The 47,820-nt window shown below is 71.0% G+C and carries 52 protein-coding genes, 1 pseudogene and 1 riboswitch (1 of these 54 cut by a window edge); of the genes and pseudogenes, 27 read left to right on the forward strand and 26 right to left on the reverse strand.

Annotation, left to right across the window (positions count from 1 at the left end):
• The 4 genes from ACH4YL_RS31560 to ACH4YL_RS31575 form a co-directional block, all read right to left on the reverse strand.
• Positions 1–348 carry the 5' end (the start) of a copper homeostasis protein CutC gene (locus tag ACH4YL_RS31560; protein ID WP_398510895.1) on the reverse strand. It extends 351 nt beyond the left edge of the window, so the window shows 348 of its 699 coding nt (coding positions 1–348); the start codon lies at positions 346–348; its stop codon lies beyond the left edge, outside the window.
• A 168-nt stretch (positions 349–516) separates the two neighbouring features.
• Positions 517–834: a DUF6479 family protein gene (locus ACH4YL_RS31565; protein ID WP_398510896.1), complete on the reverse strand. Its 318-nt coding sequence runs from the start codon at positions 832–834 to the stop codon at positions 517–519.
• Positions 835–913: 79 nt separating this feature from the next.
• Positions 914–1,567: a maleylpyruvate isomerase family mycothiol-dependent enzyme gene (locus ACH4YL_RS31570; RefSeq protein ID WP_398510897.1), complete on the reverse strand. Its 654-nt coding sequence runs from the start codon at positions 1,565–1,567 to the stop codon at positions 914–916.
• Between the two features lie 77 nt (positions 1,568–1,644).
• On the reverse strand, positions 1,645–2,931 hold the full coding sequence (locus tag ACH4YL_RS31575; RefSeq protein WP_398510898.1) for a hypothetical protein: 1,287 nt from the start codon (positions 2,929–2,931) through the stop codon (positions 1,645–1,647).
• 128 nt (positions 2,932–3,059) lie between these two features.
• On the opposite strand from ACH4YL_RS31575, the gene ACH4YL_RS31580 reads away from it, so the two are divergent.
• Entirely contained in the window at positions 3,060–3,713 is a 654-nt protein-coding gene (locus ACH4YL_RS31580; RefSeq protein ID WP_398510899.1) for a hypothetical protein, read from the forward strand.
• A gap of 83 nt (positions 3,714–3,796) precedes the next feature.
• Positions 3,797–4,990, forward strand: coding sequence for a Cmx/CmrA family chloramphenicol efflux MFS transporter (locus ACH4YL_RS31585; RefSeq protein ID WP_398510900.1), 1,194 nt, complete (start codon positions 3,797–3,799; stop codon positions 4,988–4,990).
• 1 nt (position 4,991) lies between these two features.
• Here ACH4YL_RS31585 and ACH4YL_RS31590 read toward each other — a convergent pair whose 3' ends face one another.
• The gene (locus tag ACH4YL_RS31590; RefSeq protein ID WP_398510901.1) at positions 4,992–5,258 is read right to left on the reverse strand and encodes a DUF4031 domain-containing protein; all 267 of its coding nucleotides are present in this window, start codon (positions 5,256–5,258) and stop codon (positions 4,992–4,994) included.
• Positions 5,255–5,611 carry a hypothetical protein gene (locus tag ACH4YL_RS31595; protein WP_398510902.1) on the reverse strand — a complete coding sequence of 119 codons (357 nt, stop codon included), beginning with the start codon at positions 5,609–5,611 and terminating at the stop codon, positions 5,255–5,257. The genes ACH4YL_RS31590 and ACH4YL_RS31595 overlap by 4 nt, the downstream gene beginning before the upstream one ends.
• Before the next feature lie 83 nt (positions 5,612–5,694).
• On the opposite strand from ACH4YL_RS31595, the gene ACH4YL_RS31600 reads away from it, so the two are divergent.
• Both ACH4YL_RS31600 and murQ read left to right on the forward strand, forming a co-directional pair.
• Entirely contained in the window at positions 5,695–6,612 is a 918-nt protein-coding gene (locus ACH4YL_RS31600) for a MurR/RpiR family transcriptional regulator (protein WP_398510903.1), read from the forward strand.
• Between the two features lie 46 nt (positions 6,613–6,658).
• A complete protein-coding gene (gene murQ, locus ACH4YL_RS31605) occupies positions 6,659–7,642 on the forward strand; it encodes an N-acetylmuramic acid 6-phosphate etherase (RefSeq protein ID WP_398510904.1) in 984 nt (327 codons plus the stop codon).
• A 92-nt stretch (positions 7,643–7,734) separates the two neighbouring features.
• On the opposite strand, the gene ACH4YL_RS31610 is transcribed toward murQ, so the two are convergent.
• From ACH4YL_RS31610 to ACH4YL_RS31620, 3 genes are all read right to left on the reverse strand, one after another.
• Complete coding sequence (locus ACH4YL_RS31610) at positions 7,735–8,424, reverse strand: ABC transporter ATP-binding protein (RefSeq protein WP_398510905.1); 690 nt, start codon at positions 8,422–8,424, stop codon at positions 7,735–7,737.
• A 34-nt stretch (positions 8,425–8,458) separates the two neighbouring features.
• Positions 8,459–9,928: an ABC transporter permease gene (locus ACH4YL_RS31615; RefSeq protein WP_398510906.1), complete on the reverse strand. Its 1,470-nt coding sequence runs from the start codon at positions 9,926–9,928 to the stop codon at positions 8,459–8,461.
• Between the two features lie 178 nt (positions 9,929–10,106).
• Complete coding sequence (locus ACH4YL_RS31620; RefSeq protein ID WP_398510907.1) at positions 10,107–10,667, reverse strand: TetR/AcrR family transcriptional regulator; 561 nt, start codon at positions 10,665–10,667, stop codon at positions 10,107–10,109.
• A gap of 95 nt (positions 10,668–10,762) precedes the next feature.
• On the opposite strand from ACH4YL_RS31620, the gene ACH4YL_RS31625 reads away from it, so the two are divergent.
• Positions 10,763–11,365 carry a DUF2867 domain-containing protein gene (locus tag ACH4YL_RS31625; protein ID WP_398510908.1) on the forward strand — a complete coding sequence of 201 codons (603 nt, stop codon included), beginning with the start codon at positions 10,763–10,765 and terminating at the stop codon, positions 11,363–11,365.
• A 208-nt stretch (positions 11,366–11,573) separates the two neighbouring features.
• Here ACH4YL_RS31625 and ACH4YL_RS31630 read toward each other — a convergent pair whose 3' ends face one another.
• Positions 11,574–11,981 (reverse strand): RidA family protein, encoded by a 408-nt coding sequence (locus ACH4YL_RS31630; protein ID WP_398510909.1) that lies wholly within the window; start codon positions 11,979–11,981, stop codon positions 11,574–11,576.
• Positions 11,982–12,124: 143 nt separating this feature from the next.
• Between ACH4YL_RS31630 and ACH4YL_RS31635 the strand changes: the two genes are divergently transcribed.
• Together ACH4YL_RS31635 and ACH4YL_RS31640 are read left to right on the forward strand one after the other, a co-directional pair.
• Positions 12,125–12,508, forward strand: a complete 384-nt coding sequence (locus ACH4YL_RS31635; protein WP_398510910.1) for a winged helix-turn-helix transcriptional regulator — start codon at positions 12,125–12,127, stop codon at positions 12,506–12,508.
• A 235-nt stretch (positions 12,509–12,743) separates the two neighbouring features.
• Complete coding sequence (locus tag ACH4YL_RS31640; protein WP_398510911.1) at positions 12,744–13,241, forward strand: peptidylprolyl isomerase; 498 nt, start codon at positions 12,744–12,746, stop codon at positions 13,239–13,241.
• A gap of 79 nt (positions 13,242–13,320) precedes the next feature.
• Here the strand turns inward: ACH4YL_RS31640 and ACH4YL_RS31645 are convergent, their stop codons facing one another.
• Positions 13,321–13,527 carry a hypothetical protein gene (locus ACH4YL_RS31645; protein WP_398510949.1) on the reverse strand — a complete coding sequence of 69 codons (207 nt, stop codon included), beginning with the start codon at positions 13,525–13,527 and terminating at the stop codon, positions 13,321–13,323.
• Positions 13,524–13,742 carry a hypothetical protein gene (locus ACH4YL_RS31650; RefSeq protein WP_398510912.1) on the reverse strand — a complete coding sequence of 73 codons (219 nt, stop codon included), beginning with the start codon at positions 13,740–13,742 and terminating at the stop codon, positions 13,524–13,526. The genes ACH4YL_RS31645 and ACH4YL_RS31650 overlap by 4 nt, the downstream gene beginning before the upstream one ends.
• 113 nt (positions 13,743–13,855) lie before the next feature.
• Here ACH4YL_RS31650 and ACH4YL_RS31655 point away from each other — a divergent pair.
• From ACH4YL_RS31655 to ACH4YL_RS31670, 4 genes and pseudogenes are all read left to right on the forward strand, one after another.
• A pseudogene (locus ACH4YL_RS31655) lies at positions 13,856–14,688 on the forward strand (Scr1 family TA system antitoxin-like transcriptional regulator).
• Complete coding sequence (locus tag ACH4YL_RS31660; protein ID WP_398510913.1) at positions 14,669–14,935, forward strand: DUF397 domain-containing protein; 267 nt, start codon at positions 14,669–14,671, stop codon at positions 14,933–14,935. The pseudogene ACH4YL_RS31655 and the gene ACH4YL_RS31660 overlap by 20 nt, the downstream one beginning before the upstream one ends.
• 220 nt (positions 14,936–15,155) lie before the next feature.
• Positions 15,156–15,992 (forward strand): hypothetical protein, encoded by an 837-nt coding sequence (locus ACH4YL_RS31665; RefSeq protein WP_398510914.1) that lies wholly within the window; start codon positions 15,156–15,158, stop codon positions 15,990–15,992.
• A gap of 163 nt (positions 15,993–16,155) precedes the next feature.
• Positions 16,156–17,361 carry an MFS transporter gene (locus tag ACH4YL_RS31670; protein ID WP_398510915.1) on the forward strand — a complete coding sequence of 402 codons (1,206 nt, stop codon included), beginning with the start codon at positions 16,156–16,158 and terminating at the stop codon, positions 17,359–17,361.
• 76 nt (positions 17,362–17,437) lie between these two features.
• On the opposite strand, the gene groL is transcribed toward ACH4YL_RS31670, so the two are convergent.
• From groL to thrC, 4 genes are all read right to left on the reverse strand, one after another.
• Entirely contained in the window at positions 17,438–19,060 is a 1,623-nt protein-coding gene (groL, locus tag ACH4YL_RS31675; RefSeq protein WP_398510916.1) for a chaperonin GroEL, read from the reverse strand.
• Positions 19,061–19,372: 312 nt separating this feature from the next.
• Positions 19,373–19,576: a cold-shock protein gene (locus tag ACH4YL_RS31680; RefSeq protein ID WP_005315736.1), complete on the reverse strand. Its 204-nt coding sequence runs from the start codon at positions 19,574–19,576 to the stop codon at positions 19,373–19,375.
• Between the two features lie 420 nt (positions 19,577–19,996).
• Positions 19,997–20,272, reverse strand: a complete 276-nt coding sequence (locus tag ACH4YL_RS31685; protein WP_398510917.1) for a MoaD/ThiS family protein — start codon at positions 20,270–20,272, stop codon at positions 19,997–19,999.
• A gap of 32 nt (positions 20,273–20,304) precedes the next feature.
• The gene (gene thrC / locus ACH4YL_RS31690) at positions 20,305–21,588 is read right to left on the reverse strand and encodes a threonine synthase (RefSeq protein ID WP_398510918.1); all 1,284 of its coding nucleotides are present in this window, start codon (positions 21,586–21,588) and stop codon (positions 20,305–20,307) included.
• Positions 21,589–21,605: 17 nt separating this feature from the next.
• Positions 21,606–21,753: riboswitch (SAM riboswitch) on the reverse strand.
• Positions 21,754–21,896: 143 nt separating this feature from the next.
• On the opposite strand from thrC, the gene ACH4YL_RS31695 reads away from it, so the two are divergent.
• From ACH4YL_RS31695 to ACH4YL_RS31705, 3 genes are all read left to right on the forward strand, one after another.
• Entirely contained in the window at positions 21,897–22,862 is a 966-nt protein-coding gene (locus ACH4YL_RS31695) for a glucosyl-3-phosphoglycerate synthase (RefSeq protein ID WP_398510919.1), read from the forward strand.
• Positions 22,863–22,900: 38 nt separating this feature from the next.
• Positions 22,901–23,161 (forward strand): hypothetical protein, encoded by a 261-nt coding sequence (locus tag ACH4YL_RS31700; protein WP_398510920.1) that lies wholly within the window; start codon positions 22,901–22,903, stop codon positions 23,159–23,161.
• A gap of 68 nt (positions 23,162–23,229) precedes the next feature.
• Entirely contained in the window at positions 23,230–24,729 is a 1,500-nt protein-coding gene (locus tag ACH4YL_RS31705) for a trehalose-6-phosphate synthase (protein ID WP_398510921.1), read from the forward strand.
• On the opposite strand, the gene otsB is transcribed toward ACH4YL_RS31705, so the two are convergent.
• From otsB to ACH4YL_RS31720, 3 genes are read right to left on the reverse strand one after another with little or no spacing between them, the layout of a single operon-like run.
• Positions 24,685–25,533 carry a trehalose-phosphatase gene (gene otsB, locus ACH4YL_RS31710; protein ID WP_398510922.1) on the reverse strand — a complete coding sequence of 283 codons (849 nt, stop codon included), beginning with the start codon at positions 25,531–25,533 and terminating at the stop codon, positions 24,685–24,687. The genes ACH4YL_RS31705 and otsB overlap by 45 nt on opposite strands.
• A gap of 9 nt (positions 25,534–25,542) precedes the next feature.
• Positions 25,543–25,791 (reverse strand): DUF3263 domain-containing protein, encoded by a 249-nt coding sequence (locus tag ACH4YL_RS31715; protein WP_398510923.1) that lies wholly within the window; start codon positions 25,789–25,791, stop codon positions 25,543–25,545.
• Between the two features lie 40 nt (positions 25,792–25,831).
• Positions 25,832–27,055: an ABC transporter substrate-binding protein gene (locus ACH4YL_RS31720; RefSeq protein ID WP_398510946.1), complete on the reverse strand. Its 1,224-nt coding sequence runs from the start codon at positions 27,053–27,055 to the stop codon at positions 25,832–25,834.
• Positions 27,056–27,367: 312 nt separating this feature from the next.
• Between ACH4YL_RS31720 and ACH4YL_RS31725 the strand changes: the two genes are divergently transcribed.
• The 5 genes from ACH4YL_RS31725 (at position 27,368) to ACH4YL_RS31745 (ending at position 32,433) form a co-directional block, all read left to right on the forward strand.
• The gene (locus ACH4YL_RS31725) at positions 27,368–28,261 is read left to right on the forward strand and encodes an SIS domain-containing protein (protein ID WP_398510924.1); all 894 of its coding nucleotides are present in this window, start codon (positions 27,368–27,370) and stop codon (positions 28,259–28,261) included.
• A gap of 99 nt (positions 28,262–28,360) precedes the next feature.
• On the forward strand, positions 28,361–29,299 hold the full coding sequence (locus ACH4YL_RS31730) for an ROK family protein (protein ID WP_398510925.1): 939 nt from the start codon (positions 28,361–28,363) through the stop codon (positions 29,297–29,299).
• Positions 29,299–30,483 (forward strand): N-acetylglucosamine-6-phosphate deacetylase, encoded by a 1,185-nt coding sequence (nagA, locus tag ACH4YL_RS31735; protein ID WP_398510926.1) that lies wholly within the window; start codon positions 29,299–29,301, stop codon positions 30,481–30,483. The genes ACH4YL_RS31730 and nagA overlap by 1 nt, the downstream gene beginning before the upstream one ends.
• 104 nt (positions 30,484–30,587) lie before the next feature.
• The gene (locus tag ACH4YL_RS31740; RefSeq protein WP_398510927.1) at positions 30,588–31,514 is read left to right on the forward strand and encodes a 1-phosphofructokinase family hexose kinase; all 927 of its coding nucleotides are present in this window, start codon (positions 30,588–30,590) and stop codon (positions 31,512–31,514) included.
• A 61-nt stretch (positions 31,515–31,575) separates the two neighbouring features.
• On the forward strand, positions 31,576–32,433 hold the full coding sequence (locus tag ACH4YL_RS31745) for a ketose-bisphosphate aldolase (RefSeq protein ID WP_398510928.1): 858 nt from the start codon (positions 31,576–31,578) through the stop codon (positions 32,431–32,433).
• Between the two features lie 82 nt (positions 32,434–32,515).
• Here ACH4YL_RS31745 and ACH4YL_RS31750 read toward each other — a convergent pair whose 3' ends face one another.
• Together ACH4YL_RS31750 and cdgB are read right to left on the reverse strand one after the other, a co-directional pair.
• A complete protein-coding gene (locus tag ACH4YL_RS31750) occupies positions 32,516–33,490 on the reverse strand; it encodes a CBM35 domain-containing protein (RefSeq protein WP_398510929.1) in 975 nt (324 codons plus the stop codon).
• Between the two features lie 88 nt (positions 33,491–33,578).
• Complete coding sequence (gene cdgB, locus ACH4YL_RS31755; RefSeq protein WP_398510930.1) at positions 33,579–35,216, reverse strand: diguanylate cyclase CdgB; 1,638 nt, start codon at positions 35,214–35,216, stop codon at positions 33,579–33,581.
• Between the two features lie 306 nt (positions 35,217–35,522).
• Between cdgB and ACH4YL_RS31760 the strand changes: the two genes are divergently transcribed.
• Positions 35,523–36,077: a flavin reductase family protein gene (locus ACH4YL_RS31760; RefSeq protein WP_398510931.1), complete on the forward strand. Its 555-nt coding sequence runs from the start codon at positions 35,523–35,525 to the stop codon at positions 36,075–36,077.
• 376 nt (positions 36,078–36,453) lie between these two features.
• Here ACH4YL_RS31760 and arfB read toward each other — a convergent pair whose 3' ends face one another.
• Positions 36,454–36,879, reverse strand: a complete 426-nt coding sequence (gene arfB, locus ACH4YL_RS31765; RefSeq protein ID WP_398510932.1) for an alternative ribosome rescue aminoacyl-tRNA hydrolase ArfB — start codon at positions 36,877–36,879, stop codon at positions 36,454–36,456.
• A 157-nt stretch (positions 36,880–37,036) separates the two neighbouring features.
• Between arfB and ACH4YL_RS31770 the strand changes: the two genes are divergently transcribed.
• Positions 37,037–37,612 (forward strand): TerD family protein, encoded by a 576-nt coding sequence (locus ACH4YL_RS31770; RefSeq protein ID WP_266547139.1) that lies wholly within the window; start codon positions 37,037–37,039, stop codon positions 37,610–37,612.
• A 42-nt stretch (positions 37,613–37,654) separates the two neighbouring features.
• Here ACH4YL_RS31770 and ACH4YL_RS31775 read toward each other — a convergent pair whose 3' ends face one another.
• Entirely contained in the window at positions 37,655–39,046 is a 1,392-nt protein-coding gene (locus ACH4YL_RS31775) for a M1 family metallopeptidase (RefSeq protein WP_398510933.1), read from the reverse strand.
• Between the two features lie 53 nt (positions 39,047–39,099).
• Positions 39,100–39,669 (reverse strand): heme-binding protein, encoded by a 570-nt coding sequence (locus tag ACH4YL_RS31780; protein ID WP_398510934.1) that lies wholly within the window; start codon positions 39,667–39,669, stop codon positions 39,100–39,102.
• Between the two features lie 213 nt (positions 39,670–39,882).
• Here ACH4YL_RS31780 and ACH4YL_RS31785 point away from each other — a divergent pair, with 213 nt between their 5' ends.
• From ACH4YL_RS31785 to ACH4YL_RS31805, 5 genes are all read left to right on the forward strand, one after another.
• A complete protein-coding gene (locus tag ACH4YL_RS31785) occupies positions 39,883–41,124 on the forward strand; it encodes a sensor histidine kinase (protein WP_398510947.1) in 1,242 nt (413 codons plus the stop codon).
• Positions 41,121–41,771 carry a response regulator gene (locus ACH4YL_RS31790; RefSeq protein ID WP_398510935.1) on the forward strand — a complete coding sequence of 217 codons (651 nt, stop codon included), beginning with the start codon at positions 41,121–41,123 and terminating at the stop codon, positions 41,769–41,771. Before ACH4YL_RS31785 ends, ACH4YL_RS31790 begins: the two co-directional genes overlap by 4 nt.
• 138 nt (positions 41,772–41,909) lie before the next feature.
• A complete protein-coding gene (locus ACH4YL_RS31795; protein WP_398510936.1) occupies positions 41,910–42,404 on the forward strand; it encodes a hypothetical protein in 495 nt (164 codons plus the stop codon).
• Positions 42,405–42,525: 121 nt separating this feature from the next.
• Positions 42,526–43,716 (forward strand): FAD-dependent oxidoreductase, encoded by a 1,191-nt coding sequence (locus ACH4YL_RS31800; protein WP_398510937.1) that lies wholly within the window; start codon positions 42,526–42,528, stop codon positions 43,714–43,716.
• 66 nt (positions 43,717–43,782) lie between these two features.
• On the forward strand, positions 43,783–44,781 hold the full coding sequence (locus tag ACH4YL_RS31805) for a zinc-binding dehydrogenase (RefSeq protein ID WP_398510938.1): 999 nt from the start codon (positions 43,783–43,785) through the stop codon (positions 44,779–44,781).
• Between the two features lie 11 nt (positions 44,782–44,792).
• Here ACH4YL_RS31805 and ACH4YL_RS31810 read toward each other — a convergent pair whose 3' ends face one another.
• Positions 44,793–45,278: a GNAT family N-acetyltransferase gene (locus tag ACH4YL_RS31810; RefSeq protein WP_398510939.1), complete on the reverse strand. Its 486-nt coding sequence runs from the start codon at positions 45,276–45,278 to the stop codon at positions 44,793–44,795.
• A 25-nt stretch (positions 45,279–45,303) separates the two neighbouring features.
• The gene (locus tag ACH4YL_RS31815; RefSeq protein WP_398510940.1) at positions 45,304–46,200 is read right to left on the reverse strand and encodes an aminoglycoside phosphotransferase family protein; all 897 of its coding nucleotides are present in this window, start codon (positions 46,198–46,200) and stop codon (positions 45,304–45,306) included.
• 100 nt (positions 46,201–46,300) lie between these two features.
• Here ACH4YL_RS31815 and ACH4YL_RS31820 point away from each other — a divergent pair, with 100 nt between their 5' ends.
• Complete coding sequence (locus ACH4YL_RS31820) at positions 46,301–47,701, forward strand: NAD(P)/FAD-dependent oxidoreductase (protein ID WP_398510948.1); 1,401 nt, start codon at positions 46,301–46,303, stop codon at positions 47,699–47,701.
• Positions 47,702–47,820 lie beyond the last annotated feature (119 nt).

The following is a 47,820-nucleotide window of genomic DNA, read 5'->3' on the forward strand; positions in this document are numbered from 1 at the left end:
GAGCTCCGCCACCAGCCGTTCGACCGTGACCAGGTCCGGATTGCCCGCCTCGTCGAGGAAACCGAGGACGAATTCCGAGGCTCCCTCGGCCCGCAGGTCCACCGCCGCCCGCACCAGCGCGTCCACATCCGCAGGCGACCCGGCCTCGAATCCGTCGGCCAGCCGCAGCATCACGCGCAGCGGGATGTCCACGGCCGCGCGGATCCGGCCGAAGGTCTTCCGGGACGGAGTCAGCCCGTCCGCCGCCATGTCGGTGACCAGTTCCAGCCGGTCCGCCCCTCCGGACTGCGCCGCGACCGCGTCCTCCGCGTCCAGAGCGATCACCTCCAGGACTGCACGGTTGCTCATGTGACCCCATTCCTCCGGTACAGGTCCAGTACAGGTCTAGTCCAATGCCAGGGTAATGCGGATGTACCACGAAAGCAGCCGGATACCCGGGGGATACGCGGGCATGACCGTGACCGGCCGGAGCCGTAACGCCACCTAGCCGTACAGAAGGGACCTCAGCCGGGGACCTCAGCCGCCGAGCCGGCCGCTCCCGAACCCGCCGCCGCTGTTCTCACCGTGCTGCGCCCGGGCCTCGCGGCCCTTGCCGGTGCTGTGCGTGGAGTGGGTCTTGAGGTTGTAGGGAAGAAGCCGCTCACCGTCGTGCGGGAAGTCGTCGTCGTCCGACGCCCGGACCTCCTCGATGTGCTCGTGAGGGTGGTCGGGCGGGGTCGGCTGCTCCTCGGGCTTCGGCGGGATCTCCTGCTCGCGTCGCTGGTTGTCCCACCACATGGCCCCGGCCAGCAGGACTATGAGGATGAATCCCAGGCCGATCATGAATCCGATCATGGTGTCTGCCTCCGCACGCCGGGATGGCACGCATGCTCTTGACGCCATTATCGCCCGGTTATCGCCCGGTATCGCCACTTCAGTCGAAGAACGTGAGCTCGTTCTCCCACGCCCCGGTGAGCTCGTACCGCGTCCCGGTCAGCGGCCGGGCCGCGATCAGCCTGATCAGCGTGGCGGCGGGCCCCGCGTAGACAGCGTGGTCGGGGCTGTCCGCGCCGAGCACGAGGGGTTCGTCCCGGTCGTCGAGCAGGGCCCGCAGCGGCACGGTCCTACGGGCCCGGGTGAGGTGAGCCAGCAGTTCGAGCGCGAGCGGCAGCCCCTCGCCCGCATACGCCCCCGGCTCCCCGAAGGCGTCCAGTACGTCGCCGCCATGCACCCACTCCCCGAGCGCGATGCCGTCGAGCATCCCGTGCTCGGCGGCCGCGATGACCGGGCCGGCCTCGGTCATCCCGCGCTCCAGCTCGTCGACGACGCGCGCGTTGGACCAGCCGGTGCGCTCGGCGATGTCCCGGTCGTTCGACTCGGGGCTGAACACTCCGACCTCGAACCGCGACTCCACCACCCGCATCAGCGCCGAGCCGCAGTGCGCGAGCACATGGCGCACGGTCCAGCCGGGGCAGCACGTGCGGATGGCGAAGTCCGCTTCGGGACGAGCACGCAGCAGCGGGATCAGCGCATCCCGCTCGACGCGCAGCAGACGGCCGGGGAGCTCCGGATCGCGTTCGATGTCCATGCCGGACAGCCAACCGCACCGTGCGGCAACGCGACACCCGCACGGCCGGCCAGCCGCGATGCCGCACGGCAGGCGGACTACATCCAGGCCGTGTACGGGTACGTGTCCGCGGCGAACGAACGCGGTGCCAGCGGGCTCGACGCGACGCCGGTGCCCCGGAACCACCACAGCGCGCCGGCCTTGTCGCGCACCAGCAGCGCGCCCTTGCCGATGTCCGAGCCGTCGCCCGGCGCGATGATCGCGGTGTACGCGTTCCAGCCGGTGGCCACCTTGATGCGGGCGGCGTACGGCGCGGCCGCGTTGCCGGTGCCCTTGTAGAGCCAGAGCACGCCGGACGTGTCACGGGCGTACAGGTCCGCGATGCCGTCCCTGGTGACGTCGACGCCGCCGGTCATCGCGTTGTAGACGTTCCAGCCCGAGCCGACCTTGGTGCGCGCCGCGAACGGCCTCGACTCGACGCCCGTGCCCTTGTAGAGCCACAGCACGCCGGCCTTGTCACGGGCGATGAGGTCCGCGTGAGTGTCGCGGGTGACGTCGCCGGTGCCGCGCACCGAGTTGTAGATGCTCCAGCCGGTGCCCACCCGCACGCGCGGCTTCAACGTGGGTGAGTACTTCAGGCCGGAGACCGGGTAGTACCACAGGAGGCCCGAAGGCTCCCGGGCGACGATGCCACCGCCCCGGTTGACGATGCTGATCGGGGACAGCTTGGTCAGCGCGTCAAAGGCGTTCCAGCCCGAGCCGTGGTCCCGGCGCCAGCCTTTCTGCAGCCCCGGAACCTCCACCGGGTAGGTCTCGTGCGACCAGAGCCGGGCGGCCGTGTCCCGGCCGAAGACGCGGTACGACATCTCCACCGGGTCGTCGCTGAGCACCGAGAACTCGCTCAGCTCCTTGTACTTCACAGGGTCGCCCGGTGCCTGGAACGAGGCGCGCGCCGCGATCGTCCACGCCTCCATGTCCGCGGTGGCGGCCACGGTGTACGTGAGGGTGGTCTCGCCCGGGACGACGTCGCAGACCGCCAGGAGTTCCCCGTTCGGCCACGGTTCCTCGCGGCATGTGGCGTTCGGGCCGGTGACCGGGCCTCTGTGCAGGTCGACGGCCTCCGACTGGAGGTGCCACCAGCGGAAGCCCTCGGCCGGCTCCATGTGCAGCTCGACCCGGCCCTTCTCGGACACGCTCACCTTGATGGTGTGGGTGACCGAGCCTCCGGCGGCGACGTCCGGCGTCTCGAGCGTGATCTCGGGCAGGTGCGGTTCCGCCGTCGGCGCGCCGTGCGCGAGTCCGCCGCTCGCTGCAAGCGCCGTCGCCACGGCCGCCACGACGGCGAACCGCCGCCGGAAGCGCCCGGAGTGTCGCTGCGTTCGCATGGGTCTCCTCTGCTCAACCCCCCGGCCCGGCGGCGGACCGCCCGGCCCTGACACAGAGAAGACCCACCGGTTGATCACATGGTTGTACGGCCCAAGGGCACGCCGGCCGCGAGCACTAAGGTCGCACCATGACCGCCGAATCCGCGGATCTCCGCACCCGCTGGACGCACACCCTGCTCGCCGCCCGTGCGGGCGCACCGGACCCGGACCCGCTGCCGTACGCCGAGAACCTCCTCGCCCGCTGGGCCGAACCGCAGCGCCGGTACCACACCACCGCCCACCTGACCGCGGTCCTCGACCACATCGATACCCTCGCCGCCCACGCCGCCGACCCGGACCTCGTCCGCCTCGCGGCCTGGTTCCACGACGCGGTCTACCACCCGGACCGCTCGGAGAACGAGGACCGCTCGGCCCGCCTCGCCGAACGGGCACTGCCCGAAGCGGGCCTCACCACCGCGTCCACGGCCGAGGTCGCCCGCCTGGTCCGCCTGACGACCACCCACGATCCGGCGGCCTCCGACACGAACGGCGCGGTCCTGTGCGACGCGGACCTGGCCATCCTGGCCTCGTCCCCGGGTCGGTACGCGGCCTACACGGCGGCGGTCCGCGAGGAGTACGCCTTCGTCCCGGACGCCGCGTTCCGCGAGGGCCGCGCGGCGATCCTGCGCCAACTGCTCGACCTGCCACGGCTGTTCCACACGCCGCACGGAGAGCGGGAATGGGAGCCGGCGGCCCGGCACAACCTCACCGGGGAACTGCGGCGGCTGACGTCCTCGGACTGAACGGCCGGCCGGGTCCGGGAATGTAACCAGCAAACCGGATCGTTACGCATGTCATGCCTGAATCCGCCGAGCGACGTTCCCGCATGCCACTCGCCGTGTACATTCTCGGTCTCTCGGTCTTCGCGCTCGGCACCAGCGAATTCATGCTCTCCGGCCTCCTGCCGCCCATCGCCGACGACATGGGCGTGTCCATCCCCCGCGCCGGGCTGCTCATCTCCGCCTTCGCCATCGGCATGGTCGTCGGCGCCCCGCTCCTCGCCGTCGCCACGCTCCGGCTGCCCCGCAAGACCACCCTCGTCGCGCTGATCTCGCTCTTCGGGCTCGGACAGGTCGCGGGCGCGCTGGCGCCCACGTACGAGATTCTCTTCGCCTCCCGTGTTGTCAGTGCTCTCGCCTGCGCCGGGTTCTGGGCCGTGGGGGCCGCCGTCGCCATCGCCATGGTGCCGTTCGGTGCGCGGGCCCGGGCCATGGCCGTGATGATCGGCGGGCTGTCGATCGCCAATGTCCTCGGCGTGCCCGCGGGCGCGTTCCTGGGAGAGCACCTCGGGTGGCGGTCAGCGTTCTGGGCCGTCGGGATCGCGTCGGCGATCGCGCTGGTCGGCGTGGTGACCAGAATTCCGCACATCCCGGTGCCCACCGAGAAACCGCAGCTCAGGCGCGAGCTGGCGATCTACCGCGACCGGCAGGTCTGGCTCTCCGTCGCCGTCACCGCGCTCGCGGCCGGCGGGATCTTCTGTGCGTTCTCGTATCTGGCGCCGCTGCTCACCGATGTGGCCGGGCTCGACGACGGCTGGGTGCCGAGTGTGCTCGGGCTCTTCGGGCTCGGGGCGCTGGCCGGTACGGCGGTGGGCGGACGGGTCGCCGACGCGCATCTCTTCGGAGTGCTGCTCAGCGGCATCAGCGCCTCCACCGTCCTGCTGGCCGCGCTCGCGATATTCGCCGACGGGGCCGCCGTCACCATCGCGCTGACCTTCCTGCTCGGCTTCTCGGCGTTCTACACCGCGCCGGCCCTCAACGCCCGGATGTTCAATGTCGCCGGCGTCGCGCCGACCCTGGCCGGCGCGACCACGACCGCCGCGTTCAACATCGGCAACACCGGCGGGCCCTGGCTCGGCGGCACGGTCATCGACGCGGACTTCGGTTTCGCGTCGACGGCCTGGGCCGGTGCGGCGATGTCGGTTCTCGCGCTGGGGCTGGTCGCGGTCTCCCTGCGGCTGCACGGGAGGTCGCGGGTGGTGACCGGATCGGAATCCGCCGCGCTGGAGGCCAGGGTCTGAACTACAGCGCGCGACCCTTCGGCCTCCGGAGCCCCGCCCCGGTCAGCAGCCTGACCACCTCCCGGCTCGACACCTCCACCGCCCCCGCCGCCACCGCGTCCCGGTAGCGCGCCGCGGGGACGTCGTAGTGGTCCCGTTCGAAGGCCCGCGCCGGGCAGCCGATCGACGCCGCGAACGCGTGGAGTTCCTCGTACGACACATCGCTGATCAGGTGCGACCACATCCGGCCGTGGCCCGGCCACGTCGGCGGGTCGATGTACACCGTCATGCGAGGCCGCCGACCCTCGCCACCACCACGCCGGCCTTGCCGCAGACCCAGTGCGGGTCCGGGCCGAGCTCCGGTTCGACGTCCAGGGCGTGCGGGTCTCCCGCGTCGCAGACCGGGCAGAGCGGCCAGCGGCCGTAGCGCTCCAGCAGGGCGTCCTGTACGTCCTGGGCGACCAGGCCGGCGACGTACTCGGTGCCCTCCGGCCACTGCTCCACCCACCAGCGGCGGTGCGTCACGGCCGCCTCGACCAGCGACACCACGTCGGCGTCGGCCACATCGCGGGCGGCGAGGTCGGCGATGACCAGGGCGCGCGCCGTGTGCAGTGCCTGCTCGATGGGGTTGGCGTGGTCCATGAAGCCATTGTCCCCTCCGGGGAACGGACGGAAGGGGCCGGAGGGGGGTTGACGGTCCCAATTGTCGAAAATATCTTTCAGGAGTGACCAATCCAGTGAAGGAAATTTTCAGCGGCGCCGCTCCGCCCGCCCCGGCCGCCCTCGCGGCCAAGGTGCGCACGCTCACGCCGTCCATGACCCGCTCCATGCAGCGAGTCGCCGAAGCCGTCGCCGAGGACCCGGCCGGCTGTGCGGCCCTCACGGTCACCGGCCTCGCCGAGCTCACCGGCACCAGCGAGGCCACCGTGGTCCGTACCGCCCGGCTGCTCGGCTATCCCGGCTACCGCGACCTGCGTCTCGCGCTCGCGGGCCTCGCCGCCCATCAGCAGTCCGGCCGCGCGCCCAGCGTCACCGCGGACATCGCCGTCGACGACCCGATCGCCGATGTCGTCACCAAGCTCGCGTACGACGAGCAGCAGACGCTCGCCGACACGGCCGCGGGACTCGACACCGTGCAGCTGGGCGCGGCCGTGGCCGCCGCCGCGACCGCCCGCCGTATCGACATCTACGGCGTCGGCGCGTCCTCGCTCGTCGGCATGGACCTCGCGCAGAAGCTGCTGCGCATCGGCCTGATCGCGCATGCGCACAGCGACCCGCATCTCGCCGTCACCAACGCCGTGCAGCTGCGATCCGGCGACGTCGCCATCGCGATCACGCACTCCGGATCCACGGGCGACGTGATCGAGCCGCTGCGGGTCGCGTTCGACCGCGGTGCGACGACGGTGGCGATCACGGGCCGGCCGGACGGGCCGGTGTCGCAGTACGCGGACCATGTGCTGACCACATCGACGGCGCGGGAGAGCGAGCTGCGCCCGGCCGCGATGTCCTCCCGCACGAGCCAGCTCCTCGTCGTCGACTGCCTGTTCATAGGAGTCGCGCAGCGTACGTACGAGACGGCCGCCCCTGCCCTGGCCGCTTCGTACGAGGCATTGGCGCACCGGCACAGCCCGCGCAGCCGATAACCGCCCCAACAACCCCCCACGGACCGAGAAAGCAGAGCCGCTCTCCATGACCTCCACGTCGTCCGCGTCGTCCGCGTCCGCGTCGTCCGCGTCCTCGCCTTCCGCCACATACGGTGAGCTCCGCGCTCAGCTTGACGTCCTCACCACCGAGGCCTTCCGGCCGGAACTCGCCGACATCGACCAGCAGTCCACCCTCGAGATCGCCCGCATCATGAACGCCGAGGACCAGAGCGTCCCCGGCGCCGTCGCCGCGCAACTGCCCGCCATCGCCGCCGCCATCGACGCCGCCGCCGAGCGGATGTCCCGCGGCGGCCGGCTGATCTACGCGGGTGCGGGCACGGCCGGCCGGCTCGGCGTGCTGGACGCCAGCGAGTGCCCGCCGACCTTCAACACCGACCCGTCCGAGGTCGTGGGCCTGATCGCGGGCGGCCCGACCGCCATGGTCAAGGCGGTCGAAGGCGCGGAGGACAGCAAGGAACTGGCCGCCGCCGACCTCGACGCGCTGAAGCTGACCGAGGACGACACGGTGGTGGGCATCTCGGCGTCGGGCCGTACGCCGTACGCCATCGGCGCGGTGGAGCACGCCCGCTCGTTCGGCGCGCTCACCGTCGGGCTGTCGAACAACGCGGACAGTGCGCTCGCCGCGGCGGCGGACCACGGCATCGAGGTCGTCGTCGGGCCCGAACTGCTCACCGGGTCAACGCGGTTGAAGGCCGGTACGGCACAGAAGCTCGTCCTCAACATGATCTCGACGATCACGATGATCCGGCTCGGCAAGACGTACGGGAATCTGATGGTGGACGTGCGCGCGTCCAACGAGAAGCTGCGGGCGCGCTCGCGGAGGATCGTCGCGCTGGCGACGGGCGCGACGGACGGCGAGATCGAGGCGGCGCTCGCGGCCACCGACGGCGAGGTGAAGAACGCGATCCTGACGATCCTCGGCGGGGTGGACGGCCCGACAGCGGCGCGGCTGCTGCAGGAGAGCGGGGGCCATCTGCGCGCGGCGCTCCAGTCAGCTCCCGCGAACTGAGCCGGCCACCGAGCCAAGCCCCCCACGCCCGGGGCGCAGGGGGCCCGTCCGGCACCCGAGGCGCGGGGTCCGGGGCGAAGCCCCGGCAACGGCTAAGCCGCTCCCGCCGTCTGTTCCTTCACCGTCACCCGGCCCTTCTTGATGACCGCCAGCCTCGGCGCCCGCCGCGCGATCGCCGAGTCGTGCGTGACCATCACAAACGTCAGCGAGTGCTCCTCCCACAGCCCCTCCAGCAGCTCCATGATCTCGTCGCGCATCGACTCGTCGAGATTGCCGGTGGGTTCGTCGGCCAGCAGCACCGCCGGGCGCTTGACCAGCGCCCGCGCGATGGCCACCCGCTGCTGCTGACCGCCCGACAGCTCCCCGGGCACATGTCCGCGCCGCTCCCAGAGATCCACCGACGCCAGCGCCTCCCCGGCCCGCTCGCGCCGTTCGGCCGCCCTCAGGCCGAGCGGTACGAGCGCGGTCTCGACGTTCTCCTGCGCCGTGAGCGTCGGGATGAGGTTGAAGCTCTGGAACACGAAGCCGATCTTCTCCGCGCGTACCCGCGTGAGCCGCGCCTCCGGCAGCGTCGCGAGATCGACACCGTCCAGTACGACGCTGCCTTCCGTGGGCCGGTCCAGGCCGCCGAGCATCTGCAGCAGGGTGGACTTGCCGCCGCCCGTCGGCCCCTGGATGACCAGCCGCCCGCCGTCCTCGATGGTCAGATCCACGCCGTCCAGGGCCTGGACGGTGTCCTTGCCGCGCCGATAGCGCTTGGTGACGCCGCTGAGTTCGTACATCGCTCAACTCCTTTTCTGTGTAAGAGGGTTCGGGCTACTCGACACGGCGCAGCGCATCGGCCGGCCGCAGCCGCGAGGCGCGCCAGCCGCCGAAACCGCCCGCGACGAGCCCGCCCGCCACCGCGAGCGCCACGGCCAGGCCGATGGTCGCGAGCGAGACCGGTGCGGTGAGCGCGATGTCCAGGGCCTTGGACGCGCTCTGCCGTACGGGCCCGCCCTGGCCGCCGGCGATCATCCGCGGACCGCCGCCGCCTCCCGTTCCGCCGCCCAGCTGAGCGGTGAGCGTCGGGCTGAACGCGGTGATGATCCACGCGCCTGCCAGCCCGATCCCGATCCCGAGCGCCCCGCCGACAAGCCCGTTGACCAGCGCCTCACCGGCGACCTGCCGGGTGACCCGGCCACTGCGCCACCCGAGCGCCTTGAGCGTGCCGAACTCCCGCACGCGCCGGCTGACCGCGGCCGACGTGAGCAGCCCGGCGACCAGGAAGGCCGCCGCGAGCACGACGTACGAGAGCCACTTGCCGACGCCCTTGGCGAGGTCGGACGCGGTGGACAGCGACCCGGAGACCGTGTCCGCGAGATCGGCCGAAGTGGTCACCGTCGTACCGGAGATGTTCTTCTGGATCGCCGCCTTCACCGCGTCGATCCGCTGCGAGTCGGCCGCCTGGACATAGACCGTCGTCACCTTGTCCTTCGCGTCGGCGAGGGTCTGCGCCTGGCCGAGCGGCAGATAGACATTGGCGGCGGCGTCCCCGCTGTCGGCCGTCGCGATGCCGACGATCTCGAAGGCGGTCCCGGAGACGGTGAGCTTCTTGCCGACGGCAAGGCTCTGCTCCTTGGCGTACGCGCTGTCGACGACGGCGACCTTGGCGGCGGTCTCGGTCGCCTTGAAGGTCCGACCGGAGGTGATCTTCGAGGAGGTCAGCGGGCCAAGTCCCTGATGGGCGACGTCCGTTCCGTACACGGTGTAGGAGTCGACGTCGAAGGCGGCCCCGCCACCGCGGACCGTATCGCCACCGCCGCTGCCTCCGCCGTTCCCGGAACCGGGTCCGCTCTGCTCGGGCTGCTGCCCGGGCTCGATCTCGCCGCGCTTGAACTCCCCGTTGACCTTCATCACGCGCACACTCAGCCCGCCGACCGCGTCCGCGACGCCGTCCTGCTTGCCGACCTGCGCGACGGTCGTCGAGGCCAGCGTCTCGAACCCCTCGACCATGACGATGTCCTGGCTCTGCTCGGAGTCGTCGTCGCTGTCCTGGGCGTCGAACTCGAAGCGGGGCCGCCGCGTGGTGTCGCCCTCGCCGGGCGGCGCGGCGGCCTTGGTGACGGTCATGTCGGTGCCGAGGCCGTAGAGCGACTCAAGGACCTTGTCCTGAGCGCGGTTCATCCCGGAGGACACCGAACTGACCACGATGACCAGCGCAATCCCGAGGGCGAGCCCCGAGGCGACGACGAGCGCCGCTTTTCTGCGGCGGCGCAGCTCGCGCCGGAGGTAGGTGAAGAACATGGCGCGAAAGCTAGGTACGTGGCGTGAAGGCGGGTTAAGCCCGGGATGAGAGCCGCATGAGTGTTGCCGTGGCGGGCGCCCGCTCCGCCCACCGCACCGCCGGACCCATCGCGCACGAAGCGAGGACGAACAGCCCGCCGAGGACCAACCACCCCGGCACGCCCCAGGTCACGGGCGGCTACTCCAGCAGCCGCTGCCTGATCAGGTCCATCACTTCCGCGCGGCTGCGCTTGCCGTTGTCGGCGGCGTTGAAGTGGTTGCCGATGCGCACCGAGACGGTGAGCAGGCAGCGGACCTCGACCTCGTCCTCGTCGGGGCAGAAGGAGGAGAACAGGGAACGCAGGTAGTCCATACGGCGGTTGTCGACGCGGCGCAGGCGCTCGGCGACGGCCGCGTCGCGGCGGGCCCAGTCGCGGATCGCTATATCCGCGGTGGTGCCCCGCACCGGCCCGTCGGTGGCGGCGGCGACGACGGCGAACAGCCGCTCCAGTCTGGCCCTGGCGTCTCCCCCGCCGCTCTCAACCTGCTCGATCACGCTCTCGGCAACCTCGTACTCCCAGGTGTCGAGCATTTCGGTGAGCAGCGCGCCCCGGTTGCGGAAGTACCCGTAGAAGCCACCCTTGCTGACGCCGAGTGCCTGCGCCAGTGCCTCGATCCGGACGGCTTCGGGACCGCCTGCGACCAGTGCCCGCAAGCCTTCCTCGATCCACTTGCCGCGTGGCGTGCGGGTCGCGCCCATGCTGTGTGCCTCCTCACCTGCCTGCCGAGTATACGGGGGCGTATAGATGAGTCTACGCTCGACGTATACGCCACCGTATAGATAGGGGCCTGCTCATGCGACTTCCCCGAACCGCCCACACCGACCGCCCCTGGCGGATCCACGAGATCGCCGACGACTTCACGGTCGAGGACGTGTGGGCACTGCCCACCCCCGGCGGACCCGACGACCTTGTGTGGCTGGTGCGCCAGTTCGCCGACGGTCTCAGGAGCGGGGTGAACGGAGAAGGTCCCGTCTCCCGCGTGCTCTTCGCCGTCCGCTGGAAGCTCGGAGCACTGCTCGGCTGGGACAAGTCCGATACCGGCATCAGTACCCGGCTGCCTTCCCTGCGCGACCGGTTGCCGACGGACCTTCGCGAGGGCCCCCAGGGTCCCGACCTCGGCTCGTCCCCGTTCACCTCCGTCTATCAGAGGGACGACGAGTGGGCCGCCGAGATGGGCAACAAGACTGTGCACGCGGTGATGCACATCGGCTGGGTCCCGGACGGGTCCGGCGGCTACCGCGGCCAGATGGCCGTCCTGGTGAAGCCGAACGGGCTGTTCGGCACCCTCTACATGGCCGCCATCAAGCCCTTCCGGTACACCGGGGTGTACCCGGCGCTGATACGCTCCATCGGCCGCGAATGGCAGGCGAACGCCGCCGGGCGGAGCGTGCGCTGACCGGCTCCGTCCTCAGCCAACGCGCCGCGCATCTCCGGCAGGTGGTTCACGAACGCAGCCGGAGCCGCATTGCTGCGGTGCTGCCGGCGCACCTTTTCCCGGCACTCGCGGTGGCTTCTTGCGTGACGGCGGAATTCGTCAGATCTCCCGCCCCACGGCGAACCCAACGCCCGGACCCGGGACTGTCACATGATCCACCGGACAGACCCTAGTCGAGGACGGCGGTGGCTTCGATCTCGACCAGGTGCTCGGGTACGTCCAGTGCCGCAACGCCGAGCAGCGAGGCGGGGGGCGTGGTGGTGACCCCCAGCTTCGCGGCCGCCCGGCCGAGCCCCTCCATGAGTTGGGGCATCTTGTCGGGGGTCCAGTCGACGACGTAGAGGGTCATCTTCGCCACGTCGTCGAAGGAGGCACCGGCCCCGGCCAGGGCGAGGCCGATGTTCTCGTAGCACCGTTCGACCTGAGCGGCGAGGTCGCCTTCACCGATCGTGACACCGTCGGCGCCCCAGGAGACCTGCCCGGCGATGAAGACCAGCTTCGACCCGGTCGCGATCGACACCTGCCGGTAGGCGTCGATTTCCGGCAGTCCGGCGGGGTTTACCAGGGTGATGGCCATGATGTTTGCCTCCACTACTCAAGAGCCCGTGGGCTCGCTTCCACCAGTCCAAGAACGCGTGCGCTCTCTTGCGGTTACTTGGGAACCGTAGGAGAGTGAACGCTGACATGGAAGAACGCACTTTTCGGTGACTGGGGAACCTGATGGTGACCAAGCAGCTCAAGGGCTCACTCAAGGACGAAGCAGACGTGACGCGCGCGGACTCCCTGGCGCGGGAGATCTTCTCGGAGGTCGCCAACAAGTGGGCGCTTCTGATCATCGAGTCTCTGGGTGAACGCACGCTGCGCTTCGGCGAGCTGCGGAATGCGATCGAGGGCATCAGCCACAAGATGCTCACCCAGAACCTGCGCATGCTGGAGCGCAACGGCCTGGTCGAGCGGACGGTGCACCCCGTCGTGCCGCCGCGGGTCGAGTACACGCTCACGGAGCCGGGCCAGGCCCTGAGGGTGACGATCGACGGACTGTGCGACTGGACCCACCTGTACCTCGGCCACATCGAGGCCTCCCGCGACCGCTTCGACGGCTGACGGGCCGGAGCGGGCCCACCGCCCGCGGGTCCACGACTCCACGGCGCCAGGCCGTACGGGACACCAACCCGACCCGGTAGGCGAGAACGACCGCCTGGATCCCGTCCTACCGCGCGGCCCGCGCCGAGCCGGACGGGCCCCCGACCCCGACCCGGGCCCCCGGTCCGGACGTTCAGGCCGATGTCCGCCGTGCCCCGCCGTGCCTCCCGCTGCCGGGGATGCCACGATGGTCCTTATGACGACCAAGATCTACTTCGACATCACCATCGACGACGCCCCCGCCGGGCGGATCAACTTCAACCTGTACGACGACGTCGTGCCCAAGACCACGGAGAACTTCCGCGCCCTCGCCACCGGCGAGAAGGGCTTCGGCTACGAGGGTTCCTCCTTCCACCGGGTCATCCCCGACTTCATGCTGCAGGGCGGCGACTTCACCCGCGGTGACGGCACGGGCGGCAAGAGCATCTACGGCGAGAAGTTCGCCGACGAGAACTTCAAGCTCAAGCACAGCAAGCCGGGCCTGCTCTCGATGGCCAACGCCGGCCCGAACAGCAACGGCTCCCAGTTCTTCATCACCACCGTGCTGACGCCGTGGCTGGACGGCAAGCACGTCGTGTTCGGCGAGGTCGCCGACGAGGACAGCATGGCGCTGGTCAAGAAGATCGAGAGCCTCGGCTCGCAGAGCGGCCGGACCAAGGCCAAGATCACCATCTCCGGCTCCGGAGTCGTCTGAGCCCTGGGCCGCACGGCCTGACCGACGAACGCCCGAGGGCGGCACCACCCTGCGAGCGGGGGTGCCGCCCTCAGTCGCCTCACGGCAGCCGGCCCTCGCGATTGCGCTCGCGTACTCGTGCCCGCAGCACGTCCCCCGGCGGGGCAGGACGCAGGGCCTCCGGCGGGCAGTCCCATTCCCGGCCACCGCCCGGCGGCCGTAGCTGTACGTAGCCGCCGACGCGCCCCATGATCTGTCCGACCCGCCCGTCCCGGACATCGACGGCGTACGTCCCGGGGCGGCTCACTCGGTGTCCAGCCCATGGAGTACGGCGGCAAGCCGCAGCGCCGTGTCCAGGTTGCAGCGGCCCAGGTCCACCAGCGGATACGGCGCATCACTCGCCAGCGACACCACGTCGACCCGCAACGACGGCAACGTCACGGCCACCACGCCGAGCCCGTCCCGCAGTTGGGCCACCACCTCTTCGGCCGCCCGCAGACGCTCCGCCGATCGCACCGCCATGACCTGGCACCTCCACACTGAGTGTTCGCTTTCCTCACCCAGCGTGTCCGGCGCGGGCTAGCCTGAACAGTCACGGCGGCCCAACAACCCCACCTGTACGACAGGGAGTTGCCATGCCAGGACCGAAGGACCTCGACCCGTCCTCCTCACCACGGGCGCTGCTGGGCGCGGAGCTGCGCCACGCGCGGGAGAAGGCGGGGCTCACCCAGGAGGAGCTGGGAGCGCCGCTGTTCGTGAGCGGTTCGTTCATCGGCCAGCTGGAGGCGGGTACGCGTCGGATGCAGCCGGAGTACGCGCGCCAGATAGACGACATCCTCGGCACGAACGGCTTCTTCGCACGTAATTGCAGGGCGTCGACGAAGTCGAAGTACCCGGATCACTTCGCCGAGGCGGCGGAGGCAGAAGCAATCGCGACGACGATCAAGGAGTACGCACCGCTGCTGATTCCGGGCCTGTTGCAGACGGAGGCGTACGCGAGGGCCGTCTTCCGCGCGTATCAGCCGACGGCGACGGAGGCGGTGATCGACGGACTTGTGGAGGCGCGGCTCGACCGAGCGCGCCTGCTGGACGACCCAACACTGCCGTTGTTGTGGACGAGGCGGTGTTACGCCGGAGGGTCGGTGGGCCGGGAGTGATGGCGGAGGCGCTCGGGCATGTGGCGGCGCTGGCGCGGCGGCACCGGATCATCGCGCAGGTGCTGCCGTTCGAAGCGGGCGGCCACGCGGCCCTGAACGGCTCCCTCAAGCTGATGGCCTTCGAGGACGCGCCCCCGCTCGCCTACCTGCAGGGCTTGGGAACAGGACAGTTGCTTGACGATGCCGCCACGGTCGCCCGCCACGAACTGACCTACGATTTGGTCGGGGCCAGCGCACTGTCACCACAAGAATCCCTGGCCCTGATCGAATCAGTGGCGGAGGATTACGCGCATGAAGATCAGCGGCCCTGAGTACGACCTGAGCGCGGCCACCTGGCGCAAGTCCAGCTACAGCGGCGGCAGCGGCGGCGACTGCCTCGAAGTCGCTACGTGGCGCAAGTCCAGCTACAGCGGCGGCGACGGCGGCGACTGCCTCGAAGTCGCCGACCACCACCCCGACATCGTCCCCGTCCGCGACTCCAAGAACCCCGACGGCCCGGCGCTCGTGTTCCGGAGCGCCGCATGGTCCGCCTTCGTCGCGGACCTCAAGCGCGGCTAGCCACCGGGCGGCCCGGGGCTCAAGCCTCGGGCCCCGAGCGCTCTTTTCAAGGAATGGGCGGTGGGTCTCAACCCGCCCACCCTCCCCGGCAGTTGACGCCACGCGTTCGACTTGCCACGCACAGTCATCACGCTCTAGCGTGTCCGGAAAACGAACAGCCCCCGCCAGGTGCGCCAAACACCTGCGGGGGCTTGACCAACGAGATCGAACGGACCGATCCATGGCTGAGAGCCAGCTTAGTGCTGTCCCGCACCCCCTCGCCAACCCCGGTTACGGCAAACGGTCGGCCCCCGGCCAACGCCCCCGCACCGCCGACGACTTCGCGCACCTCCCGGCCCGCGAGGCCGCCATCGCCGCCTACATCGACCGGCTCCCGGACGGCTCGGACATCTCCGTCAAGATGCTGGCCAAGACGCTCCCGTACGGCCAGTGCGCCCTCCGTACCGCCCTCAACAACCTCAAGAACGCAGGCCACTTGCGGCGCGGCAGCGAACACCTCGTCGGCTCGGGCAGCGCCCGCTGGGTAACCCGTACGTGGTTCTCCCGTACGGCACGTGACGACAAGTGGTGGGCGGCCTTCCAGCGGGGCGACGTACCGGAGGACAGCCCGCGCCCGACTCGCTCCCGCGCCTTCATCCTGCTGGCGGCGCTCGGCCGCACCGCCCCGGTCATGTCGCTGTCCGCCGCGGACTGCGACGCGCTCGCGCCGCTGGCTGCCGAGTGGTTCGCACGCGGTGCCACCGAGCAGGACTTACGCCACGCCCTCACCGCGGGCCTCCCGGCCACGGTCCACCACCCGGCTGCCCTCGCCCGTACCCGCATGACCGCCAAGCTCCCGCCTCAGAGGCCGCCGCGTCCGCCTCTGAGGGTGCTGGAGTGCGCCAAGTGCGGTGCGCCGGGCCGCCCGGAGGCGCTGTCCGGCGGTGAGTGCGGCCCCTGCCGCGGCGAGCCGGGCCCGGCACGGCGTACGAACCTCGCCCCCGCCCAGGTCCGCGCGCACGCGGCAGAGGCCCGCGCGGCAGCGACAACCCGCCCGCGCGAGAGGAATCACGCATGACCGTTCAGCTCATCCGCAAAGGACTACGCCCAGGCGTAAACTCGGCCGCATGAGCCGACGACGACATTGATCCACCGCAGCAGGTCCAGGAACGGGCTGTCGCGGGCCGCCGCGCGGGTGAGCACCCGGCGTCCCCCGTCCGTTCCAGCCGAGGACCACACGCATGCTCACGTCTTCGTCGTGCCCGCCCGCCCCGATCGACTCCCGTGTCCGCAGCCTTGAGCGAAGGCTCTGTGCCTACGCGGGACTTGAGGACTTCGTCCTCCTCTACCCCCTCTACGCCCTGCTCTTCGCCGAGAACGGGCTGACCACCGCCGAGATCTCCTCCCTCTTCGCCATCTGGTGCATCGTCGGCCTGCTGGTCGAAGTACCGTCCGGCGTCTGGGCCGACGCGGTGTCCCGCCGGGCGATGATGGTCGTCGGCCCGGTGCTGTCCGCCGCCGGATTCGCCCTGTGGGCCGTGACCCCGTCGTACGCCGCCTACGCCGCGGGCTTCACGCTCTGGGCCGTCGGCGGGTCCGTGCGCTCGGGCTCCATGGAAGCCCTCGTCCACGACGAACTCGAACGGCTCGGCGCGGCCGACCGTTACGGGCGGGTCATGGGGCGGGCCGCCGCCGTCAGCATGGCCGCGACCGCCGCGGCCACGGCGGCCGCCGCACCCGCCCTCGCCTTCGGTGGCGACACCCTGGTGTGGGCCGGAAGCATCGGCGCCTGCCTGCTGTGCGCCGCGGCCGGCGCGACGCTCCCCGAACACCGCACCGCCGCCCACCGGGAGAAGGCCGAACGGCCCGGCTACCTCGCGACGTTGCACTCCGGACTGACCGAGGTGCGCGGCAGTCGGCCCGTCCGGCGGGCGATGGTCCTCGCCGTCGTGATCACCTCGGTGTGGGGTGTGCTGGACGAGTACGTGCCACTGCTGGCGGCGGACACCGGAGTGGCGACCCAGACCGTTCCGCTGCTGGTGCTGGTGGTGTGGGTCGGCGTGACGCTCGGCTCGCTGCTGGTATCGGCGGGCGAACGGCTCTCGGGACGCGCGACCGGCGCCCTGCTGGCCCTGGCGGCGGTGGCGCTCGCGGCGGGTGCGCTGTCGGGCGTGCCCGCCGGTTTCGCACTGCTCGGCGCGGCGTTCCTGGTCTTCCAGCTCGCGGACGTGCTGGCGGACGTACGCCTCCAGGCGGCGATCACCGGCCAGAGCCGTGCGACGATCACGTCGCTGGCCGGCCTCGGCACGAACGTCACGTCCCTGCTGGCGTACGGCACATACGCGGCGCTGTCCCCGCACCTTTCGCACGGCGCGGTCTTCGCACTGCTGGCGCTGGCCTACCTGCCGGTGGCCGTCGCACTGGGCGGCCTGCGCCGGGCCGGGTAACGCCCGAGGGCGGCACCCCCTGGGAGTGGGGTGCCGCCCTCGGTTCCGTAACCGGGCTTACTGATCCGCAGGCGGATCAGAAGTCCATGTCACCGCCCGGCATGCCGCCGCCGGCCGGCGCGGACGCCTTCTCCGGCTTGTCGGCGATGACGGCCTCGGTGGTGAGGAACAGCGCCGCGATGGAGGCCGCGTTCTGCAGGGCAGAGCGGGTCACCTTCGCGGGGTCGATGATGCCTTCGGCGATCATGTCGACGTACTCACCGGTCGCGGCGTTCAGGCCGTGGCCGAGGGGCAGGTTGCGCACCTTCTCGACGATGACGCCACCCTCGAGACCGCCGTTGACGGCGATCTGCTTGAGCGGGGCCTCCAGCGCGAGCTTCACGGCGTTGGCGCCGGTCGCCTCGTCGCCCTCGAGGTCCAGCTTCTCGAAGACCGAAGCAGCCTGGAGCAGAGCCACGCCACCACCGGCGACGATGCCCTCCTCGACGGCCGCCTTCGCGTTGCGAACGGCGTCCTCGATGCGGTGCTTGCGCTCCTTGAGCTCGACCTCGGTCGCGGCGCCGGCCTTGATGACGGCCACGCCGCCGGCCAGCTTCGCGAGGCGCTCCTGGAGCTTCTCGCGGTCGTAGTCCGAGTCGCTGTTCTCGATCTCGGCACGGATCTGGTTGACGCGACCGGCAACCTGGTCGCTCTCGCCGGAGCCGTCGACGATCGTGGTCTCGTCCTTGGTGATGACGACCTTGCGGGCGCGGCCCAGCAGGTCCAGGCCGGCGTTCTCGAGCTTGAGGCCGACCTCCTCGGAGATGACCGTGCCGCCGGTGAGGATGGCGATGTCGTTCAGCATCGCCTTGCGGCGGTCGCCGAAGCCCGGGGCCTTGACGGCAACGGACTTGAAGGTGCCGCGGATCTTGTTGACGACCAGGGTCGACAGGGCCTCGCCCTCGACGTCCTCGGCGATGATCAGCAGCGGCTTGCCGGACTGCATGACCTTCTCCAGCAGCGGAAGGAGGTCCTTCACGTTGCTGACCTTGGAGTTGACGATCAGGATGTACGGGTCGTCGAGCGACGCCTCCATACGCTCCATGTCGGTGGCGAAGTACGCCGAGATGTAGCCCTTGTCGAAGCGCATACCCTCGGTGAGCTCCAGCTCCAGACCGAAGGTCTGGGACTCCTCGACGGTGATGACGCCTTCCTTGCCGACCTTGTCCATCGCCTCGGCGATGAGCTCGCCGATCTGGGTGTCGGCGGCGGAGATGGAGGCCGTCGAAGCGATCTGCTCCTTGGTCTCCACGTCCTTGGCCTGCTCGAGCAGGGCGCCGGAGACGGCCTCGACGGCCTTCTCGATGCCGCGCTTGAGGGCCATCGGGTTGGCGCCGGCCGCCACGTTGCGCAGGCCCTCGCGGACCAGCGCCTGGGCGAGAACGGTCGCGGTGGTCGTACCGTCGCCGGCGACGTCGTCCGTCTTCTTGGCGACTTCCTTGACCAGCTCGGCGCCGATCTTCTCGTACGGGTCCTCGAGCTCGATCTCCTTGGCGATGGAAACACCATCGTTGGTGATCGTGGGGGCGCCCCACTTCTTCTCGAGGACGACGTTACGGCCCTTGGGGCCAAGGGTGACCTTGACGGCGTCGGCGAGCTGGTTCATCCCGCGCTCGAGACCGCGCCGTGCCTCCTCGTCGAACGCGATGATCTTGGCCATGTGAAGTGGTCCTCCCGGACTGGGGTGGATTCTCCGGACCGCGCTGGCGCCCGCGACGGACGGCCTGAGAGCCGTACGGTTCCTTGCCCCGCCGACTCTTCGGGCCTCACCGACCCGGTCCTAAGCTGTCACTCTCACCTGCAGAGTGCTAACGCCAATGATTAGCACTCGGCATAGGAGAGTGCAAGCGGCTCTACGGATCGCAGACGGGGCGGGCGGGGGGCACAGACGCACGAGGGGCCCGCGTCCCTGGTGGGATGCGAGCCCCTCGTGCGTGAGTGCGTAGTGCGTATGTGGCCGATCGCGCCGAGATCAGACGGCGAGCTTGACCATGTCCGCCTGCGGACCCTTCTGGCCCTGCGAGATCTCGAATTCGACCCGCTGACCCTCTTCAAGGGTGCGGTACCCGTCCATCTGGATCGCGCTGTAGTGGACGAAAACATCCGCACCACCGTCGACCGCGATGAAGCCGTACCCCTTCTCCGCGTTGAACCACTTGACGGTGCCCTGAGCCATGCCTAACTCCCCTATTACTGGCCCTTGCACAGGACCGCACTTCGCGGACCCGGGTCAGAACTCACCCCGGCAGATGCCAGGGGTGTGCGCCGGAACGCGTCGACCGCGGCTGAATGTATCTGCCCAACTGCCCTCTGCAACAGGTCAATCGGACGAGAATTCTGCGCGCGACCGAAGGGAAGTTTGACCTGAATTCAAGAAATTCCGGGGCAAGTCGGGCCCGGCATACGGCACTTAAGCCGCAATACGATCGAACACATTGGCTGCTTCTTGTCGCGCCCGGGCGCATTCTCATATGCGGCCGGCACGGGCAGCCGAGGGGACTTCCCCAACTGTACCGCGCTCAACCATGCAGAATGGCCCCCTCCGCTTCTCTTGCGGAGAGGGCCAAACTCATAACTGTGCGTCAACTCGCGTGGCTCAGCCGCCCGCGACCGCCGGGATGATCGAAACCCCGGCCCCGTCCGGCGTCGCCGTCTCGAGGCCCTGCTCGAAGCGCACGTCGTCGTCATTCACATAGACGTTCACAAAGCGGCGCAGCTTGCCCTGGTCGTCCAGCACGCGCGCGGCGATGCCGGTGTGGTTCTTCTCCAGGTCGGCGATGACCTCGGAGAGGGTCGCGCCCTGCGCCGCGACCTCGGCCTGGCCGCCGGTGTACGTACGGAGAATGGTGGGGATGCGGACGTTCACGCTCATGGTGTTCTGCCTTCCGTAGGTAGTCGGCGGTGTCAGCGGGCCAGGCCGGCGTCGCGGAATGCGTCGAGGCTCGGGCGGATGGTCGCCGTGGGACCGGTGGTCGGGGCGACCGCGTCGAGGGTCTTGAGGCCGTCTCCGGTGTTGAGGACGACCGTGGTGAGCGACGGGTCGATGACACCCGCCTCGATCAGCTTCCGTGCAACACCCACAGTCACGCCACCCGCGGTCTCCGCGAAGATGCCCTCGGTGCGGGCCAGCAGCTTGATCGCGTCGACGATCTGCACGTCGTCGACGTCCTCGACCGCGCCGCCGGTGCGGCGCGCGATGTCCAGCACGTACGGGCCGTCGGCCGGGTTGCCGATGGCCAGCGACTTGGCGATGGTCTTCGGCTTCTGCGGACGTACGACGTCGTGGCCGGCCTTGAAGGCCGCCGACACCGGCGAGCAGCCCTCCGCCTGGGCACCGAAGATCTTGTACGGCCTGTCCTCGACCAGGCCCAGCTTGATCAGCTCCTGCAGACCCTTGTCGATCTTTGTGAGCTGCGATCCCGAGGCGATCGGGATCACGATCTGGTCGGGGATACGCCAGCCGAGTTGTTCGCAGATCTCGTACGCCAGCGTCTTGGAGCCCTCGCCGTAGTACGGGCGGAGGTTGACGTTGACAAAGCCCCAGCCCTCGCCGAGCGGGTCGCCGATGAGCTCGGAGCAGAAGCGGTTGACGTCGTCGTAGTTGCCCTCGATGCCGACGAGTTCGCCGCCGTACACCGCGGCCATGACGACCTTGCCCTGCTCCAGGTCGTGCGGGATGAAGACGCAGGAGCGGAAGCCGGCCCGCGCGGCGGCCGCGCCGACCGCGCCCGCCAGATTGCCGGTGGAGGAGCAGGAAAGCGTGGTGAAGCCGAAGGCGCGCGCGGCCTCGACGGCGATGGCGACGACGCGGTCCTTGAAGGAGTGCGTCGGGTTGCCGGAGTCGTCCTTGATGTACAGGCCGCCGGTGACACCGAGCTCACGGGCGAGGTTGTCGGCCTTGACGAGCTTGGTGAAGCCGGGGTTGATGTTCGGCTTCTCGGCCACGTCGGCGGGCACGGGGAGCAGCGGCGCGTACCGCCAGATGTTGTCCGGACCCGCTTCGATCCGCTTCCTCAGCGCTTCGGGGTCTCCGGCCGGCAGGTCGTACGCGACTTCCAGCGGCCCGAAACAGGAGGCACAGGCGAAGATCGGGCCCAGCTCGAAACGCTCCCCGCATTCGCGGCACGAGAGCGCCGCGGCGGGTCCCAGGTTGACGGGGGTGGTGCTTGCGACAGTCTGCACAGCCATGATGGCGAGGCCCTTTCTCCTCATCTTCCTCATGGCGCGTCTCGCCACGAGACGGATTTGGCACCTTCCCTAGCCGGGAGCCTCGCGTCCGATGAACGACGGAGACCGGCTGGAGGGTTGCCGGGGCTTCAACGGGCCGTATCCCTCTGCCCCTCTGGATGAGCGGTATTCGATTGTCAGCAGGACGACCCCCGGCATGCGGCGGTCATCTGCGTTGTTCAAGACTGTAACCGAAGGCCAGGACTGTTGAGATAGTCGTCCGAACCGCGAGACGCCTGACCGATTCGGAAATCGAGGGAGACGCGCACGTGCTCGAAGAGGTGGAGCGCTGGCTGAGCAGGCGCTCCTGGTCCGCGGCCGACCGACCGCTGCCCCGGCTCATGGCGGCCAAGCGCTCGGCGAGCGTCAGCGTAGTGCTGCCCGCGCTGAACGAGGAGGCGACGGTCGGCGAGATCGTCACCGTCATCCGGCGTGAGCTGATGGAGGCGGTGCCTCTGGTCGACGAGCTGGTGGTGATCGACTCGGGCTCGAGCGACCGTACGGCCGAGGTGGCGCGCGCGGCGGGCGCGCGGGTGGTGCACCGGGACTCGATCCTGCCGCGGATACCGGCCGTCCCGGGCAAGGGCGAGGTGCTGTGGCGCTCGCTGATGGCGACCAGCGGCGACATCGTCTGCTTCGTGGACGCGGATCTGCGGGACTTCTCGGCCGACTTCGTCTCCGGGATCGTGGGCCCGCTGCTGACCGATCCCGAGGTGCAGTTCGTCAAGGCGATGTACGACCGGCCGCTGGGCGACACCGATCCTGATTCGCTCGCCTCCGGCAAGGCGGGGCAGGGCGGACGGGTGACCGAGCTGGTGGCGCGGCCGCTGCTGAATCTGCACTGGCCGCAGCTGGCCGGCTTCGTCCAGCCGCTGGGCGGCGAGTACGCGGCCCGGCGTTCGCTGCTGGAGCGGCTGCCCTTCCCGGTCGGATACGGGGTGGAGCTGGGGCTGCTCGTGGACGCGCTGCACACGGTGGGTCTGGACGCGTTGGCGCAGGTGGACGTGGGTTCGCGCAAGCACCGGCACCAGGACGGGCAGGCGCTGGGCCGGATGGCGGCGGCGATCTACCGCACGGCTCAACTGCGCCTGTCGCGCGGTCACTTGGTGCGTCCCGCGCTGACGCAGTTCGAGCGCGGCGAGGACGGGTTCGTACCGCGGACGCATGCGGTGGACACCGAGGAGCGGCCTCCGATGCGCGAGATCGGTGAGTACGCGGCGCGCCGCGCGGCCTAACCAGATCTCATCGAGCATCGTGTCTAAATTTCTTATTTATGGACATTAGATGTAGTACACGAACAAAGCGCCGCACCCGCAGGCTGCCGTGGATCCTCGGAGCGCTCGCGGTGATTCTCGTCACCTCGGTCGGCACGGCCGCGGCCGAGACCGCAGATCGCCACCGCGAACAGCCGGCACACGCCGAGCCCCAGGCCGAGCGACTGTGGCTGCTGGGCGGTCTGGCGCTGAGTCTGACCGCGGCCGGAGTGGTCGCGGTGGCCGCCACCCGCAGTCGCCGGAATCACTCCAACCACTGACCGGCCGACACCGGCCACTGAGCCGTACGCACGTTTGAGGGATATGGGGACGGGCTAGGTTTCGCGACATGGTCACTGAGCGCACCTCCGGGCACTCCGCTGCCGCCCAGGTCCTCGTCGCGTCCAACCGCGGCCCGGTCTCGTACACCCTCAAGCAGGACGGCACCCTCGACGCCCGCCGCGGCGGCGGCGGGCTGGTCTCCGGGCTCTCGGCCATCGGCTCCGACGCGGACGCTCTGTGGGTGTGCGCCGCGCTCGGCGAAGGTGACCGGGAGGCGGTCCGGCGCGGCGTCGCAGAGCCGGGTGTGCTGATGCTCGACATCGACGAGTCGGTCTACTCCGACGCGTACAACGGCATCGCGAACTCGGTGCTGTGGTTCGTACACCACATGCTGTACGACATCCCGCGCGAGCCGGTCTTCGACGCGGAGTTCCGGCGCCGCTGGGAGTCGTACGTCGCCTACAACCGCGCCTTCGCCGAGGCGCTGGCCGACCGGGCCGCGCCCGGCGCCGCGGTGCTGGTGCAGGACTACCACCTGGCGCTGGTGCCGGGGCAGCTGCGGGAACTGCGTGAGGACCTGCGGATCGGGCACTTCACTCACACGCCGTGGGCGACCCCGGAGTACTTCCGGATGCTCCCCGACGACATCCGCGAACAGCTGGTCTGGGGCATGCTCGGCGCGGACCGGGTCGGCTTCCACACCTGGTCCTGGGCCTTCGGCTTCATGCAGTGCGCGTCCATCGACAACGAGACCGGCATCGCACAGCCGATCTCCCCGACGGGCCGGCCGGACCGCTGGATCGAGCACTCGCGCCAGGGACGCCCGCCTCTGCGGCGCACCGAGGCGGCCGTGCACCCGCTGGGCGTGGACGGCGACGACCTGCGGGCGCTCGCCCACCGCCCCGAGGTCGAGGAGCGGCTGACGCTGCTGCGCGCCGAGGCCGGCGACTGCCGGACCGTCGTACGGGTCGACCGCACCGAGCTGTCCAAGAACATCGTGCGCGGGCTGCTCGCCTACCGGGAACTGCTGCAGGAGCACCCCGAGTGGCTGGGCCGGGTGGTGCATCTGGCGTTCTCCTACCCCTCGCGCCAGGACCTCGCCGTCTACCGGCAGTACACGGCGGACGTCTCGGCGCTCGCGGACGAGATCAACGCCGAGTTCGGCACCGACGACTGGCGTCCGGTGCATCTGTACGTGAAGGACGACTTCGCCCGCTCGCTCGCCGCGTACCGGCTGGCCGACGTGGCCCTCGTGAACCCGGTCCGGGACGGGCTGAACCTGGTCGCCAAGGAGATCCCGGTGGTCTCCGACAACGGCTGCGCGCTGGTGCTGTCGCGGGAGGCGGGTGCGTACGCCGAACTGCGCGAGGACGCCATCACCGTCAATCCGTACGACGTGTCCGAGACGGCCCGCGCCCTGCACCAGGCGCTGACCATGCCCGACGACGAACGGGCCCGCCGCACCAAACGGCTGGCCGCGGCCGCGACCGCGCTGCCGCCGCAGCAGTGGTTCCTCGACCAGCTAGAGGCGCTGCGCCAGCAGCCCGAGGAAGGCGACGACCGCTGACGGTCCCGGCAGCAGCAGGTCGGCCCGTTCCGCCAGCTCCGGCACCTCGTTGCTGCCGCTGCACACCAGCAGACCCGGGATGCCTTCGGAGCGCAGCTTCTCGACCGCGGCGAAGGCGGGCAGGTCGCCGAGGTCGTCCCCGGCGTACAGCACGGCTTCCGCCTCGGTCTCGCGTACGTAGTCGGCGAGTGCCCTGCCCTTGTCCATGCCGGGCGGGCGCAGTTCGAGGACCATGCGGCCCGGCTCCACGATCAGGCCGTGGCGGGCGGCGAGTTCACCGAGCGGACCGCGCAGCGCCTCGAACGCGGCCTGCGGATCGGACGCCCGGCGGGTGTGGACGGCGACCGCGCGGCCCTTCTCCTCGATCCAGACGCCGTTCCACGCGCCGATCCCGTCCAGGAACCCGGGCAGTTCGGCGCGGGCGGCGGCGACACCCGGGTGCGGAGCGGGCGCGCTGACCGTGCCGGAGACCGCGTCCCAGCGCTCGGCGCCGTAGTGACCGAGCACCACCAGGTGCTCCAGGCCCGGCACTCCGGCGAAGCCGCCGTAGCGCACGGCAACTCCGGCCGGGCGGCCGGTGACCACGGCGACGGAGGCGACCCTCGGCGCGAGCTCGGCGAGCGCGGGCACGGCGTCCGGGTGGGCGCGAGCCTGCTCGGGGTCGGGCACGATCTCGGCGAGCGTGCCGTCGAAGTCGAGCGCTACGACGGCCTTGGCCGGCCGGGCCAGCAGCGCGGCCAGACCGTCCCGGCCCACAGGCGTCGACGGCGACGGCAGGGGATGCACATACGGGGAGCTGCCCATGACCCGACCCTATCGGCGACTTCGTTGCGCGTCCCTGACACGGCGAAGCCGGTTGACTGTCACCGGGTCGTGGGCCAGGGCGCGTTCGTCGTCGAGGAGTGCGTTCAGGAGCTGGTAGTAGCGCACCGGGGAGATGCCGAGCTGCTCCCGGATGGCCCGCTCCTTCGCGCCGGGTCCCGGCCAGGAGCGGTGCTCCAAGGCCAGAACGGCACGGTCGCGCTCGGAGAGCGCGTCGCCAGGGGCCGCGTCGTCGGTCATACGATCCAACATAACGGCGCGGCCGCGCGCCGCGGGACGACTACTCGGCGGCCTCCGCCTTGGTGGCCGCGTCCGCGATCCCGGTCAGGACCTGCTTCGGGTCGCCGCCGGGCTCCACGGCCCCGCCGATGTTCTGCTTGATGTTCTCGCTCACCGCGGCCCACGACGTCTTGCCGACCGGCGGCAGCTGCGAACTCGGGAGCTCCGCCAGGAACTCGTGCAGGTTCTTGTGCTGCGGGTCCTGCTCCATCGCCTCGGACGCGGAGATCGTGGCGGGCAGCAGGTCGTTCTGGCCGGCGAAGGCGAGGACGTTCTCGTCGGCGAAGACGAAGTCCAGGAACTTGCCGATCTCGGCGCGGTGGCCGTTCTGCTTGAAGCCCATGATCCAGTCGGCGACGCCCATGGTCGCCTTCGACTTGCCGGTGCGGCCCGGCAGGGCCACCTTGCCGACGTCGATCTTGGCCTTCTGGGCCGCCTGCAGCAGCGACGGGTGGCCGTTGAGCATGCCGACCTCGCCGCGCGTGAAGGCGGCGAAGGCGTCCTTGCGGTTCAGCTTGGACGGGGCGACCGGGCCGGTGAGCTCCTTGGCGACCAGGTTGGTCTTCAGCCACTCGAAGGTGGATATGTTCACCTTCGAGTCGATCGAGTAGCTGCCGCCCGAGTCGGTGTATCCGTCGCCGCCGCTCAGCAGCCACATCATGGTCTCGGCCTGCGCCTCTTCCGGGCCGAGCGGCAGCGCGAACGGGTACTTGACGTCCGTGTTCGCCTTCAGCTTCTCCGCGCCGTCCTGGAGGTCGTCCCAGGTCTTCGGGTCCGCCTTGATGCCGGCCTCTTTGAAGAGCGACTTGTTGTAGAAGAGCAGCCGGGTGGAGGCGACGAACGGCAGCCCGTACTGCACGCGCTTCTGCTCGCCGGCGTCGATGAGCGGGGTGAGGAAGTTGGACTGTACGGGGATGGAGAGCAGCTGGTCGGCGGAGTAGAGCTTGTCGGCCGCGGCGTAGTCGGCGTACGCGCCGATCTGCGCGATGTCGGGGGCGTTGCCGGCCTTCACCATCTCGGCGACCTTGCGGTCGACGTCGTTCCAGGACTCGATCTGTACGTCGATCTTGATGCCGGGGTTCTTGGACTCGAACTTGGTCGCCAGGTCTGCCCAGTAGTTCTTGCTGCTCTCGCCACCCGCGACGTCGTAGTCGGCCGCGACGAGCTTGAGCGTGACGTCGGAGGAGCCGCCCGTCACCCCGCAGCCAGAGAGTCCTGCCGTCATACCCAGCGCGGCAAGTGCCGCGGTCAGACCCAAGATGCGCCGGTGCACAGTCCTGCCCCACCCTCTGTTTGTTTGCCCCGGTCCGGCCCCCCGGTCCGACCCCCAAGATGAGCTGGCATTTTGCCCCATCCGGGGGGATGCGGTCCACTCGTACCCGGTATCACTTCCACAACGCCTGCCCCGCGGTGTCCGTTCGTCGGCCCCGCCGTGGACGGGCGTTGCCCGGGTGCGTCGCGGCCTGCTAAGCACGTCACGGCACCCATGGGTCGGTGCCGGTCCCAGTCAGGCGTACGTCGCGAGGAGCCTTGCCGCATGTCCCGTACCGCAGCAGAGATAGCCACTCAGCCCGCCTGCTGGCGCCGGGCGGCCGAAGCCGCCGCCGCCTTCGAGGGCCTTCCGCAGCCGGGTGAGCGGGTCGCCGTCACCGGGTGCGGTACGTCCTGGTTCATGGCGATCGCGTACGCGGCGCTGCGGGAGGCGGCGGGACTGGGCGAGACGGACGCGTTCGCCTCGTCCGAGTTCCCGGCCGGCCGGTCCTACGACCGGGTCGTCGCGATCACCCGCTCCGGCACCACGACCGAGGTACTCGACCTGCTGACCGAACTCCGCGGCAAGGTCCCGACGCTGGCGCTGACGGCCGACCCGAAGACTCCGGTGATGGAGGCCGCGGACGCGGTGGCGGTGCTGGACTGGGCCGACGAGGAGTCGGTCGTCCAGACGCGCTTCGCGACGACGGCGCTGGCGTTCCTGCGGGCCGGTCTGGGTGACATTCCCGGCGTGAAGTCCGTCGCCGATGCGGCGGTCGACGCGGAGCTCGCCGTCACGGAGCCGCTGCCGGAGGCGGTGGTGGGTGCGGAGCAGTGGACCTTCCTCGGCCGCGGCTGGACATACGGTCTGGCGCTGGAGGCGGGCCTGAAGATGCGCGAGGCCGCGGGCGCGTGGACGGAGGCGTACCCCGCGATGGAGTACCGCCACGGCCCGATCTCCATCACCGGCCCGGGCCGCGTGACCTGGGTCTTCGGCGCGCTGCCGGAGGGTCTGTCGCTGGATGTCTCCCGCGTCGGCGGCACGCTGGTCGCGAACCAGTCCGCGGACCCGCTCGCGGACCTGATCCGCGCGCAGCGCCTGGCGGTGACGCTGGCGGAGGCGGCGGGCCTGGACCCGGACCGCCCGCGCAACCTCTCGCGCAGCGTGATCCTGCCCTGACGGTGCTGCTCACTGCGGCCCGCCGCAGTTTGTACGGGCGCGCAACAATCTGAGCTAGTGGACTAGACCTTTCTGGCAGTCTCGCGCGAGACTGTTCTCGTGAGACACGTCATCGCCCTCGATGTGGGCGGCACAGGCATGAAGGCCGCCCTCGTCGGGGTGGACGGCACGCTGCTGTACGAAGCGCGGCGGGCCACCGGGCGGGAGCGTGGGGCCGAGGCCGTCGTCGAGACGATCCTCGACTTCGCCGGGGACCTGCGCGCGTACGGCGAGGAGCACCTCGGCGAGAGTGCCGTCGCCGCCGGTGTCGCCGTGCCCGGCATCGTCGACGCCGAGCACGGCATCGCCGTCTACGCCGCCAACCTCGGCTGGCGCGACGTACCGATGCGGAACCTGCTCAGCGAGCGGCTGCACGGCGTACCCGTCGCACTCGGGCACGACGTCCGCACCGGCGGCCTCGCCGAAGGCCGGATCGGCGCCGGAAAGGGCGCCGACCGGTTCCTGTTCGTACCGCTGGGCACCGGCATCGCCGGAGCCATCGGCATCGGTGGCGCCATCGAGGCCGGCGCGCACGGATACGCCGGCGAGATCGGCCATGTCGTCGTCCGCCCCGGCGGACCCGAATGCGGCTGCGGGCAGCGCGGCTGTCTCGAGACGCTCGCCTCCGCCGCCGCGGTGACCCGCGCCTGGGCCGAGGCGAGCGGCGACCCGGACGCCGACGCCGCCGACTGCGCCAAAGCCGTCCGGTCCGGTGACGAACGCGCCGTCGAGGTCTGGCTCGATGCCGTCGACGCGCTCGCCGCCGGACTCGTCACCGCGCTCACCCTGCTGGACCCCCGCACCCTGATCATCGGTGGCGGTCTCGCCGAGGCGGGGGAAACCTTGTTCACACCGCTACGGGCGGCGGTCGAGGAACGCGTCACGTTCCAGAAACTGCCCGCCATCGTCCCGGCAGCCCTTGGGGACACCGCCGGATGCCTGGGCGCGGGGCTGCTCGCCTGGGATCTACTCGCCACCGACTCGGAGGTAACCGCCTAATGGCCGCAAGCGCCACACGCGCCCCACGCGCCGCAAGCGCCGCCAGCACCGTTCTGACCGGCGCCCGGGTGGTCCTGCCGACCGGGACCGTCGAGAACGGACGGGTCGTCGTCGAGGGCACGCGCATCGCCGGAGTCGCACCGGACGACGGCGTGCCCGCCGTCGACCTGACCGGCCACTGGGTCGTGCCCGGCTTCGTCGACATCCACAACCACGGCGGCGGCGGCGCTTCCTTCACCTCCGGCACCGCCGAGGAGGTGCTGAAGGGCGTACGGACCCATCACGAGCACGGCACCACGACCCTCGTCGCCTCCACCGTCACCGGCGAGATCGACTTCCTCGCGCACCGGGCCGGCTTCCTGTCCGAACTGGTCGAGCAGGGCGACCTCGCGGGCATCCACTTCGAGGGGCCGTTCATCTCGCCGTGCCGCAAGGGCGCGCACAGCGAGAAGCTGCTGCGCCACCCCGACCCGGCGGAGGTCCGGAAGCTGATCGACGCGGCGCGCGGCACCGCGAAGATGATGACGCTCGCCACCGAACTGCCCGGCGGAATCGATTCCGTACGGCTGCTCGCCGAGCACGGAGTGATCGCCGCGATCGGTCACACCGACGCGACGTACGAGCAGACCGTCGAGGCCATCGACGCGGGCGCGACCGTGGCGACGCACCTGTTCAACGCGATGCCCGCGCTCGGCCACCGCGCGCCCGGCCCGATCGCCGCGCTCCTGGAGGACGAGCGGATCACGGTCGAGCTGATCAACGACGGCACGCATCTGCACCCCGCCGCGCTGGAGCTCGCCTTCCACCGCGCGGGCGCGCGCCGCGTCGCGTTCATCACGGACGCGATGGACGCGGCGGGCTTCGGCGACGGCCGGTACCAGCTCGGCCCGCTGGCGGTCGATGTCACCGACGGCGTGGCCCGGCTGGTCGACGGCGGCTCGATCGCGGGCTCGACGCTCACCCTGGACACCGCGTTCCGGCGGGCGGCGACCGTCGACCGGCTGCCGGTGGAGGACGTCGTCCAGGCGATCTCGGCGAACCCGGCGAAGCTGCTCGGCGTGTACGACACCGTCGGCTCGCTGGAGCCGGGCAAGGACGCGGACCTGGTGGTGCTGGACGAGGAGTTCATGCTCAAGGGCGTGATGCGCAAGGGCGAATGGGTCATTCAGCCGCACATGGCGTGAAGTGGGCGGCCGGTCAGGGGGTCTGGGCCGGCCGCTTCCCCTTTGGCATGATCGAGCCTGATCAAGCCTGATCGAGGCCTTGTGCGGACAGGAGGTGTTGCGCGGTGATCCTGACGGTCACGCTCAACACCGCCCTGGACATCACCTACCGGGTCCCGGCGCTGATCCCGCACTCCAGCCACCGGGTCGGCGAGGTCCGCGAACGCCCCGGCGGCAAGGGACTCAACGTCGCCCGCGTGCTCGCCGCGCTCGGTCACGAGAGCGTGGTCACCGGCTTCGTGGGCGGGCCCGTCGGATCCGTACTGCGCGAACTGCTGGCCCCGCTCGCGCCGCACGACGCGCTCGTCCCGATCGCCGGGACCACCCGCCGCACGATCGCCGTCGTGGACGGGACGAGCGGCGACACGACCCAGCTGAACGAGCCGGGCCCGACGGTCACCGCCGATGAGTGGGCCGCCTTCCTCTCCTCGTACGACGCGCTGCTGCGCGACGCCGAAGCGGTCGCGCTCTGCGGCAGCCTGCCGCCCGGCGTCCATGTCGGCGCGTACGCGGAACTGGTGCGGCAGGCCCGTGCCGCCGGCGTCCCCGTGCTCCTGGACACCAGCGGTGAACCGCTGCGCCGCGGCATCGCCGCCCGCCCCGACCTCGTCAAACCGAACGCCGACGAGCTCGCCCAGCTCACCGGCTCGCGCGAACCGCTGCGCGCCGCCCGCGACGCACGCCGCCGCGGGGCGCACACGGTGGTCGCGTCGCTCGGCGCGGACGGCGTGCTCGCCGCGACCCCGGACGGCATCTGGCAGGCCTCCCCGCCCGCGCCGGTGAAGGGCAACCCGACGGGCGCGGGCGACTCCTCGGTGGCCGGTCTGCTCTCCGGCCTCGTGGACGCACTCCCGTGGCCCGACCGGCTGGCCCGCGCGGTCGCCCTGTCGGCGGCGACGGTACTGGCCCCGGCGGCAGGGGAGTTCGACCCGGGGGCGTACGAGGAACTGCTGCCGCGCATAGCGGTGACCGAGCGGGCGGCCGCGGCATGAGACGCCCACAGCCATCCAAGCCGCACAAACGGGCCCAGCCGCCCGGGAATTGGGATGCACCATGCCACTCGTCAGCACCGCTGAACTCGTCGAGGCCGCGGCGGCCGACGGTCGCGGCATCGCCGCGTTCAACGTCATCACGCTGGAGCACGCCGAGGCCATCGCCGCGGGAGCCGAGCAGGCGGGCGCGCCAGCGATCCTGCAGATATCCGAGAACGCGGTGAAGTTCCACGGCGGACAACTCGCCGCCCTCGCCACGGCCGCATCCACCGTCGCCCGCACATCGAGCGTCCCGCTCGCGCTCCACCTCGACCATGTGGTCTCCGTCGACCTGCTGCGGTCCGCGGCCGACGAGGACTTCAGCTCGGTGATGTTCGACGCGTCGAAGCTGCCGTACGAGGACAACGTCAAGGCCACGGCGGACGCGGTGCGTTGGGGCCATGAGCGCGGCATCTGGATCGAGGCGGAACTGGGCAAGGTCGGCGGCAAGGAGGGTGAACCGCCACTCGACGCCCACACCCCCGGAGTCCGCACCTCGCCCTCGGAAGCAGCGGCCTATGTCGCGGCCACCGGCATCGACGCACTGGCGGTCGCGGTCGGCTCCTCCCACGCGATGACGGAGCGCACGGCGTCCCTGGACCACACCCTGATCGCCCGACTCCGCGCCGCGGTCCCGGTCCCGCTGGTCCTGCACGGCTCATCGGGAGTTCCGGACGAGGAAATCCGCGCGGCGGTGGCGTCGGGCATGGTCAAAATCAACGTGGGCACGGCGCTGAACACGGCGTTCACGGGAGCGGTCCGCGATTTCCTGACGGCGAACCCGTCGACGGTGGACCCGAGGAAGTACCTGGGCCCGGCGCGGGAGGCGATGGCGGAGACGGTGGCGGGGTTCCTCAGCCTCCTGGGGCCGGAGGCCTGACAGACGACAGGCGCGTCACCGCGGATGCACTCCGCCGTGACGCGCCTGCGTCAAGGAAAAACGAGGGGAACGGCCGGGCTGCTCAGAGCTCCCCGTCGCTGACCTGGAGCCAGTCGAGGATGGCGTTGCACTGGTTGCCCTGCTCGCACGAGATCTTGATCTCGTTCTCGCCCTTCTTGAGGTTCACCGGCGCCCATGTGGTCTGCCAGTTCTTCTCCCACGCCGGGTCCGAGGACTTGATGAAGTTCTTCAGGCCGAGCGGGCTGCTGTTCGGCTTGCCGTTGACCGTCAGCGTGGCGTTGGCGTCCTGCGCCGGGATGGCGTAGCGCACATACAGCCGGTACGTCTTGGTCTCCTCGACGCTCGCCTTCCAGGTGACCGAGGCGCCCACCGCGTTGAAGCCGGTGACATACGCCCCGCCCGCACCCTGCGCGTCCTTGATGTCCTTGGCGAGTACCGCCGGCGGGCCCAGCTGGAGCGTGGCCGCGTCCTGCTTGGGCAGCGGTGCCGGCGGATCCTCAACGTCCGACGGGTCGTCGCTCGGCTGCACCGACTGGCCCGCCGAGGTGTCACCGCCCTGGCCGCCCGTCTGGCCGCCCGCCTTGTCCTTGTCGTCGCCGCTGGTCATCAGCGCCGCCGCGATGCCGATGACGACCACCGCGACCACCGCGATCGCGGCGATCAGCAGTGCCTTGGTGTTGGGGCCGCCGCTGCGGCCGCCGCCGTGGCCGCCGTGGGCGGAGGGCTGGCGGGTGGGAGCCGCGCCGGGATAGGTCTCCGGGGCCGCGTACTGCGCCGTCGGCTGGCCCTGCGGCTGAGCGGCGTACTGCTGCTGGTGCGGGAGCTGCTGGCCGCCGTACTGGCGCTCGCCGACCGTCCGGACCTGGTTGTACGAGGTTCTGGGGACGCCGGGCTGCGCGGCCGGTCCCGGACCCGGGTAGCCGTAGCCGCGGCTCTGCCCAGGCGGTGTCGCGCCCGCTGCCCGTCCGTCCTCGTACAGGTAGCCGAACGGATCGTCGTCCTCGGGCGTGCTCGCGCCGTTGTTCGCGGCCGTCATCCCTAGTCACTCCTCACCATCTCGTCAGCACAACGCCGACGCGGGCGAGCCTACCCGGTTCGGAGTAACCAAAGGGGTGTCGTTGGCCTCAGCCGGCCCGCCGGTGCACCTTTGCCCGCGACCGCTTCTCGATGTACATCCGCTGGTCGGCGGATTGCAGCACTTCGTCGACGGACATGCCGCAGCTTGCCCAGCCGATGCCGAAGCTGGCGCCGACGCGGACTCCGCGGCCGCCCACCCGGATCGGCAGGATGATCGCGTTCCGCAGGCGTACGGCCAGGTCGGCCGCGTCCGCCGCGCCGAGCCCGTCGGCGAGTACGACGAACTCGTCACCACCGAGCCGGGCCACGGTGTCGTTGTCCCGTACGCCGGTGGTGAGCCGGCGCGCGACCTCTACCAGCACCGCGTCGCCGGTCTGGTGCCCGAACCGGTCGTTGATCGACTTGAAGCCGTCCAGGTCGCAGAAGAGGACCGCGAGCCCCTTCGTGCCGTCGTCGACCTCGCCGCCGGGCGCGACCGTGTGGACATGGTGGTCGAACGCGGTGCCCGCGGGCCCGAAGTCGAAGCCGTCGCCGTTGAAGATCGCGTCGGTGTCGGAGTCGAAGGCCGCGTCCAGCGATTCGAAGGCCGGGTCCGGCAGCTGCGGCCGCTCGCACAGCCGCGAGCTGAGCCGGGCCCGCAGCTCCGCACTGTTCGGCAGGCCGGTCAGGGCGTCGTGCGAGGCCCGGTGCGCGAGCTGGAGCTCGTGCCGCTTGCGGTCCTCGATGTCCTCGACGTGCGTGAGCAGAAACCTGGGCCCGTCGGCGGTGTCGGCGACCACGGAGTTGCGCAGCGAGACCCAGACGTACGTCCCGTCCCGCCGGCCGAGGCGCAGCTCGGCCCGCCCGCCCTCGGCGGACGTACGCAGCAGCGTGCCGACGTCCTCCGGGTGGACCAGATCGGCGAAGGAGTAGCGGCGCATCGCGGAGGCCGGGCGGCCGAGGAGGCGGCAGAGCGCGTCATTGGTGCGCAGCAGTCGGCCGTGCTGGTCGCCGCCCATCTCGGCGATCGCCATGCCGCTGGGCGCGTACTCGAAGGCCTGCCGAAACGACTCCTCGCTGGCGCGCAGCGCCTGCTGCTCACGCTCCAGACGGACGAGGGCGCGCTGCATGTTTGCTCGTAGCCGGGCGTTGCTGATCGCAATCGCCGCCTGCGATGCGTACATCTGGAGCGCCTCCTGGCCCCAGGGGCCGGGACGCCGTCCGTTGCGCGGCCGGTCGACGGAGATGACTCCGAGGAGTTCACGGCCGCCACCCGACGCGTACATCGGCGCGTACAGCCGGTCCTGCGGGTGCCACTCGTCCTCGAACCGGGGATCGGGGCCCTCGGTGTGCCACTGCGGCACGTCGTCCTCTATGAGGACCCAGCCCTCGGTGTGCGGGATGAAGCGCAGCTCGCCCCAGGCCTCGCCCATGGACAGCCGCCGCTCCCAGGACGGACGCGAGCCGACCCGTCCGGTGATCAGCGCTTCCGCGGCGGCACTGCCGGCGAACGCGGCGACGACCAGGTCACCGTCGGGGCGTACGAGATTGACGCAGGCCAGCTCGTAGCCGAGACCCGCGACGATTCCGTCGGCGACGGTCTGCAGCGTGTCGGCCAGGCTGCGGGCCGTGTTGAGGTCCGCGACCACCTTGTGCAGCTGCCGCAGGGTCGCAAGACGGACGTAGGGCTCCGACTCGGTCTCCATGCTCGCTCTCCCCGAGACCTCGACAGCAAACTCCAGGGTGCTCATCGGCCTTCTTGTTGCGGTATCACGGCCACTGAATCACAGCGAGCTGTCCACTCGGTACACAGGGTCAACAATTACTGCGGTCTGTGACTCAAGTCACATAAGGTGTCCGGAGGTTGCCGGTGCGAGAGGGGGGCGCGGCAGGGGTGGTACACGGTCTTTCGTGAAAGCAAATCGGCAAGCTCCGATCGACTCCGGTCCTAGGACCTGGCTGGTCCCCTGGCCCGATGCGGCCGCGGTACGGCCGAGGCTAGCGTTCCGGGTGTGTTGCAGACGACCCCCGCCTCCGCCCCTGTCCCCATCCCCCATGCTGAGGGGGTGAACACCGAGGAGTTCCGCGCCGCCATGTCCCGGCTGGCCGCGGGTGTGGTGCTGGTGACCGCGCACGACCCGGACGACGGCCCGCGCGGCGAGGACGTCGGCATGACCGCGACCGCGTTCATGTCGGTGTCGCTGGACCCGCCGCTCGTAGTGGTCAGCCTCCGCAACGGTTCACGCATGGACGACCTGCTCGCCGAACAGCCGCTGTGGGGAGTCTCCGTGCTCTCGGAGAACCAGCGGCACGTCGCGGGCCGCTTCGCGATGAAGGGCCGGGTCAGCGACCGGCTGCTGTTCGAGGACATCCCGTACACGAGGGGTGAGGTGTGCGGTTCGCTGCTGGTGCTTGGCGCGCTGGCGACGCTGGAGTGCCGTACGGAGGACCGGACCGTGGCGGGCGACCACACGCTGGTGATCGGCCGGGTGCTGGAAGCGGGTCTGCCGAGCGGGGACGGGGGGCCGCTGACGTACTTCCGCGGCCGCTACCGCCAGTTGGGCTGACCCGGGGCTCACGCCCCGGACTTCCCCGTCCGGCGTTCGGCCGACGCGGGGCCCGGGGCCTGGGACGCGGCCCGGACTTCCAGCCCGGCGGCGCCTGAGGCGCGGGGCCTGGGACGCGGCCCGAACCTCCAGCCCCGGAACTCCAGCCCGCGGGGGCCTGGGACGCGGGGCTCGGGGCCTGGTACGCGGCCCGGACTTCCAGCCCGTCAGGGTCTGGGACACAAACCGGTCCTCCGCCGGCGCTGAGGCGCGAGGGTCTGGGACACGACCCGGGCTTCCAGCCCGCCTACGCCTGAGGTGCCTGGCCCGGGACGCACACCGGACTTCCAGCCCGTCCGCGCCTGAGGCGCCGGGTCCGGGGCCGGGCCCCGGGGGACTACCAGTCGCGGCCGCTGCGGCCGCGCTTCGTCTCCGCGCGCTGCTTCTTCTGCCGCAGCCGGCGCTCGTTGATGCCGCGCGGAATCTTTGTCGCCCGCCGCGGCCTCGGCGGCGGCGCGGTCGCCTCCGCCAGCAGGGACGCGAGCCGCACCGCCGCCGTCTCGCGGTTGCGCCACTGCGAGCGGTGCTCCGACGCGCGGACCGCGATCACGCCGCCGACCAGCCTGCCGGCCAGCCGCTCCAGCGCGCGGTCCTTCCACACCTGCGGCAGCGCTTCGGTCTTGGCGAGGTCGAAGCGCAGTTCGACCTGAGAGTCGCTCGTGTTGACGTGCTGGCCTCCGGGGCCCGACGACCGCGAGAAACGCCAGATCAGCTCGGCCTCCGGGAGGGAGACCGAGCCGCGGATGATGTAGGGCCCGGACATACGTTCATGGTCCCGTGCCCGCACCCCTCCCGTCATCCAGTTTTCGGAAGGCAAAGTTCATATGGAACCCGGCAGTCCCCTGCCTGCGTTATGACGGGTGACGGTAGCTTCGGGAACGCTCGAAGCCCGCACACTCGAATACGAAGGGGACATCCCAATGGCAGTAAGCCTGTCCAAGGGCGGCAACGTCTCGCTCACCAAGGAGGCACCGGGCCTGACCGCCGTCACGGTCGGCCTCGGCTGGGACGTCCGCACCACCACCGGTACCGACTTCGACCTCGACGCCTCCGCCATCGGCGTGAACCCGGGCGGCAAGGTCGCCTCCGACGCTCACTTCGTCTTCTTCAACAACAAGGCGACGCCGGACCAGACCATCGTCCACACCGGTGACAACCGCACCGGCGAGGGCGGCGGCGACGACGAGCAGATCAATGTGAACCTGGCGGGCCTGCCGGCCGACGTCGACAAGATCGTCTTCCCGGTCTCGATCTACGACGCCGTCACCCGCAGCCAGAACTTCGGCCAGGTGCGCAACGCGTACATCCGCATCGTGAACCAGGCCGGCGGCGCCGAGCTGGCGCGCTACGACCTCAGCGAGGACGCGGCCACCGAGACCGCGATGGTCTTCGGCGAGCTGTACCGCAACGGCGCGGAGTGGAAGTTCCGCGCGGTCGGCCAGGGTTACGCCTCGGGTCTCGAGGGCATCGCCCGCGACTTCGGCGTCAACCTCTGACGTACGCGGTACCAGCGGTAATGGAGGGAGCCCGCGGCCGGACTAGGCCGCGGGCTTCTTCTTGCCGTACAGCCAGACGTCCCACACCTCGCTGAGGTCCTGGCCGGACTCCTCCTCGACGTACGCCGTGAAGTCCTCGGTCGTCGCATTGCCGTAGCGGTGGGCCGTGGCCCAGCCCTCAAGGATCTCGAAGAAGGTGTCATCGCCCACCTCCTGGCGGACCTTGTGCAGGACCATCGCGCCGCGCCCGTACACCGGAGCGGCGGAGACCTTCGCCGCGGACGGCGGATCGGCGGGCGGGAAGGCCCAGTTGTCCTCGTCGGCGAAAGCCTCGTCGAAACTCTCCTGGGCCGGGATGTCGTCGAACTCCTCCGCCCAGAGCCACTCCGCGTAGGTGGCGAAACCTTCGTTGAGCCACATGTCCTTCCAGGTGGCGGGCGTCACGGAGTTGCCGTACCACTGGTGCGCGATCTCGTGGACCAGCGTCTCCACGTTGAACTCCGCGGCGGGGAAGACGGGCCGGGTCTGCGTCTCCAGCGCGTAGCCGACGTCGCCGTTCGGGACGACGATCGCGCCGACGGAGGTGAAGGGGTACTTGCCGAAGTAGTCCGTCGCCCATTTCACGACCTCGGGGATCCGTGCCGCCAGTGCGGCGCTGTCGTCGGCCACTGACGGGTCGAGGGCGGTGAGGACGGAAAGCCCGGTGGGCGTCCTGGACGGCTTCAGTTCGTACTCGCCGATGGCGACGGTGGCGAGGTAGCTCGCCATCGGCTGCGCGGACTTCCAGCTGAAGGTGGTGCGGTTGCCCGTGGTGCGCTCGCTCTCCAACTGCCCGTTGGACACGGCCTTGAGGCCCTTGGGGACGGTGACGGTGATGTCGTACGTCGCCTTGTCGCTCGGGTGGTTGTTGCCGGGGAACCAGGCCATGGAGCCGGCGGGCTGACCGACCGCGAGCGCGCCGACGCCGTCCGCGCTCTCCAGCCAGCCTTCCTTCGCGTCGTCGGCGTCGGTGATCTTCTGCGGTTCGCCGGAGTAGCGCACGACGGCGGTGAAGGTGTCGCCCTTGTCGAGGTCGCCGTGCGGGCGCACGGTCAGCTCGTCGCCGGCCTGGTTGGCGGCGGCACGCTCGCCGTCGACGGTGACGCTGTCGGCGTGCAGCTTGTGGAGGTCGAGATTGAAGGCGCTGAGGTCCTGTGTGGCGCGCGCGGTGATCTCGGCGGTGCCGGTGAGGCGGCTGGTGGCCGGGTCGTAGGCGAGGGTCAGGGCGTAGTGCTGGACGTCGTAACCGCCGTTGCCGAGCTTGCGGAAGAGCGGATCCCGCACGCCCGCGGCGCCCGGCTTCCCGTGCACGCCCGCGCCGCCGTCGGTGCAGCCCGCGAGGAGGAGCAGAGCGACGGCGGGCGTCAGGATGCGTACGAGAGTTCGCTGTTCCACGCCTTGATCCTATGCGTGGGGCGGTTGTTGACCCGTGGTGGCCGTCGGTGGGATCACCGGCCGAGCGCGGCGACACCCGCCGCGGCGAACTGCTCGTCCAGTCCGCCGCTCGGCGCACCCGCCACGCCGATGCCCGCGATCGGCGCACCCTTGTACTGCACCGGGACGCCGCCCGCGAGGAAGAGCGTGCCCGGGATGTCCTTGAGGTTCGGGGCCTGCTCCAGGCGCTTGACCAGCTCCGAGGTCGGTGCGTTCCAGGAGACCGCGGTGAACGCCTTCCGCTCGGCGGACTCGTACGACTGCGGGCCCGCGCCGTCTCCGCGCAGGGTGACGACCGTGTTGCCGCCGCGGTCGACGACGGCGACGGTCACGCGGTGGCCCGCCTTCCCGGCGGCGTCGAGCGCGGCCTGCGCGGCCTTGGTCGCGGCGGCGACCGTGAGGTGCGTGGAGTGCTGGAGGTTGCCGTCCGCGGTGTCGGCACGGACCGCGGCGACGGAGCCGACGGCCGGGGCGGAGGCGTTCGCGGACACGGCTCCGGCGGTGACTGCGAAGGTGCCGGCGCATAGCGCGGCGGCCGCGACCGTGCCGGTGAGGACGCGGGCGCGGGGTGACATCTTCTTCATGGTCGATGGCTCCTGGATCGAGGGCGGGAGTGCTTGGCGGGAGTGCTTCGCACCTCGATCCTGGTGCCGGGTCCGGGGCCGCGCGGTCGGCGTACCGGCTGCTCCGCGCAGGCATGATGGATGACGGCAGCATCGGCCGATCGGTTGATGCGGGCCTGGTCCCGCCGGGTCACGATGCAGAAGAAGACCCAGCTCAGCGCCCACAGGAGAGAGATGTCCCACCGACCGCCGTCCACCGCCGAACGGGGAGCCGACGCCCGGTGGGACGACCGGTGGCTGGTGACGGTGATGAACACCGCCTTCCTCGCACTGCTCGCCGGTGCCCTGCTGCGCTATCTCCTCAAGCACCCGGAGAGCCCGCGCCTGCCGTGGGTCGTCGGCCTGAGCGTCGCGCTCGCGGTGCTCCAGCTCACGGGCACCTGGCTGAGCGGACGCGGACTCCGGCGCGGACCCGGACCTGGACCCGGACCTGGACCCGGACCTGGACCCGGACCTGGACCCGGACCTGGACCTGGGCCTGGTCGCCCTGCACTGGTGCTGCTCGGCGCCGTCGTCGCCTGCTGGGTCGTGATCGTGCTGCTCGCGCCGAGCTTCGCCTGGTGCGCCGTACCTCTGATCTACACCGGGCTGCGCTCGCTGCCGACCCGCGCCGCCATCGCCCTCGTCGCGGTGCTCTGCGCGCTGGTGGTCATCGCCGAGTGGCGGCTGTCGGACGACGTCGACCCCAATCTTTTCCTGCTGCCGCCGACCGTCGCCGTCCTCGCCACCGCCGTGTTCCTGCACATGCGGCGGCAGGCCGACCGGCTCGCCGCCACCGAACGGCGCGAGGGCACGCTCGCCGAACGCGAACGGCTCTCCATGGAGATCCACGACACGCTCGCGCAGAGCCTGTCCAGCCAGCAGATGCTGCTCCAGGCCGCCGAACGCACCTGGGACAGCGACCCCGAGACCGCCCGCGCACACGTCCGTACCGCCGAGTCGATCGCCGAGCGCAGCCTCGCCGAAGCCCGCCGCTTCGTGCACGACCTCGCACCGGCCGAGCTGGCGGAGGGCGGCGGCCTCGCCGAGGCGCTGCGGGCACTCGCCGAACGCGGGTCGGACGACGCATTGCAGATCCGCTGCCATGTGGACGGTACGCCGGCGGAGCTGCCGGACCGCGTCCAGTCGGCGCTGCTGCGGATCGCGCAGGGCGGGCTGGCGAACGTGCGCGAGCATGCCCGTGCGACCACCGTGGCCCTTTCGCTGAGCTGCATGGACGACCGGGTGGTGCTCGATGTCGCGGACGACGGCTGCGGGTTCGAGCCGTCCGACGGTCCGGCGGGTCTCGCCGGCCGGGGCCACGGACTGCCCGCGATGCGCGCCAGGCTGCGGCAGCTGGGCGGAACGCTGACGATCGAATCGACGCCGGGCGAGGGCACGGTGCTGTCGGCCGCAATCCCGTTGGGGGGCCAGTGAGTACGACCGGCGTACGGATCCTGCTGTGCGACGACCATGCCGTCGTACGCGCCGGACTGCTCGCGCTGCTCGGCAGCGAACCGGACATCGAGGTCGTCGGCGAGGCGGGCAGCGGCGAGGAGGCGGCCGCGATGGCCGCGAAGCTGCTGCCGGACGTGGTGCTGATGGACCTTCAGCTGGGGGCGGGCATCGACGGCGTGGAGGCGACGCGGCGTATCGTCGCCGCGGCCGCCGCGGATGATCCGGCCGACGTGCATGTGCTCGTCCTGACGACGTACGACACCGACGCGGACATCACCCGGGCCATCGAGGCGGGAGCGACGGGCTATCTGCTGAAGGCGGAGCGTCCGGAGGAGCTGTTCGCGGCGATCCGCGCCGCGGCCCAGGGCCGTACGGCGCTGTCCGCACCGGTCGCGACCCGCGTGATGGACCACATGCGGGGCACCGGCCGGCCGTCGCTGACAGACCGGGAACGGGACATCCTCGGCCAGCTGGCGAGGGGCGTGGGCAACCGCGAGATCGCGCGGGCGCTGTTCATCAGCGAGGCGACGGTGAAGACGCATCTGGGCCGGATCTACGCGAAGCTGGGCGTGGACACGAGGTCGGGAGCGGTGGCCAAGGCCAAGGAACAGCGGCTGTTGCCGTAGCCGCGCGGGCGAGGCCCGAGCACGAGCGCAGGCATCCGATCCAGCACAGGCGCGGACACGGGTGCGAGCACGAGCGCAGGCATCCGATCCTGCGCAGGCGCGGGCACGGGTGCGGATACCCCGTGACACCATCGACCCGTGCTTGACATCGGCTACTCCCTCTCCCCGCGCTTCCCCGACCCCCCGCAGACCGACTACCGCCGGGCCGACACCCACGCCCTGCGCCACGACCTCTTCTGCGGCGACGTCTATCTCGCGGACACCAAGGAGGACCGCGAGCTGTCCACAGCCTGGGGATGGGTGCCCGTGCTGGACTTCGCCTGGGCGCTGTGCGACATCGTCGAGCGCATCGACCGCGATCCCCTCGGCGGGCGCGCCGCCAAGCCGCAGCGTGCCGAGCTGGACTTCACCGAGTCCGCCGACCGGATGCTGTTCGAGCGGCGGTTCGGCTGGGTGGATGTGGAGGCCGACTGGATGAAGCGCGACGAGCCGCCGCTCACCTTCAGTCACAGCGAGCTCCGCCGCGAGGCCCGTGACTTCCTGCACGATCTGATCTCGGATCTGACCGATATGCACGAGGGCCTCGCCGACAACCCCGTGATCTGGGACTTGCAGACCCGCTTCCCGCAGTAGACCGCGACAACCGCCAACAGGTCGGCCCGCAAGGCCCCGGCCCCAGGCCCCCGGCCCCGATGTCACATTCGGCCCGTCTCCGCCGTCCCTTCCTTGAGAGCGACCCAAGGGAGAGACGTCCATGCACGAGATCACCGTCATCGGCGGCGGCTTCGCCGGGCTCACCGCGGCCGTCGCCGCCGCCGAGTCCGGGGCCAAGGTGTTCCTGTACGAGGCCCACCACACCCTCGGCGGCCGGGCCCGCACCAGCGAGGGCCCGTACAAGACCAATGAGGGGCCGCACGCCCTGTACTGCCGCGGGCCGCACTGGACCTGGCTCAACCAGCGCGATCTGATCGGGCCGCTTGCCGCGCTGCCGCTGCGGGAGGGCGCGAAGTTCAGGTTCCGGCGGGACGGCGCGCTGCGCCGGACTCCGCCGCCCGCCATGTTCCGGCTGGCCCACCGCCGAGCCGAACTCGCCCCGGTGGACGCCGACTTCATGACCTGGGCGACCGGCGAGGTGGGCGCGGAAGGGGCCAGGGCCGCCGCGCACTACATGGGTGTGGCGCTGTTCCACCACGACCCGGGTTCGCTCTCCGCCGCCTTCGTGCAGGAGCGGCTGCGGCGCGCCACCTCGCTGCCGCCCGAAGCGCGCTATCCGCGCGGCGGCTGGGGCCAGGTCATCGACCGGATGGCCGCCCGCGCCTGGAATCTGGGCGTACGCATCGAGACCACGTCCCGCGTCGACGCGATCCCGGACCGGCACGGCCCGGTGATCGTGGCGACCTCGCTCGGCGCGGCCCGGCGGCTGCTCGGCGACGACTCGCTGCGCTGGGACAGCGGCCGTACGACCCTGATCGACCTGGCGCTGCGTACGCGCAGAGGCGATCCGTTCGTCGTCTCGGACCTCGACGCACCTGGCTGGCTGGAACGGTTCACGGCGCAGGACCCCTCGCTCGCGCCGGCCGGACACCAGCTCGTCCAGGGCCAGCTGCCGATCGCGCCGCACGAGTCGAAGGCCGATGGTGTCGCGCATGCCGAAGCGCTGCTCGACCTGGGCTTTCCCGGCTGGCGGGAGCGGACCGAGTGGCGGCGCGAGGCGCTTGCGCAGGGCCGGACGGGAGCCGTGGACCTGCCGGGCACCACCTGGCGGGACCGGCCGGCGATCGACCGCGGGCAGGGGCTGTATCTCGCGGGCGACCAGGTGGCAGCGCCGGGGCTGCTGTCGGAGGTGGCGTTCAACAGCGGTCTCGAGGCGGCGTCCCTCGCCCTGCTGGCGATCCGGAAGACCGGCGGGCGTACCACCGAGCGGCTTGACCTCAAGCGAACTTGAGGTTGGAGGGTGTCCCTCGTCAGCACCGCAGTCATTGAGCACAGCAGACTTTCTGGGGAGCCCGCCATGCACGCCATCCGCCTCCACGCGTTCGGACCCGCCGAGAACCTCACGTACGAGCGGACCGAAGACCCCGTCCCCGGCCCCGGCCAGGTGCGGATCGCCGTCGCCGCGGCCGGCGTGCATCTCCTCGACGCGGCCCTGCGGCAGGGCGTACAGGGCCCATACCCGGCCCCAGCCGAGCTGCCGACCATCCCGGGCCGCGAGGTCGCGGGCACCGTGGACGGGCTCGGCGAGGGCACGGACGCGAGCTGGCTCGGCAAGCGCGTCGTCGCCCATCTCGGCATGGTGCCCGGCGGCTACGCCGAGCTCGCCGTCACCGACGCGGCCCGGCTCCACACGATCCCGGCCGGCCTGGACGAGGCGGCGGCCGTCGCGATGATCGGGACGGGCCGTACGGCGATGGGCATCCTCCAGTTCACCGAGCTCGGCCCCGACGACATCGTGATCGTCCCGGCCGCGGCGGGCGGCATCGGAACCCTCCTCGTGCAGTACGCGAAGAACGCCGGCGCTCTTGTCATCGGCCTCGCGGGCGGCCCGGTCAAGGTCTCGCGCGTCGTCGGGAACGGCGCGGACCTGGCCGTCGACTACAACCTGCCGGGCTGGCCCGACCAGGTCCGCGACCACCTCGGCGAGCGCCGCGCCACCGTCGTCTTCGACTCGGTCGGCGGGAGCACCGCCCGCTCGGCGGTCGATCTGCTCGGCAAGGGCGGCAAGCACATCGTCTTCGGCTGGTCCAGCGAGGGCATCAACGACGGCGGCCCGCTGACCTTCACCGACGCGGAGCTGGCGGAACGCGGCATCACGTCCGAGGGCGTGCTCGGCCCGGTGATGCTCCAGAAGGCGGGCGGAGACGTACGTGTGCTGGAGGAGCGCTCGCTCGCCGAGGCCGCGGCCGGCCGGCTGCGGCCCGCCGTGCAGCGCTTCCCGCTCGCGCAGGCCGCCGAGGCCCACCGCGCGCTGGAGAACCGCGGCACGATCGGCAAGGTCGTTCTCGTGCCCTAGGGAGACACGACCTAGGAGCCGAGGGTGGTGAGCGCCTCGTCGGTCAGCCGGTACACCGTCCACTCGTCCTGCGGCTTCGCGCCGAGGGACTTGTAGAAGTTGATCGACGGGGTGTTCCAGTCCAGCACGGACCACTCCAGGCGCTCGTAGCCGCGCTCCACACAGATCCGCGCCAGCTCGGTCAGCAGCGCCTTGCCGTGACCGCCGCCGCGCAGCCGCGGCCTGACGTACAGATCCTCCAGATAGATCCCGTGCACGCCGCGCCAGGTCGAGAAGTTGAGGAACCACAGCGCGAACCCCGCCACCTCCCCGCCGTCCGTCGACCCGCCGTCCGTCTCCGCGATGTGCGCGAAGGCGGCGGGCCGCTCGCCGAACAGCGCCTCGTGCAGCTGCTCCTCGCTCGCGCGGGCCTCGTCCGGTGCCCTCTCGTACTCGGCGAGTTCACGGATCATCCGGTGGATCTCGGGGACATCGGCGGGCGTGGCGTTGCGAATCATGAGGCCAGCATGGACGCCGGCCGGCCTACCGTGCCAGCAGCGCCCGAGCGATGGACACCTGCTCCTCCTGGAGACCGCTCTCGCCGTCCTCCACGTCCCACAGGCTGTTCTGCAGTACGCGCCCGAGCGTCCAGGCCCGCGCCCGCTCGCGGTCGAGGCCGAGCGTCTCGGTCATCAGGTCGAAGCGCCACAACGTCTCGGCCGGGTCGAAACGGTTGTAGAGGGCCGGCAGCAGATCGAACCCGCGGTCTCCGGCGAGCGGCTTCGGGTCGATGGCCAGCCAGGGCTCGCGCGGGTTTTCCGGGTGCGCGGCCAGGATGTTGTCGTAGTGCAGATCCCAGTGCAGCAGCCGGTCGCCACTGTCACCGGCCACCTCGCGCACCGCCGCCGCGCAGTCCGCGAGCAGCCGCCGCTCGCCGTCGTCCGCGAGTGAGGCCGTCGCCTGCGGCACGCGGTCCAGCATCCGGGCGGCGATGTCGCCGAGCCGGCGCAGCCCGTCGGGTGCGGGCAGGGACGTCAGCCGGGCGAGCAGTCCGGCCAGGATCCGTACGGCCTCACGCGCATCGGCCACGGCGGACAGCTGCCGGGTGGAGTCCAGCCGCTCCAGCAGCAGCGCACCGGTCTCCGGCTCGTGCTCCAGGAGCCGTACGGCCCCGTCGCCGTCCCACGCCCGCAGCGCGACCGGCTCACCGACGCTCTCGTCGTCGACGGCCTGGAGTTTGAGGGCGGCGGGCGTGCCGTCGGCGCGCTCCACCGGCAGCACGAGCGCGCACACGCCGTGCATGGGGCGGCCGGTCCGTCTCAGCTCCCAGCGGTCCAGGAGCTCCGCGGCCATCGCCGGCAGCGCGGCGACGAAGGCGCGGCCGGCCTCGCCGCCGTACTTGATCTGGGTGGCCACGAGTTCGTCCGGAACGTCGATCACGTCCGGATCGTACGCGGGACCCCTGGTCCCGGGCCTGCGCCGGTACGAGTACTCTCCCGCGAACACAGGCACTCGGCACAACGCACTCGGCAGCAGGGGCATCATGACCACGAGCACCGTCAACGGCGGCATTTCGTTCTGGTACGCGCGGGACGGCGTGCCGGCGCCTCGCGAGCCGCTGCCCGGCGACACCACCGCGGACATCTGCATCGTCGGCGGCGGCTATACCGGCCTGTGGACGGCGTACTACCTCAAGAAGGCCGTGCCGTTCCTCAACATCACGGTCCTGGAAGCCAAGTTCTGCGGCTACGGCGCCTCCGGACGCAACGGCGGCTGGCTCTACAACGGCATCGCGGGCCGCGACCGCTACGCCCGGCTGCACGGCCACGACGCCGCGGTCCGCCTCCAGCAGGCGATGAACGACACGGTCGACGAGGTGGTGCGCATCGCCGCCGAAGAGCACATCGACGCGGACATCCACCAGGGCGGCGTACTCGAAGTCGCCCAAACCCCGGCCCAGTTGGAGCGCCTGAAGGCCTTCCACGCCGTCGAGATCGCCTTCGGCGAGAAGGACCGCGTCCTGTTCGGCGCGCGCGAGACCGCCGAACGCGTCCGCGTCACCGGCGCCGTCGCCTCCACCTGGACCCCGCACGGCGCCCGCCTGCACCCGGTGAAGCTGGTCAAGGGCCTCGCGGCGGCGGTGGAAGCTCTCGGCGTCACCATCCACGAGTCCACACCCGTCACCGAGATCAAGCCGAAGCACGCGGTGACCCCGTACGGCACGGTCCGCGCGCCCTACATCCTCCGCTGCACGGAAGGCTTCACCGCCTCCCTCAAGGGCCAGCGGCGCTCCTGGCTCCCCATGAACTCCTCCATGATCGCCACGGAACCGCTCCCGCAGTCCGTCTGGGACACCATCGGCTGGAACGGCCGGGAGGCGCTCGGCGACATGGCCCACGCCTACATGTACGCCCAGCGCACCGCCGACGACCGCATCGCACTCGGCGGCCGAGGCGTCCCTTACCGCTTCGGCTCCCGCACCGACCATGACGGCCGCACCCAGCCCGCCACGATCGAGGCCCTGCGCGACATCCTCGTCCGCTTCTTCCCGACGACCGCGGGCGTCCGCATCGACCACGCCTGGTCCGGCGTCCTCGGCGTCCCCCGCGACTGGTGCGCCACGGTCACCCTGGACCGCTCCACCGGCCTCGGCTGGGCAGGCGGCTACGTCGGCTCGGGCGTCGCCACCGCCAACCTCGCGGCCCGCACCCTGCGCGACCTGATCCAACAGGACTCGGGCCAGGCTGGCACCACCGAACTCACCTCGCTCCCCTGGGTCAACCACAAGGTCCGCAAATGGGAGCCGGAGCCGCTGCGCTGGCTCGGCGTCCAGACGATGTACGCGGCCTACCGCGGCGCGGACCGCCGCGAGTCGACGGCCCGCACGACGGAAACGGACCGCATCGCCAGGCTCGCGGACAAGGTGTCGGGACGGCACTGAACGCACAGGCGAGGGCCCGGCCGCCAGCGTCCCGGGCCGCGCCTGCCCCAGTGAAGCGTCAAATCAGGGGGTTGGGGCGTCGGGATTCCCCGGCCCCCCCCGCAAATCCAGGGGCTAAC

The sequence above is a fragment of the Streptomyces sp. NPDC020681 genome (genome assembly GCF_044334895.1).
Lineage (GTDB): Bacteria > Actinomycetota > Actinomycetes > Streptomycetales > Streptomycetaceae > Streptomyces.

What these genes read in the sequence shown, in the direction of transcription:
- ACH4YL_RS31565 (WP_398510896.1), bottom strand. Translation starts at nt 834, where the DNA reads ATGATCGGATTCATGATCGGCCTGGGATTCATCCTCATAGTCCTGCTG.
- ACH4YL_RS31570 (WP_398510897.1), bottom strand. Translation starts at nt 1,567, where the DNA reads ATGGACATCGAACGCGATCCGGAGCTCCCCGGCCGTCTGCTGCGCGTC.
- ACH4YL_RS31575 (WP_398510898.1), bottom strand. Translation starts at nt 2,931, where the DNA reads ATGCGAACGCAGCGACACTCCGGGCGCTTCCGGCGGCGGTTCGCCGTC.
- ACH4YL_RS31580 (WP_398510899.1), top strand. Translation starts at nt 3,060, where the DNA reads ATGACCGCCGAATCCGCGGATCTCCGCACCCGCTGGACGCACACCCTG.
- ACH4YL_RS31585 (WP_398510900.1), top strand. Translation starts at nt 3,797, where the DNA reads ATGCCACTCGCCGTGTACATTCTCGGTCTCTCGGTCTTCGCGCTCGGC.
- ACH4YL_RS31590 (WP_398510901.1), bottom strand. Translation starts at nt 5,258, where the DNA reads ATGACGGTGTACATCGACCCGCCGACGTGGCCGGGCCACGGCCGGATG.
- ACH4YL_RS31595 (WP_398510902.1), bottom strand. Translation starts at nt 5,611, where the DNA reads ATGGACCACGCCAACCCCATCGAGCAGGCACTGCACACGGCGCGCGCC.
- murQ (WP_398510904.1), top strand. Translation starts at nt 6,659, where the DNA reads ATGACCTCCACGTCGTCCGCGTCGTCCGCGTCCGCGTCGTCCGCGTCC.
- ACH4YL_RS31610 (WP_398510905.1), bottom strand. Translation starts at nt 8,424, where the DNA reads ATGTACGAACTCAGCGGCGTCACCAAGCGCTATCGGCGCGGCAAGGAC.
- ACH4YL_RS31615 (WP_398510906.1), bottom strand. Translation starts at nt 9,928, where the DNA reads ATGTTCTTCACCTACCTCCGGCGCGAGCTGCGCCGCCGCAGAAAAGCG.
- ACH4YL_RS31620 (WP_398510907.1), bottom strand. Translation starts at nt 10,667, where the DNA reads ATGGGCGCGACCCGCACGCCACGCGGCAAGTGGATCGAGGAAGGCTTG.
- ACH4YL_RS31625 (WP_398510908.1), top strand. Translation starts at nt 10,763, where the DNA reads ATGCGACTTCCCCGAACCGCCCACACCGACCGCCCCTGGCGGATCCAC.
- ACH4YL_RS31630 (WP_398510909.1), bottom strand. Translation starts at nt 11,981, where the DNA reads ATGGCCATCACCCTGGTAAACCCCGCCGGACTGCCGGAAATCGACGCC.
- ACH4YL_RS31635 (WP_398510910.1), top strand. Translation starts at nt 12,125, where the DNA reads ATGGTGACCAAGCAGCTCAAGGGCTCACTCAAGGACGAAGCAGACGTG.
- ACH4YL_RS31640 (WP_398510911.1), top strand. Translation starts at nt 12,744, where the DNA reads ATGACGACCAAGATCTACTTCGACATCACCATCGACGACGCCCCCGCC.
- ACH4YL_RS31650 (WP_398510912.1), bottom strand. Translation starts at nt 13,742, where the DNA reads ATGGCGGTGCGATCGGCGGAGCGTCTGCGGGCGGCCGAAGAGGTGGTG.
- ACH4YL_RS31660 (WP_398510913.1), top strand. Translation starts at nt 14,669, where the DNA reads ATGAAGATCAGCGGCCCTGAGTACGACCTGAGCGCGGCCACCTGGCGC.
- ACH4YL_RS31665 (WP_398510914.1), top strand. Translation starts at nt 15,156, where the DNA reads ATGGCTGAGAGCCAGCTTAGTGCTGTCCCGCACCCCCTCGCCAACCCC.
- ACH4YL_RS31670 (WP_398510915.1), top strand. Translation starts at nt 16,156, where the DNA reads ATGCTCACGTCTTCGTCGTGCCCGCCCGCCCCGATCGACTCCCGTGTC.
- groL (WP_398510916.1), bottom strand. Translation starts at nt 19,060, where the DNA reads ATGGCCAAGATCATCGCGTTCGACGAGGAGGCACGGCGCGGTCTCGAG.
- ACH4YL_RS31680 (WP_005315736.1), bottom strand. Translation starts at nt 19,576, where the DNA reads ATGGCTCAGGGCACCGTCAAGTGGTTCAACGCGGAGAAGGGGTACGGC.
- ACH4YL_RS31685 (WP_398510917.1), bottom strand. Translation starts at nt 20,272, where the DNA reads ATGAGCGTGAACGTCCGCATCCCCACCATTCTCCGTACGTACACCGGC.
- thrC (WP_398510918.1), bottom strand. Translation starts at nt 21,588, where the DNA reads ATGGCTGTGCAGACTGTCGCAAGCACCACCCCCGTCAACCTGGGACCC.
- ACH4YL_RS31700 (WP_398510920.1), top strand. Translation starts at nt 22,901, where the DNA reads ATGGACATTAGATGTAGTACACGAACAAAGCGCCGCACCCGCAGGCTG.
- ACH4YL_RS31705 (WP_398510921.1), top strand. Translation starts at nt 23,230, where the DNA reads ATGGTCACTGAGCGCACCTCCGGGCACTCCGCTGCCGCCCAGGTCCTC.
- otsB (WP_398510922.1), bottom strand. Translation starts at nt 25,533, where the DNA reads ATGGGCAGCTCCCCGTATGTGCATCCCCTGCCGTCGCCGTCGACGCCT.
- ACH4YL_RS31715 (WP_398510923.1), bottom strand. Translation starts at nt 25,791, where the DNA reads ATGACCGACGACGCGGCCCCTGGCGACGCGCTCTCCGAGCGCGACCGT.
- ACH4YL_RS31720 (WP_398510946.1), bottom strand. Translation starts at nt 27,055, where the DNA reads ATGACGGCAGGACTCTCTGGCTGCGGGGTGACGGGCGGCTCCTCCGAC.
- ACH4YL_RS31725 (WP_398510924.1), top strand. Translation starts at nt 27,368, where the DNA reads ATGTCCCGTACCGCAGCAGAGATAGCCACTCAGCCCGCCTGCTGGCGC.
- nagA (WP_398510926.1), top strand. Translation starts at nt 29,299, where the DNA reads ATGGCCGCAAGCGCCACACGCGCCCCACGCGCCGCAAGCGCCGCCAGC.
- ACH4YL_RS31745 (WP_398510928.1), top strand. Translation starts at nt 31,576, where the DNA reads ATGCCACTCGTCAGCACCGCTGAACTCGTCGAGGCCGCGGCGGCCGAC.
- ACH4YL_RS31750 (WP_398510929.1), bottom strand. Translation starts at nt 33,490, where the DNA reads ATGACGGCCGCGAACAACGGCGCGAGCACGCCCGAGGACGACGATCCG.
- cdgB (WP_398510930.1), bottom strand. Translation starts at nt 35,216, where the DNA reads ATGGAGACCGAGTCGGAGCCCTACGTCCGTCTTGCGACCCTGCGGCAG.
- arfB (WP_398510932.1), bottom strand. Translation starts at nt 36,879, where the DNA reads ATGTCCGGGCCCTACATCATCCGCGGCTCGGTCTCCCTCCCGGAGGCC.
- ACH4YL_RS31770 (WP_266547139.1), top strand. Translation starts at nt 37,037, where the DNA reads ATGGCAGTAAGCCTGTCCAAGGGCGGCAACGTCTCGCTCACCAAGGAG.
- ACH4YL_RS31780 (WP_398510934.1), bottom strand. Translation starts at nt 39,669, where the DNA reads ATGAAGAAGATGTCACCCCGCGCCCGCGTCCTCACCGGCACGGTCGCG.
- ACH4YL_RS31785 (WP_398510947.1), top strand. Translation starts at nt 39,883, where the DNA reads ATGTCCCACCGACCGCCGTCCACCGCCGAACGGGGAGCCGACGCCCGG.
- ACH4YL_RS31800 (WP_398510937.1), top strand. Translation starts at nt 42,526, where the DNA reads ATGCACGAGATCACCGTCATCGGCGGCGGCTTCGCCGGGCTCACCGCG.
- ACH4YL_RS31805 (WP_398510938.1), top strand. Translation starts at nt 43,783, where the DNA reads ATGCACGCCATCCGCCTCCACGCGTTCGGACCCGCCGAGAACCTCACG.
- ACH4YL_RS31810 (WP_398510939.1), bottom strand. Translation starts at nt 45,278, where the DNA reads ATGATTCGCAACGCCACGCCCGCCGATGTCCCCGAGATCCACCGGATG.